We start from the raw sequence: 44,477 nt of genomic DNA on the forward strand, positions 1-44,477 counted from the left end.
CCCCCCCCCCCCCCCCCCCCCCCCCCCCCCCCCCCCCCCCCCCCCCCCCCCCCCCCCCCCCCCCCCCCCCCCCCCCCCCCCCCCCCCCCCGGGCCCGTTTCACGTGAAACGTCAGCGCAGCTCCGCCGGCTTGGTGCGCTTGTCGTCCACCTTCTCCGTCCGCACCAGCTCGCCCCAGACGATGTAGCGGTACTTCGAGGTGTAGACCGGGGTGCAGGTCGTCAGCGTGATGTAGCGGCCCGGGGCGGTCTTGCCCGACTGCTTCGGGACCGGGTTGATCACGTCCGTGTTGTACTTCGAGGTCTGGGCCAGCTCGGCGAAGACCTTGTAGACGTACCAGGTGTCCTTGGTCTCGAAGACGATCGCGTCGCCGTTCTTCACCTTGTCGATGTTGTGGAACTTCGCCCCGTGCCCGTCGCGGTGCGCGGCCAGCGCGAAGTTGCCCTTGTCGTCCCAGGGCAGCGCGGACTTCACCGGGTCCAGGTAGTACCCGGCCACGCCGTCGTTCAGCACGTCCGGCGCGGTGCCCTCCTTGACCAGCACCTCGCCGTTCTTCATCGCGGGCACGTGCAGGAAGCCGACCCCGTCCCCGGTGTCCAGGGCCCCCGGCCGCACGGGACCGCTCGCCGAGGGCGAGGGGCTTCCCCAGCGCTGGCGGATCTCGTCGCCGCGCGCCGAGGCCTGCCGGTCGGCGAGGACGTTGGTCCACCAGAGCGAGTACGCCACGAACAGGCCCAGGACCAGGCCCACCGTGATCAGGAGCTCTCCCAGCAGGCTCAGGGCCCCGGCGACCACACTGCGGTCGGCGGGCGTCGGTGCGGAGCGGCGGCGGGCACGAGACACTGCGGGTTCGTCCTTACGGGCTGGTCAGCGCGGGCGGGGCGCCCTGGTTTCGGGGGCGTTCATCGGTCATCCTGCCCCATACGATCATCCGGTAGGTGCTGGTGAACTCCGGGGTGCAGGTCGTCAGCGTGATGTAGCGGCCCGGTCCGGTGAATCCGGAGCCCTCCGGCACCGGCTTGATCACCGCCACGTTCGCCGGCGGGGTCTGCGGCAGCGACGAGGTCATCTGGTACGTGTAGTACGCGTCCCGGGTCTCCACGACGATCGCGTCCCCCGGCACCAGCCGGTTGATGTAGCGGAACGGTTCCCCGTGGGTGTTGCGGTGTCCGGCGACCGCGAAGTTCCCCTGCTTGTCGGAGGGCATCGCCGTCTTCAGCGCCCCCTCGCCGTAGTGGCCGGCCATCCCCTTGTCGAGGACCTTCGCCTTGCTGATCCCCTCGGCCACCGGCACCTTCAGGTCCAGCTTCGGGATGTGCAGGATCGCGAAGCCCTGGCCCGGCTCGAAGGCAGCCACCGGCGGCGGCGCTCCCGCCCCCGGCGGGTGCTCCCAGGTCTGCTGGAGCGAGCCCGCGGCCCCGTCGGCCGCCCGCTCCGCCAGGACGTTCGTGTACCAGAGCTGGTAGGTGACGAAGAGCAGCATCACCACGCCGGCGGTGATGAACAGCTCGCCGGCGGCCCTGCTGAGCACCACCACGGGCCCGCCGGAGCGCGGACGGGCGCGCCTGCGGCCCCTCCCGCCCCCGCCGCGCCGGCGGGAGCGCGCGTGCGAGCGCTTCGCGGCCTCCTGCGCTGCCTTGCGCCGCGCGGCCCGGCCCTCGCTGGGCACGGACGGCGCGACCGCAGTCACGCGACGGCCTTGCCCACCACCGGGGCCAGCCCCACCGACCGCTCGACGGCTCCGGCGTCACCGCAGCGCACGAGCCAGTTCGCGAGCATCCGGTGGCCCCACTCGGTCAGCACCGACTCGGGGTGGAACTGGACGCCCTCCACGTCGTGCTCCCGGTGCCGCAGGCCCATGATGATCCCGTCCTCGGTGCGCGCGGTCACCTCCAGCACGTCGGGCAGGCTCGCCGGCTCGGCCGCGAGCGAGTGGTAGCGGGTCGCCGTGAACGGTGACGGCAGTCCGGCGAAGACGCCGAGCCCCTCGTGGATGACGGGCGAGGTCTTGCCGTGCAGCAGCTCCGGCGCGCGGTCGACGACGCCCCCGTAGGCGACCGCCATGGACTGCATGCCGAGGCAGACGCCGAAGACCGGTACGCCCGTGTCGGCGCAGTGCCGGACCATGTCCACGCAGACGCCCGCCTCTTCCGGCGTGCCGGGGCCGGGCGAGAGCAGGACGCCGTCGAAGCCGTCCTGTGCGTGCGCGAGCTCCACCTCGTCGTTGCGCAGCACCTCGCATTCGGCGCCGAGCTGGTAGAGGTACTGGACCAGATTGAAGACAAAGCTGTCGTAGTTGTCGACAACCAGAATGCGCGCGCTCACGGAGTGGCTCCCGATCCCTCGTCCACCGTCACATCGTTGAACGGAAGGAGCGGCTCGGCCCACGGGAACACGTACTGGAACAGCACGAACACCACCGCCAGGACCAGTACGAGGGAGATCAGCGCGCGCACCCACGCGTTGCCCGGCAGATGCCGCCAGATCCAGCCGTACATTGCGTCCGTTTCCTTCGTCGTCCACGTTCGTTCCTCGTACCGCGGGGGCGGTACCGCAACAGCCTAAGGGCCCGGGGCCCCGCGGCGGGGGTCAGCGGGGCAATCACCCGCTTCCGGCGGGGCCGGCGGGCCGGGTGCCGGTGAGCTCCGCCCAGACGACCAGGCGGTGGCTGTGTCCCCATTCGGGATCGCAGGTGGTGAGGGTGAGGTACTTGCCGGGGGTGGCGAAGGGGGACCGGCGGGGCACCGGGGCGACGACCCCGGTCTCGGTGGGCAGGATGCGCAGCGGCGCGGCCCGGACGGTGTACGTGTACCAGCCGGTGGCGTCCCGGACGGTCACGGTGTCCCCGGGGCGCAGCTCGGGGATGTCCTTGAAGGGGTCGCCGTAGGTGCGCCGGTGCCCGGCCACCGCGAAGTTGCCGTCGCCGCCGGGGCGGGCGGAGCCGGTGTAGTGGCCCAGGCCCTTCTTCAGCGGTCCGGGGTCCGTGCCCTCCAGGACGGGCCTGCTCCAGTCCTTTCCGAAGCGGGGGACGTACAGCTCGGCGAAGGCCCGCCCGGGCTCGTAGGGCGCCTGCTCCTGCCGCGCCGGGGCCGGCGCGGATCCGGGGGCGGGGGCGGGGGCCGCCGCCGGGGCGGACGCCGCCCAGCGGTCTCGCAGCCGGTCGCGCTCGGCCTCCGCGGCCCGGTCGGCCTTGACCCCGGTCCACAGCAGTACGTACGCCGTGAACAGCACGATCAGCGTCCCGGCGGTCAGGCACGCCTCGCTGAACGTCCGTACCACCAGGCGCAGTACGACGTCAGGACGCGGCGGGCTCCAGCGGCTTCGCATAGTGGAGGTCCACTGTGCCGGAGTAGCCGGGCAGTGTCAGCCGCTTCTCCTCGTCCACTTTCCAGCCGAGCCCGTACGCGTTGACGTACAGCTGGTAGTTCTGGATGGCCGGGGAGGCTGCGAGGGCCTTGCGCAGCGCGCCCGGGTCGCCGACGGCGGAGACCTTGTAGGGGGGCGAGTACACGCGGCCCTGGAGGATCAGGGTGTTGCCGACGCAGCGCACCGCGCTGGTGGCGATCAGCCGCTGGCCCATGACCTCGATGCCCTCGGCGCCGCCCAGCCACAGCGCGTTCACCACGGCCTGGAGGTCCTGCTGGTGGATCACCAGGTCGTTGGGCTGCGGTTCGGGGACGCCGGGGACGCGGGCGGTGGCGTTCGGCGGCGCGTCGTTGAGGGTGACCGTCAGGCCCCGGCCGGTGAGCTCCTCGGTGCCCGAGGCGGCGCGCAGGGCGGCGAGCTTGGCCTCCTCGGCCTTGGTGCTGCCGTTGTCCCGCTCGGCGAGGGCGTCCACCTGGGCGCGCGCGGCGGCGGCGGTCTTCTCCAGCTCGGCGTTCTTGGCGCTGCGCTCGTGGATGAGGTCGGAGAGCTTCAGGAGCGAGGCGTCCGTCCGGATGTTCGTACCCTTGGAGGTGTTGAAGCTGGTGACGAAGATGAGGCCGGCGAGGGCGAAGACGGCGGCCGTCAGGAGCCGGACGGGCCTGGCCCGGCGGCGGGCACCCGTGGAGGAGTCGTCGGAATTGCTCAACGTACCCTTCTCCTTCAACGCCAGAGGTCCACTACGCTAACGGACGCCCGGGGCAGGCAAGGTCCCCAGCGCATCGACAGGAGATCCCCTCGTGCCGAAGTCACGTACCCGCAAGAAGGACGACTACACGCCGCCGCCGGCGAGGCAGGCGCAGGCGATCAGGCTGACGAACCGCAGCTGGGTCGCCCCGGTCATGCTGGCCTTCTTCCTCATCGGCCTCGCGTGGATCGTGGTCTTCTACGTGACCGACACCCGGCTTCCGGTGGAGGCGCTGGGAAACTGGAACATCGTGGTCGGCTTCGGCTTCATCGCGGCCGGGTTCGGCGTCTCCACCCAGTGGAAGTAGCGTCCGGCGCTATACCCGTTTAGCCGAGCGGCGCAAGCTCTCCCCATGAGTTATCCACAGCGTCATCCACACCTGAGGAAAAGACAGAAGATCTGTGGATAACTCTGTGGAGAGTTGACGCCGGTGTGATCAGGTGAGTTCGGCTGTCCGGACGATGACCACCGTCACGGCCAGCAGGAACACCGCCGCGCAGGCCGCCGTCTGGACGAAGGCCCGCTTGCGGCCCGCGGCGGGCACCAGCAGGCCCAGCGCGACCAGCGCGCCGGTCACCAGGCCGCCGATGTGCGCCTGCCAGGACACCGACAGCCCGCCGAACGGCACGAAGGTCACCAGCAGCATCAGCCCGAGCGTGACCAGCACCGGCCGCATCTCGTAGCGGAGCCGGCGGGCGAGGACCACGGTGGCGCCGAGCAGGCCGCAGACGGCGCCGGAGGCGCCGAGGGTCGGCGTGTTCGGCGCGGTCAGCAGATAGACGAGGGCGCTGCCGCCCAGCCCGGACAGCAGGTAGAGCGCGAGGTAGCGGGCGCGGCCCAGGGCCGCCTCCAGCGGACCGCCGATCACCCACAGGGCGAGCATGTTGCCGAAGATGTGCCACCACTCGACGTGCAGGAACACCGAGGTCAGCAGCCGGTGGTACTGCCCGGTGGAGATCCCCTCCACGGGTGCCCCGTAGTACTCCACGTAGCGGCCGAGCAGCTCCAGGCTCACGGCCAGCCCGGGCATCGCAAGGACGGCGAGGAACACCGCCGCGTTGATCCCGATGAGGATCTTGGTGACGAGCTGGGGGTCGGCGGCCACCAGTCCGCCCGCGACCGTGCGCGGGGCGTTGGCGGCGGGGGAGTGCCCGGTACCGGAGCCGCCCCGCACGCACTCGGGACACTGGAACCCCACCGAGGCGCTGATCATGCACTCCGGGCAGATGGGCCGCTCGCAGCGGGTGCAGCTGATCCCCGTGTCGCGGTCCGGGTGGCGGTAGCAGCCCGGCAGACGGTCGGTGTCCATCGGTCCCCTCGATCGGCGGCGTGACGGGGCGCGCGCCCCGCCGGTCCGGTACACATCGAGTACGGACGGACGGGGCCCAAAGGTTCCCGCCCGCCGTTCCTGCGGTCAGCGACGCTCGACGGAGACCGACTGGATGATCACGTCGTCGAGCGGCCGCTCGGTGCGCGGGTTGGTGGGGCCGGAGGCGATGGCGTCGACTACCTTGCGGCTGGCCGCGTCGGTGACCTCGCCGAAGATGCTGTGCTTGCGGGTCAGCCAGGCCGTGGGCGCGACCGTGATGAAGAACTGCGAGCCGTTCGTGCCCGGGCCGGCGTTGGCCATGGCCAGCAGGTAGGGCTTGGTGAAGGCCAGGTCGGGGTGGAACTCGTCGGCGAACTGGTAGCCGGGGCCGCCGGTGCCGTTGCCGAGCGGGTCGCCGCCCTGGATCATGAAGCCGCTGATGACGCGGTGGAAGACGGTGCCGTCGTAGAGCGGGGCCGTGGTCTTCTGGCCGTCGGTGGGACGGGTCCACTCACGCTTGCCCGTGGCGAGCTCCACGAAGTTGCGGACGGTCTTGGGAGCGAAGTTCTCCAGCAGCTCGATCTCGATGTCGCCGTGGTTGGTCTTCAGGGTGGCGTAGAGCTTCTCGGCCACGGATCTGCCTTCCATAGTCATCACTGTCGGCCCCGATCCTCGCACGGAGGGCAGAAGGCCGCGGAAATCCTCCACCCGTATGCCCTGTCGCGCATGCGCTGGCGGCGCTGTGGCAGGCATGATCCGACAAAGGGTGGAAAGGTGAACCGTGTCCGCCACCAAGGAGGAGGATCCCGTGACCCGCAAGGACAGCGTGCGCCTGGCCGCCGAGAACGCCAGGGACGCCGTGAAGCACGCAGCGGAAGTGGTGGCGCCGTACGCAGGGACCGCCATGGACACGGCCGCGCACTACGCGCACGAGGCGAACGAGCGGCTGGCGCCCAAGGTCTCCCACGCGGCCTGCCAGGCCTCGCTGCACGCGCGCTCGGCGTACGACAACCACCTTCATCCGAGGATGCAGGCGGCGCGTACGCACGTACCCCCGAACGTGGACCGGGCCGCGGTGAAGGCCGTCCACCACACGCGCCTCGCCGCGCGCCAGGCGGCCGATTACACGGCGCCCCGGTTCGAGAGCGCGCTCGCGGCGAGCCGGCCGGTGGCCGAGGAGGCCGCGTCCCGCTCGACGGCGGCCCTCGCGGCGCTGCGCGGCCAGGTGTCGGCGAAGGAGGTGCAGCGTCTGGTGCGGCGGCACGAGCGCCGGGCGCGGTGCGGCCGCTGGGTGAAGGGGGCCGCGCTGGTCGGGCTCCTGGCGGGCGGCGCCTTCGCGGCGTGGAAGTGGTGGGACCGGCAGTCGAACCCGGACTGGCTGGTGGAGCCCCCGGCGGCCACCGAGCTGTCCGCGCAGGACGCCGCTCCGGCCAGCTTCGACGACGAACTGGCGGAGAAGGAGCGCGAGTCGAACGGCGGCAAGAACGCCTGACGCGCACCACACGCACGAGGGGCCCGGATCCGTGGGTGGATCCGGGCCCCTCGTGCGTACGGTGCCCTAGCCGGGCAGGGTCAGCACCATCCCCGGCCGGATGAGGTCCGGGTTGGAGCCGACCACGCCCCGGTTCATGGCGTACAGCTCGCGCCAGCGGGCCTCGTTGCCGAGCTCGCGGCGGGCGATCGCGGAGAGCGAGTCGCCGGGCTTGACGGTGTACGTGCGCTTCTTGGCGGCCGGCGCCGGCTTGGGCGCCTGCTTCGGCGACACCGGGACGGCCTTGTGCGCCGCCGAGGTGGGGCTCGGCGTGGCGGGCGCCATGGGCTTGGACACCGGCGGAGCCGCGGCCTTGGGCGGAGCGGCGGCGGCCATCCGCTCGGCGGCCGCCTTGGTGGCGGAGGCGGCGTCCGCGTAGGAGTCCGCGTACTTGGAGCCCATGTCGGAGCCCGTCTTCGGCCCCTGCCGCTCCATCTCCCGCTTCGCCTTCTCCGCGGCCTCGTGTTCCTTCTTCTTGTCCGACTTCAGGAAATCGAAGAGTCCCATTGCGTGCGCCTCCGGCGTGCTGTTGCCCCCTGGCCTCATTGCCTCCCACCACTGTCGTCCACCGTCCGCCGTACGGCCGGGTGACTGGGCCGTACGGGGGACTCCCGCGGCTACTGCTGCCGGGCGCGCCGGGCCGGGCGGGGGCTCTCGGCGGGCACTCCCAGCGGCCCCTCGGCGAGCCGGCCGAGGACCCGCAGCAGACAGGCCCGGTCCTCCTCGGCGAGGCCGGCGAGGGCATCGGCGTGGACGTCGTCGACGATCCGCCGGCTCTCCACGGAGAGGGCGGCCCCCTTCTCGGTGACCGCGATGATCCGGGCCCGCCGGTCCTTGGCGGAGGGCCGGCGCTCGGCCAGCCCGGCCTTCTCCAGGGCGTCGACCGTGACGACCATCGTCGTCTTGTCCATGTCGCCGATCTCGGCGAGCTGGGCCTGCGTGCGCTCCTCCTCCTGCGCGTGCACGAGGACGCAGTGCATGCGGGCGGTCAGCCCGATCCCGCCGAGGGCCGCCGCCATCCGGGTGCGCAGGACATGGCTGGTGCGGTCCAGGAGGAAGGACAGGTCGGGCTCGGTCCGGGTGGTTCCCATCGCGGTCATGGGACCAGCCTAACAACTCGATCCGAAGAAAATAGTCTGCAACAAAACTATCTGCTACGGTCGCACCAGTTGCCCGCCGATGGCTCGCTGCTGGCCCGCCGACGACCGGAGAGACCCATGACCGCCGCTGTTACGGACACCCCCGCCCCCGCCTCCCCGAGCTCCCCGACCGCTCCGTCCGGCGGACGACGCTCCCGCCGGACCGCCCTCGCCGTGCTCTCCACCGGCATGCTGATGACCGTCCTCGACGGCAGCATCGTCACCGTGGCGATGCCGGCCATCCAGAAGGACCTGGGCTTCACCCCGGCCGGCCTCAGCTGGGTCGTGAACGCCTACCTGATCGCCTTCGGCAGCCTGCTGCTGCTCGCCGGCCGGCTCGGCGACCTGATCGGCCGCAAGCGCATGTTCCTCGCGGGCACCGCCGTCTTCACGGCCGCCTCGCTGCTCGCCGGCTTCGCCGCATCCCCCGCCCTGCTCATAGCCGCCCGCTTCCTCCAGGGCGTGGGCAGCGCGATGGCCTCCGCCGTCAGCCTCGGGATCCTGGTCACCCTCTTCCCCGGGAGCCGCGAACGCGCCAGGGCCATCGCCGTCTTCTCCTTCACCGGCGCGGCCGGCGCCTCCCTGGGACAGGTGCTGGGCGGGGTCCTCACCGACGCCCTCGACTGGCACTGGATCTTCTTCATCAACCTGCCCGTCGGCCTCGCCGCCCTGCTGGCGGCCCTGCCCGCGCTCCCCGCCGACCGGGGGCTCGGACTGCGCGCGGGTGCCGACGTACCGGGCGCCGTACTCGTCACCGCCGGACTGATGACGGGCATCTACGCCGTCGTACGGGTCGAGGAGTACGGCTGGACCTCCGCGCACACCCTCGGCCTCGGGACGCTCTCCCTCGCTCTGCTCGCCGCCTTCGTGCTGCGCCAGGCCAAGGCCCGTACCCCGCTGATGCCCCTGCGGATCCTCCGCTCGCGCACCGTGGCCGGCGCGAACCTGGTCCAGGTGCTGATGGTGGCCGCGCTGTTCTCCTTCCAGATCCTGGTCGCCCTCTACCTCCAGCAGGTCCAGGGCTACGGGGCGGCGGAGACCGGCCTCGCGATGCTGCCGGCCGCGCTGGCCATCGGAGGGATCTCCCTCGGCGGCGCGGCGAAGCTGATCGCCCGCTTCGGCGAGCGGGGCGTCCTGCTCACCGGCCTCGCCCTGCTGGTCGCGGGCCTCGCCCTGCTGACCCGCCTCCCGGTGCACGCCGACTACGTCACCGACCTGCTGCCCGTGATGCTGCTGGCCTCCGGCTTCGGCCTGGCCCTGCCCGCGCTCACCACCCTGGGGATGTCGGGCGCCGACGAGCGCGACGCCGGGCTGGCCTCGGGCCTGTTCAACACCACCCAGCAGATCGGCATGGCCCTCGGCGTGGCCGTCCTGTCCACCCTGGCCGCCTCGCGCACCGAGTCCCTGGCGGCCGCCGGCCGGACCCGGCCCGAGGCCCTCACCTCCGGCTACCACCTGGCCTTCGCCACCGGCGCCGCCCTCCTGCTGGCGGCCACCGCCCTCGCGGCCACGCTGCTGCGCGCCCCGCGCACCCGCTGAAAACCCGCCCGGGCACCGCGCCGCGGGCATGCGCAAAAGACCCCCTGACCGGCATTCGCGCTGGTCAGGGGGTCTTTTTGATGTGGAGCCTAGGAGATTCGAACTCCTGACATCTGCCTTGCAAAGGCAGCGCTCTACCAACTGAGCTAAGGCCCCGGGCAACTGGACGCGGACGTCCCCCGGGAGGGAGTGTCCGTTCCGCAGGACAGAGTACCCGGTGCACCCCCGCATCCCGCAAAATGATAGGGACTCCCGCCCCGCGACCACGCTCCGTAAGATGCTCGCGAGGTTCGCACCAGCGAAGGGGAGTAGGAAGAGTGGACGCAGTACAGCAGGAGGCCACGGCCAGAGCCCGGGAACTCCAGCGCAGTTGGTACGGGGAGCCGCTCGGCGCGCTGTTCCGACGGCTCATAGATGACCTCGGTCTCAACCAGGCCCGCCTCGCTGCCGTGCTCGGGCTTTCGGCGCCGATGCTGTCCCAGCTGATGAGCGGGCAGCGCGCCAAGATCGGCAACCCGGCCGTGGTCCAGCGGGTCCAGGCCCTCCAGGACCTCGCGGGCCAGGTGGCCGACGGCAGCGTCAGCGCCGCCGAGGCCACCGACCGGATGGACGAGATCAAGAACACCCAGGGCGGCTCGGTCCTCAGCAACAGCAGCCAGACCAGCACCGGTTCCGGCGCCCCCACCGTCAAGCGCGTCGTCCGCGAGATCCAGTCGCTGCTGCGCTCGGTCGCCGCGGCCGGCGACATCATCGAGGCGGCGGACAGCCTCGCCCCCACCCACCCGGAACTGGCAGAGTTCCTCCGGGTCTACGGGGCGGGCCGCACCTCCGAGGCGGTGTCCCACTACGAGGCCCACCAGAACTGACACACACGGGTGACGGGGGACGGACGCAGCGATGGGTGAGGTCTTCGCCGGCCGGTACGAGCTGGTCGATCCGATCGGGCGGGGTGGCGCGGGCGCCGTCTGGCGGGCCTGGGACCAGCGCCGCCGCAAGTACGTCGCCGCGAAGGTCCTCCTCCAGGGCGACGCCCACATGCTCCTGCGGTTCGTGCGCGAGCAGGCCCTGCGCATCGACCACCCGCACGTCCTGGCCCCCGCCAGCTGGGCGGCGGACGACGACAAAGTCCTGTTCACCATGGACCTCGTCGCCGGCGGCTCCCTGGCCCACGTGATCGCGGACTACGGGCCGCTGCCGCCCCGTTTCGTGTGCGTGCTGCTCGACCAGCTCCTGTCGGGGCTGGCGGCGGTGCACGCGGAGGGCGTCGTCCACCGCGACATCAAACCGGCCAACATCCTGATGGAGGCCACCGGAACCGGGCGGCCGCACCTGCGGCTGTCCGACTTCGGGATCTCCATGCGCAAGGGCGAGCCCCGGCTCACGGAGACCGACTACGTCGTCGGCACGCCCGGCTACTTCGCCCCGGAACAGCTGGCGGGCGCCGAGCCCGACTTCCCCGCCGACCTCTTCGCCGTCGGCCTGGTCGCCCTGTACCTGCTGCGGGGCCGCAAGCCCGACTCACAGGCGCTGGTGGAGCAGTTCCGGGCGCACGGCACCCCCGACACCCCCGAAGGCGTCCCCGCGCCCCTGTGGGGCGTGATCTCGAACCTCCTGCACCCGGACCCCGACAGCCGGTTCCGGACCGCCACAGGGGCGCGCAAGGCCCTTGCAGAGGCCGCCCAGTTGCTGCCCGCCGCCGCCTCCGACGAGGGTCCGGTGGAGGTGTTCGACCAACTCGGTCCGCTTCCGGCCGGTTTCGGCCCCCAGGGGCCTGAAATCGCCGCCGCCGCACCGACGGTGGGTTTCGGGCCGCCGCCGGCCGCGTACGACCCCGCAGGGCAACCGGGGGCCCCGGAGACGGGCGGTTTCCACCTGGCCCCGCCCGCCGCCACCGCCGGGCCGGCGCCCGCCGCCACCGCCGGGCCCGCGCCGGCCGTGTCCGCCACCGTCCCGGCCGCACCCCCGGCGCCGCGTGCGGCCCGGTCCGGCGGGATCGCCCCGCCCCCGGCGAAGGTCACCGCCGGCATCCTCACCGCGGCCCTGCTGTGCTTCGCGGTCGGCGTCTGGGCCCTGACGCAGCTCTAGGGGGTGTCCGGCGGATCAGGGTCGGACACCCCCTGGCTCCTGTTCGGGCGATCTCCGTGGATCAGGCCGCGGGGTCTGGTGCGGTGCATCGCAAGGCGGAGGAGCGCAGCTCGTACTCGGCCGTACTCGCGCGCTCCGACAACGCGGCGAGGTGCCGTGCCGGACGTCGCGGGCCCGCGAAGATCGCCCGGACAGGGCCTAGTGCCGCGCGCGGGCCCCGCCGCGACGGGCCAGCAGGATCCAGCCCCCGAGCACGAGCAGCAGCACCGCGCCCGTCCCGAAGCCGGCCCCGGCGACGACCCGCATCGCCGAGGCGTCGTCCCGCGCGGCCGCCGCCTCCGGGGCGGTGAGCCCCTCCTTCGCGGCGGCCCGGTCGGCCTGACCCACTCCGAACCCGGCGGCGGCCAGGCTCTCCTTGTACGCCGGGGCCTTGGCCGGGCCGCCGGTCACGTCCAGCCGCAGCGTGAGCGGCACCGGCGTCGCGTCCTCGGTGAACTCCCCGACCTTCCCGGCCAGGGTGACGGCGATGTAGTACCAGCCCGCGATCCGTACCGGCTGTACCTCGTTGGCGCTGGAGAAACGGTTCTCGTAGGCCACCGGCGCGGTCTTCGGCAGCGTCACGGCCGCCTGCTTCCCGTCGTACGAGGTGTCCTTGGCGTCCACCAGCCCCCGGTACGGGCTGTACACCGAGACGGTGAGCCCGTTGGAGGCGGAGCCGTAGTCCTTGGTCATCCGCGCCTTGGCCGCCTCGGCGCCGATCCCCAGCTGCTGCCCCCAGTCCAGCGGCACCCGGTAGAACCGGGTCTGCCCGGGGCGCAGGTCGTCGCGCCACACCCCGGGGCCCAGGGCGCGCGCGTCGTTGAAGCCGGTGCCGCCGGTACGGGCCACCGGGTCCGTGCCCGGCAGGGTCGGGGAGGCCGAGGGCCAGACGCTGGGCGCGGCGGTGGGGGCGGTGCCGGCGGCCGGGGCCGGCTCGCGCATGACGAGGAGCTCCACCGGCCACCCCGCCCGGTCGGAGTCCTTGCCCGCGGTCCGGGTGACCTTCGCGTAGTACGTGCCCGCGCTCTGGCACTCGGCGTCCTCCGCCAGCCGCCGCTGGCCCACCGCGCCGAGCGGGACGGGGTCGTAACCGAAGGAGGCCCGGCCGGGGTTGTGGGGGCAGGCCCGGCCGCCGCTGGTCATGACCTCGACCTCGAGGTCGTCGCCGTAGCCGACCTTGGCACCGGCGGGCGGCCGCAGCACGGCGGAGACGTACACGGTGGAGACGTCGTCGAGACCGAGCCGGTAGACCCGCTCGCCCGGGGCGAGGGTGTCCTCGTAGGGCGTGCCGGCCTCCAGCAGCGGGGCGTCCGCCGTCGAGGACGTGCCCCGCACCGGCTTGGCGCCGACCGCCGGCCGGTACTCCGGCAGGGCCCGGCCCGGCCCGGAAGGCGCTGCCGAGGGCCCGGCCGACGGCCCGGCGGCCGGGGACGCGTACGCCGCCCCGGGGAGCCATGCCAGCCAGGCCAGCAGCCCCAGAGCCGCCGCCCCGGCCAGCGGCGCCCGGTGCGTCCGACGCACCCGATCCATCACACCCACCCCGAATTCGCTAAAGCAAGTCAAATCTTTGCGTAACCGAACTTCTCGCCGGCGAACCGGTTCCCGCACCGGCCACCGGAACGGCCCCCGGAACGGCCCCCGGAACAGCACGAAGCCCCGGCAGCAGCGGCAGCCGGGGCTTCATGGAATCAATCGTGGGGCTCACACACCGGAACCAGAGGGCACGGAGTCGGTTGCCTCCGTCCACAGGTCCTGCTCGGCACGGTCCGCCTGGATCTGGCGGTACACGAGGAGCCCGCCGATGGCGGCCAGGGCGACCAGGAGCAGCTTCTTCACGGCGCGACCTCGTCTTTCGTAGACGTTGGGGACTTCTGGCGGCCAACAATACACACCGACCGATACCGATCGGTTACCTGGGACTCCCCCGAACGGCCCAACGAAGAAGACCCCCGGGCCTTGGCCTGGGGGTCTTCGACTCTGTGGGGCTAACAGGATTTGAACCTGTGGCCTCATCCTTATCAGGGATGCGCTCTAACCAACTGAGCTATAGCCCCGCCGCGCCTGCGCGCTGACTCCTGAAGATTAGCGCACAGACGCAGTGGAACCCAAATCCGCTCCCGCGGGGCTTTCCCGCAGGTCAGTCAGCGGGTCATTCGTCCTCGGCCAGCGTGAGCTCCACGCCGCCCACGAAGCCCGCCGACAGGTTGTAGATGAACGAACCCAGCGTCGCCAGCGCCGTCATCAGCACCACGTCGATCACCGCGATCACCGAGGTGAAGATCAGCACGCGCGGCAGCGACAGGAACGACTGGAGGTCGAACCCGTTGCCCTCGTTCGAGCCGGTCGCCTCGCTGATGGTGCCGCCGACGGTCGAGAAGATGCCCATGGCGTCCATGACCATCCACAGCACCGCCGCCGCGACGACGGTGCACAGGCCCAGCGCGATCGACAGCAGGAAGCTGACCTTCATCACGGACCACGGGTCGGCCTTCGCCACCCGCAGCCGCGCCTTGCGCGTCCTGGGGGCCGTACGGACCCCCGGGACGGCCCCGCGCTGCGCACCCGGGCCCGTGGGCGCCGCGTAGGCCTGCGGGGGCTTCTGGGGCTGCCTGGCCTGGTCCTTGGGCTGGTCCTTGGCGGCCTGACCCTTGACCGGGTCCTTGACCGGGTCCTTCGCCGAGTCCTTGGGCTGGTCCTTGGTGGCCTGGTCCTTGACCGGGTCCTTCGCCTTCGGCTGCGTCTTGGTCTGCGCCTTCGGCTTGGGTTCCGGTTCTCGGGTGTCCGTCACGGTTCCCCCCTGGGAGTCCGCGGCGGGGCCACGGGCACCGTTCGCTCCAGTCTTGGCCGGTCCGGCGCCCGTGGCTCCACTCACGACTTACTCCTCGTGCTCCCCGACCGAGGGCTCCGTGCCCTCGGCCGCCCCGGCGGCCGGTGCGTCGGCCGCCGCGGCCTCGATCTCTGACTCGATCTCGTCGGCCTCGTCAGCTTCCTGACCGGCCTCGGCGTTACGAGCGATGCCGACCACGGCATCGCGCTTGCCCAGGTTGATCAGCTGGACGCCCATGGTGTCACGGCCGGTCTCCCTGACTTCGTTGACGCGCGTACGGATCACACCACCGCCGAGCGTGATGGCGAGGATCTCATCCGACTCGTCGACCACCAGCGCGCCGACCAGCGAACCGCGGTCCTCGACGATCTTCGCCGCCTTGATGCCCAGACCGCCACGGCCCTGGACGCGGTATTCGTCCACCGCCGTCCGCTTCGCGTAGCCGCCGTCGGTGGCGGTGAAGACGAACGTACCCGGCCGGACAACGCTCATCGACAGCAGTTCGTCACCCCCGCGGAAACTCATGCCCTTCACGCCCGAGGTGGCGCGGCCCATCGGACGCAGCGCCTCGTCGGTCGCCGTGAAGCGGATCGACTGCGCCTTCTTGCTGATGAGCAGCAGGTCGTCCTCGGCGGACACCAGCTCGGCACCGATCAGCTCGTCATCGCTGCCGTCCTCCGTCTCCCGGAGGTTGATCGCGATGACGCCGCCCGAACGCGGGGAGTCGTAGTCCTTGAGCGCCGTCTTCTTCACCAGGCCGCCCTTGGTGGCCAGGATCAGGTAGGGCGCCGCCTCGTAGTCGCGGATCGCGAGGATCTGGGCGATCTTCTCGTCCGGCTGGAAGGCCATCAGGTTCGCCACGTGCTGCCCGCGCGCGTCGCGGCCGGCGTCCGGGAGCTCGTACGCCTTGGAGCGGTAGACGCGGCCCTTGTTCGTGAAGAACAGCAGCCAGTGGTGCGTGGTGGACACGAAGAAGTGGTCGACCAGGTCGTCCTGCTTCAGCTTCGTGCCGCGAACGCCCTTGCCGCCGCGCTTCTGCGAGCGGTAGTCCTCGGTCTTGGTGCGCTTGACGTAGCCGCCGTGCGTGATCGTGACGACGATGTCCTCTTCGGCGATCAGGTCCTCCATGGACATGTCGCCGTCGAAGGGCACCAGCTTGGAGCGCCGGTCGTCGCCGAACTTCTCGACGAGCGCGGCCAGCTCCTCGCTGACGATCGAGCGCTGCTTCTCCGGCGAGGCCAGGATCGCGTTGTATTCGTTGATCTTCGCCTGGAGCTCGTCGTGCTCGGCGACGATCTTCTGGCGCTCCAGGGCCGCCAGGCGGCGCAGCTGCATCTCCAGGATCGCGTTGGCCTGGATCTCGTCGATCTCCAGCAGGCCCATCAGGCCCTCGCGCGCGATCTCGACCGTGTTGCTGCGCCGGATGAGGGCGATGACCTCGTCGATCGCGTCCAGCGCCTTGAGCAGGCCGCGCAGGATGTGGGCCCGCTCCTCCGCCTTGCGCAGACGGAAGCGCGTACGGCGGACGATGACCTCGATCTGGTGCTGCACCCAGTGGCGGATGAACGCGTCGATCGACAGGGTGCGCGGCACCCCGTCCACCAGCGCCAGCATGTTCGCGCCGAAGTTCGTCTGCAGGTCGGTGTGCTTGTACAGGTTGTTCAGCACGACCTTGGCGACGGCGTCGCGCTTGAGCACGATCACCAGGCGCTGGCCCGTCCGGGAGGACGTCTCGTCGCGGACGTCGGCGATGCCGCCGATCTTGCCGTCCTTCACCAGGTCGGCGATCTTCTGCGCGAGGTTGTCCGGGTTGGTCTGGTACGGCAGCTCCGTGACCACCAGGCACTGGCGGTTCTGGATCTCCTCGACCTCGACCACCGCGCGCATCGTGATGGAGCCGCGACCGGTGCGGTACGCCTCCTCGATGCCCTTGCGGCCCACGACGAGGGCGCCGGTCGGGAAGTCCGGGCCCTTGATCCGCTCGATGAGCGCGTCCTGGAGCTCCTCGTGCGAGGCCTCCGGGTGCTCCAGCGCCCACTGGGCACCGGCCGCGACCTCGCGCAGGTTGTGCGGCGGGATGTTGGTGGCCATGCCGACCGCGATACCGGCGGAGCCGTTGACCAGCAGGTTCGGGAAGCGCGCCGGCAGGACGGTCGGCTCCTGGTTGCGGCCGTCGTAGTTGTCCTGGAAGTCGACGGTCTCCTCGTCGATGTCCCGGAGCATCTCCATGGCCAGCGGCATGAGCTTGCACTCGGTGTAACGCATGGCGGCCGCCGGGTCGTTGCCCGGGGAGCCGAAGTTGCCGTTGGAGTCCACCAGCGGCATGCGCATCGACCACGGCTGGGCCAGGCGGACCAGGGCGTCGTAGATGGAGCTGTCACCGTGCGGGTGGTACGTGCCCATCACGTCGCCGACGACGCGGGCGCACTTGTAGAAGCCCTTCTCGGGCCGGTAGCCGCCGTCGTACATCGCGTACAGCACGCGACGGTGGACGGGCTTGAGGCCGTCCCGTACGTCGGGCAGCGCGCGGGAGACGATGACGGACATCGCGTAGTCGAGGTAGGAGCGCTGCATCTCCGTCTCGAGCCCGACGGGCTCGATGCGCAGCACGGGCTGCTCCTCCGCAGTGTTCTCAGCGTTCTCTGCGGTGGGGGTGGTTTCGTCGGCCATTGCCGGTCAGAAGTCCTTTCGGGCGGTCAGCGTCGGGCCGACTCAGATGTCGAGGAAGCGGACGTCCTTGGCGTTGCGCTGGATGAAGGAGCGCCGCGCCTCGACGTCCTCACCCATCAGCACCGAGAACAGGTCGTCGGCCTGCGCCGCGTCGTCGAGCGTGACCTGGCCGAGCACGCGGTGGTCCACGTCCATGGTGGTGACGCGCAGCTCCTCGGCGTTCATCTCGCCCAGACCCTTGAAGCGCTGGATCGAGTCCTCGCGGATGCGCTTGCCGTTCTGCTTGCCGAGCTCGACCAGCGCGTCGCGCTCGCGGTCCGAGTACGCGTACTCGAAGTCGTCGCGGCCCCACTTGATCTTGTAGAGCGGCGGACGGGACAGGTACACGTGACCGGCCTCGACCAGCGGGCGCATGAAGCGGAACAGGAAGGTCAGCAGGAGGGTGTTGATGTGCTGGCCGTCGACGTCGGCGTCCGCCATCAGGATGATCTTGTGGTAGCGGAGCTTCGCGATGTCGAAGTCCTCGTGCACACCGGTGCCGAAGGCGCTGATCAGCGCCTGGACCTCGGTGTTCTGGAGGATCTTGTCGATACGGGCCTTCTCGACGTTCAGGATCTTGCCGCGGATGGGCAGGATGGCCTGGTACATCGGGTTGCGGCCGGACTTCGCGGAGCCGCCGGCGGAGTCACCCTCGACGATGAAGATCTCGCACTTGGTCGGGTCGTTCGACTGGCAGTCGGACAGCTTGCCCGGCAGCGAGGCGCTCTCCAGCAGGCCCTTGCGGCGGGTCAGGTCGCGGGCCTTGCGGGCCGCGACGCGGGCCGTGGCCGCCTGGATGGCCTTGCGGACGATGTCCGCGGCCTCGACCGGGTTGCGGTCGAACCAGTCGTTGAGGTGCTCGTGGACGACCTTCTGCACGAAGGTCTTGGCCTCCGTGTTGCCCAGCTTGGTCTTCGTCTGGCCCTCGAACTGGGGCTCGCCCAGCTTGACCGAGATGATCGCGGTCAGACCCTCGCGGATGTCCTCGCCGGCGAGGTTGTCGTCCTTCTCGCGGAGCAGCTTCTTGTCCCGCGCGTAGCGGTTGACCAGACCGGTCAGCGCCGCGCGGAAGCCCTCCTCGTGGGTGCCGCCCTCGTGCGTGTGGATCGTGTTCGCGAAGGAGTAGACGCCCTCGCTGTACTGCGAGTTCCACTGCATCGCGATCTCGACCGAGAGCATGCGCTCCTTGTCCTCGGCCTCGACGTCGATGACGGTCGGGTGGATGAGCTCGCCCTTGCGCGAGTTCAGGTACGTCACGAAGTCGACGATGCCGCCCTCGTAGTGGTACTTGACCGTGCGCGCCTTGGGCTCCTGCGCGTCCGCGTCGGGGTTGTCGGCGTCCGCGGTGGCCTTGGCCGACTCGCGCTCGTCGGTCAGCGTCAGGGTCAGGCCCTTGTTGAGGAAGGCCATCTCCTGGAAGCGCCGCGACAGCGTCTCGAAGGAGTACTCGGTGGTCTCGAAGATGTCGCCGTCGGCCCAGAACGTCACCGACGTGCCGTGCTCGTCGGTCTCCTCGTTCCTGGCCAGCGGGGCCGTCGGCACGCCGAGCTTGTAGTCCTGGGTCCAGCGGTAGCCGTCCGTCTTGACCTCGACCGCGACCTTGGTCGACAGGGCGTTCACGACGGACACACCGACGCCGTGCAGACCGCCGGAGACGGCGTAGCCGCCGCCGCCGAACTTGCCGCCCGCGTGCAGGACGGTCAGCACGACCTCGACGGCCGGCTTCCCCTCGGACGGCACGATGCCGACCGGGATGCCGCGGCCGTTGTCGACCACGCGCACGCCGCCGTCGGCGAGGATCGTCACGTCGATCGTGTCCGCGTGCCCGGCCATGGCCTCGTCGACCGAGTTGTCGACGACCTCCTGGACCAGGTGGTGCAGGCCGCGCTCGCCGGTGGAGCCGATGTACATGCCCGGCCGCTTGCGCACGGCGTCCAGGCCCTCGAGGACCTGGATCGCACTGGCGTCGTAATTCTTCTCGTTGGAGTCGCCGGAATCGGCCACGAAGCGCCCTTTCTGGCACAGCGCAGCCCGTACTCCGGACCAGCGTGTGCGCCGGCGGGGAGCGGCCGCGTCGATCTGCGTTGTCTGCGTTGTTCGGGTGTCCCCCGCGAATCGGGCGGGATTGCTTCCAGTCTACCGGTACCACTGACATGAATGGGGGTTTGCCGGTGCCTGAGTCCGCATGTGCCGCCCTGAACCTCCTCTCCGAGACTCCCCATATTCGGGGAGGGGCTCAAAGAGGCTCACGCGGGCATCCAGCGCTTCGGGCTGTCAACCTTCCACTACCGTGAGGGACGCCACCCGCGCCGGCCCCGCCGGGACGCTCCGACCGGGGCACCGCAGGGCACTCCGCGAGGCCCGCCCGGGCCTCTTTCCCGGCCCGTCGCGGACCGTCGCGGACCGTCGCCGCTGGCCGGAACCGGTACGGTCGCGGGACCGCCGGGGGGGCCGGAACCCGTCAGCCGTAGGTGTCGCCGGGCCCGGTGCTGCCCGGGGCCCGCCACGGCCCGTACCGCTTGGGGCGGCCGCCGGGGCCCTGCACCTTGATCAGCCGGACCGTGCCCTGTCCGAGTTCCGCGTTCAGCCGTGCCACCAGCTGCGGGGCCAGCAGCTTCAGCTGCGCGGCCCAGGCCGAGGAATCGCACCGTACGAGGAGTTCACGCTCCTCGTAGCGCTCCGGTTCACAGTGCGCCGCGATCTCCGGGCCGACGATCTCCGCCCAGCGCTCCATCACCCCGGCGACGGCGATCGGCATCTCCCAGCCGCGCTCGGTGCGCAGCCGGTCCAGGGCCGCCATCAGCGGCATCGGGTCCCGGCCGTCGGCGCGGGCCCCCGAGCGCAGCCCGGGCTGCTGCTGGCGCTTCTTCCCGCCCGCCGCGTTGCCCCGGGCGCGGGCCTGCTCGCGCGCGGCCGCGAGGGCCTGGCGGGCCAGGTCCACCCCGGAGGGCTCCGGAGCCTTGCGCTCGTGTTGCTCGCCGTCGTTCACAGCCGGGTCACCTCACCGCCGGACACCCCGAAGCGCGTGCCCTTCAGCACGCCCGGAACGTCATCGTCGACCGCCGCCGTCACCAGCACCTGCTCGCCGCCGGCCACCAGTTCCGCGAGCCGCTCGCGCCGGCGCGCGTCCAGCTCCGCGAAGACGTCGTCCAGGATCAGCACCGGCTCCGCCCCCTCCGAGCGCAGCAGCTCGTACGAGGCCAGGCGCAGGGCCAGCGCGTACGACCAGGACTCGCCGTGGCTGGCGTACCCCTTGGCGGGGAGTTCGCCCAGGCGCAGCAGGAGGTCGTCGCGGTGCGGGCCGGCCAGGGTCACCCCGCGTTCGATCTCCTGTTTGCGGACCTGGGACAGGGCGCCGAGCAGGACCTCGTAGAGCTCCTCGCGGGTGCGGGCCGCACCGCTGTCGACCGGGTCGCCGGCGGAGGACTTGTACGCGAGCCCGAGCGGCCCGCCGCCGGGCGCGAGCTGCTCGTAGGCCTTGTCGGCGAGCGGGAGCAGGGTGGCGATCAGGTCGAGGCGCCGGGCGAGGAGCTCGGCGCCGGCGCGCGCGAGGTGCTGGTCCCAGACGTCGAGGGTGGAGAGGTCCATGGAGCGGCCGCCGTGCCTGCGGGCCATCGCGGCGGACTTCAGCAGGGTGTTGCGCTGCTTGAGGACGCGTTCGTAGTCGGAGCGGACCGCAGCCATCCGCGGGGAGCGGGCCGTCACGAGCTCGTCGAGGAAGCGGCGCCGCTCGCCGGGGTCGCCCTTGACCAGGGCGAGGTCCTCCGGGGCGAACAGCACGGTGCGTACGATCCCCAGCACGTCGCGGGGTCTGACCTGCGAGGAGCGGTTGATGCGGGCGCGGTTGGCGCGGCCCGGGTTCAGTTCGAGCTCGACCAGCTGCTGTCGTTCGCCCTGGGTGACGGCGGCCCGGATGATCGCCCGGTCGGCGCCCATGCGGACGAGCGGGGCGTCCGAGGAGACGCGGTGGCTGCCCAGGGTGGCCAGGTAGCCGATGGCCTCGACGAGGTTCGTCTTGCCCTGACCGTTCGGGCCCACGAAAGCCGTGACGCCCGGGGCGAGGGGAACCTCGGCCCGGGCGTACGAGCGGAAGTCGGCCAACGAGAGATGCGAAACATGCATACGGCGCCGACCTCCCCCGGCTTCCTTGCTGTGCTCTGTGGTGCTGTGGTGCTGCTACTTCTTCTCGACCGCGTGGCCGCCGAACTGGTTGCGCAGCGCGGCGATCATCTTCATCTGCGGCGAGTCGTCCTGGCGGGACGCGAACCGGGCGAACAGCGAGGCCGTGATCGCCGGCAGCGGGACGGCGTTGTCGATGGCCGCCTCGACGGTCCAGCGGCCCTCGCCCGAGTCCTGGGCGAAGCCCTTGAGCCGGTCGAGGTGCTCGTCCTCGTCCAGCGCGTTGACGGCGAGGTCCAGCAGCCAGGAGCGGATGACCGTGCCCTCCTGCCAGGACCGGAAGACCTCGCGGACGTCGGTGACCGAGTCGACCTTCTCCAGGAGCTCCCAGCCCTCGGCGTAGGCCTGCATCATGGCGTACTCGATGCCGTTGTGGACCATCTTCGCGAAGTGGCCCGCACCGACCTTGCCGGCGTGCACGGAGCCGAAGTCGCCCTCGGGCTTGAGGGCGTCGAAGATCGGCTGGACCACGGCGACGTCCTTCTCGTCGCCGCCGTACATCAGCGCGTAGCCGTTCTCCAGGCCCCAGACGCCGCCGGAGACTCCGCAGTCGACGAAGCCGATGCCCTTGGCCTTCAGCTCCTCGGCGTGCTTCTCGTCGTCGGTCCAGCGCGAGTTGCCGCCGTCGACGACGATGTCGCCGGGAGAGAGCAGCTCGGCCAGCTCGTCGACGGTGGACTGCGTCGCGGCCCCGGCCGGGACCATCACCCACACGACGCGGGGGGACTGCAGGCTGTCCACAAGCTCCTGCAGGCTGTGGACATCGGCGAGGTCCGGGTTGCGGTCGTATCCGATGACGGTGTGGCCTGCGCGGCGGATGCGCTCGCGCATGTTGCCGCCCATCTTGCCGAGACCGACGAGACCGAGCTCCATCAGGTGGGTTCCTTAAGCGTTGGGGCCGTCTGTACGGGGCTTCCCCGGTACCGGTGGGTTCCGGTCGTTTTTCCTGGGTCGCCCGCCGGGTCCGAGCCTACGCCGGGCCATGGCGCCGGGCCCCCCCGGACGCCCCCGGGCCCGGCACTCGCGGCTGCGAGACCGGGCCCGGTGCCGGCGTACGGCGGGAGCGGGTCAGCCGGAGAGGCGGACCGGCATGATCAGGTACTTGTAGGCCTCGTCGGCCTCCGCGTCGACCGCCGGGCGGCCGCTGAGCAGCGCGGGCTTGGTGGACGTGGTGAAGCTGAGCTGGGCGGCGGGCGAGTCGATGGCGCTCAGGCCGTCCAGCAGGAAGGTGGGGTTGAAGGCGATCGAGATGTCGTCGCCCTCCAGGTTCGCGTCGACGCGCTCCACAGCCTGTGCATCGTCGCTGGAGCCCGCTTCCAGGATCAGCACGCCCTGCTCGAAGCTGAGGCGGACCGGGGTGTTGCGCTCGGCGACCAGGGCCACGCGCTTGACGGCCTCGACGAACGGGGCGGTCTCGATCACGGCGACGGAGTTGAACTCCGTCGGGAAGAGGGTGCGGTACTTCGGCAGGTCGCCCTCGAGCAGGCGGGTGGTGGTGCGGCGGCCCGCGCCCTCGAAGCCGATGAGGCCCTCGCCCTGGCCGGAGCCGGAGAGCGCCAGGGTGACGGTGTCGCCGCTGGTGAGGGACTTGGCGGTGTCGAGGAGGGTCTTGGCGGGCACCAGGGCCACGGCCGAGGCGTCCGGGTTCTCCGGCTTCCACAGGAACTCGCGGACCGCGAAGCGGTAGCGGTCGGTGGAGGCCAGGGTGACGCGGTCGCCCTCGATCTCGATGCGGACACCGGTCAGCACGGGCAGCGTGTCGTCGCGGCCGGCGGCGATGGCGACCTGCGCGGCGGCGGAGGCGAAGACCTCGCCGGGCACGGTGCCGGTCGCGGTCGGCATCTGCGGGAGCGCCGGGTACTCCTCCACAGGCAGGGTGTGGAGTGTGAACCGGGAGGAGCCGCAGACCACGGTCGCCCGTACACCGTCTGTGGAAATCTCCACCGGGCGGTTGGGGAGGGCGCGGCAGATGTCGGCGAGGAGCCGGCCGGAGACGAGGACGGTGCCGTCCTCCTCCACGTCCGCCTCGACGGAGACGCGGGCCGAGACCTCGTAGTCGAAGCCGGAGAGGGACAGGGTGCCCTCCTCGGCCTTCAGCAGCAGGCCCGCGAGTACGGGCACCGGCGGCCGGGCCGGGAGGCTGCGTGCAGCCCAGGCCACCGCCTCCGCGAGTACGTCGCGCTCCACCCGGATCTTCACCGGAACCGCCTCCTGCTGTTGCTCGCTCGTCTGCCGGCCTTCGTCGTCGGCCCGTCGATGCCTCGACCGATGCCGGGGACCAGTCTGACGTACGGCGCCGACAGCCGTCGCGGCTGGCGGTCAAGTCGGGAGCGAGGAGTCGGGACGGCCGTCCGGCGAGTTGTGCACAGGACCCGCTTGAAAACCGAAACCGGCCTAACTCTCCATGGGGGTAGTAGTAGGGCCTGTGGAAACGGTGGATAAGCCCGTTCTCGCAGGTCAGCCCGCGTTTTTTATCCCCACAGCCTGTGGGTGGGACCGGTGGACAACCCGGTGTCTCTGTGGAGAACGGAAAGTTCTGCACAGGCCGTCCCCAGATGACCCTCACTACTCCACAGGTGTGTCCCCAGCTTTTCCCCAGCAGTCCACAGACCAAACGTCGACATCCGTGTGACCGCTTTCACTCGGGGCGGTGACGGAGGGCATGCCGTTGCCGAACAGTGGACAACGGTGTGGAGAACCGTCGGGAACCTGTGCACAGGATGCGGGAACCTGTGAGTCTGCGGTGGACAGAGGAGTGGATGAGCCTGTGGATGATTTTTCTGTCCACAGGCTGTGGATGACGCTTGCTCACAATTCCACAGGCATCTGACCTGCCCTGATGGGCCCTCAACACGTACCCCTGTGGACAGATTGTGGGCGACTGGCGCTGTCCTCAGGCTGTGGACGGAAGAAAACCGGGGAATCTGTGGATGACGGGCCCTCCCGGGGGCGCATTCGAACAGAGCAGGGGCGCACGGACGAAGAAGGGCGCCCCCGGTTCGATCCGGAAGCGCCCTGTCGTGAGGTTTGAGGGACCGCCAGCCGGCCCCCGCGGGGCCCGCGTCAGCCGTTCTTGATGCGGTTGGTGAGCTCCGTGACCTGGTTGTAGATCGAGCGCCGTTCCGCCATCAGGGCGCGGATCTTGCGGTCCGCGTGCATGACGGTGGTGTGGTCCCGCCCGCCGAACTGGGCCCCGATCTTCGGCAGCGACAGGTCGGTGAGCTCCCGGCACAGGTACATGGCGATCTGCCGGGCGGTCACCAGGACCCGGCTGCGCGAGGAGCCGCACAGGTCGTCCACGGTGAGCCCGAAGTAGTCGGCGGTGGCCGCCATGATGTCGGAGGCGGTGATCTCCGGCGCGCTGTCCTCGCCGCCCGGGATCAGGTTCTTGAGGACGTCCTCGGTGAGCCCGAGGTCCACCGGCTGCCGGTTCAGGCTCGCGAAGGCGGTGACGCGGATCAGCGCCCCCTCCAGCTCGCGGATGTTGCGCGAGATGCGGGAGGCGATGAACTCCAGTACCTCCGGCGGGGCGTTGAGCTGTTCCTGGACGGCCTTCTTGCGCAGGATCGCGATCCGGGTCTCCAGCTCGGGCGGCTGGACGTCGGTGATCAGGCCCCACTCGAAGCGGTTGCGGAGCCGGTCCTCCAGGGTGACGAGCTGCTTGGGCGGCCGGTCGGAGGAGAGGACGATCTGCTTGTTGGCGTTGTGGAGCGTGTTGAAGGTGTGGAAGAACTCCTCCTGGGTCGACTCCTTGCTCGCGAGGAACTGGATGTCGTCGACCAGCAGGATGTCCATCTCGCGGTACCGCTTGCGGAAGGCGTCGCCCTTGCCGTCGCGGATGGAGTTGATGAACTCGTTCGTGAACTCCTCCGAGCTCACGTACCGCACGCGGGTGCCGGGGTAGAGGCTCCGCGCGTAGTGCCCGATGGCGTGCAGCAGGTGCGTCTTGCCGAGGCCCGACTCCCCGTAGACGAAGAGGGGGTTGTACGCCTTCGCCGGCGCCTCGGCGACGGCCACCGCGGCGGCGTGCGCGAAGCGGTTGGAGGCGCCGATGACGAAGGTGTCGAAGAGGTACTTGGGGTTCAGCCGGGCGGTCGGCTCCAGCGGGCCCGAGGTGGAGCCGCCGGAGGGCGCCGACGGCGGAGGCGCGGGCGTCGGCCGGCCGGGCGCGGGGCGCGGGGCCGGCTGGTCGTACTGCTGCGGCTCGTAGCCCTGCGGCTCGTACTTCTGGGGCTCGTACTGCTGCGGTTCGTAGCCGGGCTGCTCGTACTTCTGCTGCTCGTAGCCGCCCTGGTCGTAGCCGCCGGGCTCGGGCGGCTGGAGGTAGCCGGGCTGCGGGGTGGCGTAGGGGTCGCGCTCGGGGAAGCCGCCGAGGCGCTGCTGCTGCCAGCCGTACTCGTCCTGGCCGCCGCGGGGCCAGGAGCCGGGCTCCTGGCGCGGCTGCTGGTACTCCGGGTAGGCGGGGCGCGCGGTGGGGAGCTGGTCCTCGCCGGGGCCGGCGCCGGGGCGCTGGCCGCCGTACGGCTCGTAGCCCTCGCGGGGGGAGGGGGCGGGCGGGGCCGGCGGCGCGGGCTCGCCCGCGGAGTCGTCCACGGTGATGGCGATACGGATCGGGCGGCCGCACTCGCGGCTCAGGGCGTCGCTGATGAGCGGGGCGAGACGGCCCTCCAGGACCCGCTTGCCCCATTCGTTGGGGACGGCGAGCAGCGCGGTGTCGGCGACGAGGGCCAGCGGCTGGCATCGTTCCACCCACTGCTTGTCCTTGGGCTCGATCCCCTGCTGGCCCTCCCCGAGCAGCTTCTCGAGCACGCGTGGCCACACTGCGGCAAGATCGGCAGGTACGTCAGCCACAGAGCACGCTCTCTCACAGGTCCCGGTCCCACGAATGTGTGGTTCTTTGGGACGGTCGGGACAAAAAATCCGGGATCAGGCAACGGTAGTCAGGCCGGTGGGTAGGGTTCAAGTCGTTGTCCACAGCCTGTGCACAGTGTGGGGCAGCGGACGCTCGGTTTGACCGGATGGCGTAGCCGCGCGTACCGTAACGAGGTCGAGTTGTCGATGGCTGCTGCCGCCTGCCTACCGATGGGCGAAGGTCACTGATTGTGATCATTTAGCGGTGTCCACTCGGGCGAACACGCGAGTTCCTCGTGGGCGCACGGTGACAGCCAGGCGATGTACCGCCACAACGATTCATTCTCTGGAGCCCCCGAGTGAGCAAGCGCACCTTCCAGCCGAACAACCGCCGCCGCGCCAAGACCCACGGCTTCCGCCTGCGGATGCGCACCCGTGCCGGTCGCGCGATCCTGGCGAACCGTCGCAGCAAGGGCCGCGCCGCCCTTTCCGCGTAACAACGCGCAGGTCGTGACGTCGTGCTGTCTCCCGAAAATCGGCTGAGGCGGCGCGAGGACTTCGCGAGCGCGGTGCGTCGAGGGCGTCGGGCCGGTCGCCCGCTCCTCGTCGTCCACCTACGTACAAGCGGTGCCACGGACCCGCACGAGCCGGGGGATGCAGATCCCTCGCCGCGTGCGGGTTTCGTCGTCAGCAAGGCTGTCGGCATCGCTGTCGTCCGCAACCGGGTCAAGCGCCGGCTCCGCCATCTCGTGCGTGATCGGCTGGCTCAGCTGCCCGCCGGTAGCCTGGTGGTGGTGCGGGCCCTGCCCGGAGCCGCTGATGCCGGCGTCGACGAGCTGGCTCGCGACCTGGACGCCGCCTTGGCGCGGCTGCTGGGAGGCGTGGCTCGATGAAGTACCCGCTGCTCGCTTTGATCAAGCTGTACCAGTGGACGATCAGTCCGCTGCTCGGGCCGGTGTGCCGCTACTACCCGTCGTGCTCGCACTACGGGTTTACGGCCATCGACCGGCATGGTGCGGTGAAGGGGACGGCTCTGACCGCCTGGCGGATCCTGCGGTGCAATCCGTGGTCCCCGGGTGGTGTGGATCATGTCCCACCCCGGAAACGCCCGCGTTGGCACGAGCAGCTGCGCAGTGCGTTGCGTAGATCTCGCAATGCTCAAGGAGCCTGATTAGTGGACACGATTGCCAGTCTGTTCAGCTTTATCACCACACCCGTGTCGTGGATCATCGTCCAGTTCCACAAGGTCTACGGCGCGATCTTCGGTGCGGACAGTGGATGGGCCTGGGGCCTGTCCATCGTGTCCCTGGTGATCCTGATCCGCATCTGCCTGATCCCGCTCTTCGTGAAGCAGATCAAGGCGACGCGTGGCATGCAGGCGCTCCAGCCGAAGATGAAGGCGATCCAGGAGCGCTACAAGAACGACAAGCAGCGTCAGTCCGAAGAGATGATGAAGCTGTACAAGGAGACGGGTACCAACCCGCTCTCCTCGTGCCTTCCCATCCTGGCGCAGTCGCCCTTCTTCTTCGCGCTCTACCACGTGCTCGCGAGCATCGCCAACGGCAAGACCATCGGCGTGATCAACCAGTCGCTGCTGGAGAGCGCCCGCCAGGCGCACATCTTCGGCGCCCCGCTGGCCGCCAAGTTCACCGACAGCGCCGAGAAGGTCGCGGGCCTGGACGCCTCGATCACCAACGTGCGCATCGTGACGGCGATCATGATCGTCCTGATGTCGCTGTCGCAGTTCTACACACAGCGCCAGCTGATGCAGAAGAACGTCGACCTCTCGGTCAAGACGCCGTTCATGCAGCAGCAGAAGATGCTCATGTACATCTTCCCGGTGATCTTCGCGGTGATGGGCATCAACTTCCCCGTCGGTGTCCTCGTCTACTGGCTGACCACCAACGTGTGGACCATGGGCCAGCAGATGTACGTGATCAACCAGAACCCGACGCCGGGCAGCAAGGCCCAGGACCAGTACCTGACCCGTCTGCTGAAGCACGTCAGCACCCACGGCGACGTCAAGGGCCGGGGCAAGAAGAAGATCGTCGCGGCGATCGTGGCCAAGGGCCCGGACCGCAACGACAACGAGCGGAAGTTCATCACCGCGCTGACGAAGCAGGGCATGGCCGCACAGGCGGACGGCTCCGTGATCAAGAGTTCTGAGGCCACGGCCGACTCGGACGCGGCGAGCGGCGGTGTCGCCACCAAGCGGCAGCAGCCGAAGCGGCAGTCGAAGTCCAAGCGTCAGACGCCCCCCAGCAAGCCCTCCAAGAAGTAGAAGGAGTCCCTCCCGTGACGGAAGGCACCACCACCGCCGCCGCTGAGAGTGGCGACACCCTGACCCGCCTCGAGCAGGAGGGTGAGATCGCGGCCGACTACCTTGAGGGTCTGCTGGACATCGCCGACCTGGACGGCGACATCGACATGGACGTCGAGGCGGACCGCGCTGCGGTGTCGATCGTCAGTGACTCGGGCGGCCGCGACCTGCAGAAGCTCGTGGGCCGCGACGGGGAGGTCCTGGAGGCCCTCCAGGAGCTGACCCGCCTCGCCGTGCACCGGGAGACCGGCGACCGCAGCCGGCTGATGCTGGACATCGCGGGTTTCCGGGCGAAGAAGCGCGAGGAGCTGGCGGCGCTGGGCGCGAAGGCCGCCGCGGACGTGAAGGCCTCGGGCGAGCCGCTGAAGCTGGCCCCGATGACCCCCTTCGAGCGCAAGGTCGTCCACGACGCCGTGGCGGCCGCCGGCCTGAAGAGCGAGTCCGAGGGCGAGGAGCCGCAGCGCTTCGTCGTCGTGCTCCCGGCCTGACCGGAACGTTGTGCGTCGGCCCCGCCTGTGTCGCAGGCGGGGCCGAAGTTTGTAAGCCTGGCAGTTGAACGACACGGTTGAACGACACGGTTTTGGCGTGAGCGGTTCTGTACGGAAGGACGGTCCCCGTGACGGAGGCAGCGGAGCTTCCCGCGGCGCCTGAAGAGGCGCCCCCGGCGCCCGAAGAGGCGCGCGCGGTGTTCGGTGAGTTTTTCCCGGAAGCTGTGCGGTACGCGGAGCTGCTGGCGGACGCGGGGGTCAAGCGGGGCCTGATCGGTCCGCGTGAGGTTCCCCGGCTGTGGGAGCGGCACCTGCTGAACTGCGCGGTGCTCTCCGAGGTGGTGCCGGAGGGCGTCACCGTGTGCGACGTGGGCTCCGGCGCCGGCCTGCCCGGCATCCCGCTCGCCCTGGTGCGGCGGGACCTGAAGATCACCCTGCTGGAGCCCCTGCTGCGCAGGACGACCTTCCTCCAGGAAGTCGTGGAGCTGCTCGGGCTGGACCACGTCACCGTGGTGCGGGGCCGGGCCGAGGAGGTGCTCGGCAAGCTCCAGCCGGTGCACGTGGTGACGGCCCGCGCCGTGGCACCGCTGGACCGGCTCGCGGGCTGGGGTGTGCCACTGCTGCGTCCTTACGGCGAGATGCTGGCTCTGAAGGGCGACACCGCCGAGGAGGAGCTGGTCTCGGCGAAGGTCGCGCTGACCAAGCTGGGTGTGGTGAAGACCTCGGTCCTCCACGTGGGCGAGGGCGTGGTCGACCCCCTGTCCACGGTGGTCCGGGTGGAGGTCGGAGAAAGCCCCGGTGGAGTGAGGTTCGCGGCCAAGCGGGCTAAGGCCGCACGGGTGGGGCGCGCGCGCAGGCGCCGCTGACCCCGCTATCGGCGGTGCGTTTTGGGGCGGGTTGGGCCCTATAGGTATGGATTTCGGAGTGTCGTAGCGGGCTGAAGACTCCGTCCGGGCATCGTGTTTCACGTGAAACGTCGCTCTCTGCTGCACGGAATCATCAGCCGCGGCCGTGCTGCTGCGGCCCCCCGCCACCGCAAGGACGCGGGGGTGACGGAGTTGTCCACAACGGTGGATTCATCCACAGGAGTACGGGCCCCGCTGGTTCGCGACCCGGGTGGCATGGCAGGCTCTGTTCATCGCGAGCCCGCTGCCGAGGAGAGTGACACCGTGCGGTCCGACGCCAACCTTGCGGGGCCGATGGCCGATCCGGTCCCCGGTCCCCGCTCTGAATCGCCGGGTGAGGATGTTTCACGTGAAACATCGTCCCCGCCCCTCGTGGACAACGACGACATCGAGGACACCCCGCTCGCCAGCGCCGCCCAGCAGGCGATCGAGGCCCTGGGGCACACGGGTGCCGCTCTGCCGCGGCCCGCGCAGACCCGGATCATGGTCGTGGCGAACCAGAAGGGCGGCGTCGGCAAGACCACGACGACCGTGAACCTGGCGGCCTCGCTGGCCCTGCACGGGGCGCGTGTCCTGGTCATCGACCTCGACCCGCAGGGCAACGCCTCCACCGCGCTGGGAATCGACCACCACGCGGACGTGCCGTCCATCTACGACGTGCTCGTGGACAGCCGTCCCCTCCTGGAGGTCGTCCAGCCGGTGGTGGATGTGGAGGGGCTCTTCTGCGCTCCGGCCACGATCGACCTCGCGGGCGCGGAGATCGAGCTGGTATCGCTGGTGGCTCGTGAGAGCCGGCTCCAGCGGGCGATCCAGGCGTACGAGCAGCCGCTCGACTACATCCTCATCGACTGCCCGCCCTCGCTGGGCCTGCTGACGGTGAACGCCATGGTGGCCGGCGCGGAGGTGTTGATCCCGATCCAGTGCGAGTACTACGCGCTGGAGGGCCTGGGACAGCTGCTGCGCAATGTCGACCTGGTGCGGGCCCACCTGAACCCGGCCCTGCACGTCTCGACGATCCTGCTGACGATGTACGACGGCAGGACGCGACTGGCCTCGCAGGTGGCGGACGAGGTGCGCACCCACTTCGGCAAGGAGGTGCTGCGCACGAGCATCCCGCGGTCGGTGCGTATTTCGGAGGCTCCGAGCTACGGGCAGACGGTTCTCACGTACGACCCGGGTTCCAGCGGTGCCCTTTCCTACCTGGAAGCAGCGCGGGAGATCGCGCTGCGGGGGGCCGGAATCCATTACGAAGCCCAGCACGCCCATGTGGGCGCGGGTATGAACAGCACGCAGAGTGTGGCGGAGGGGATCCAGTGAGCGAGCGACGTAGGGGTCTGGGGCGGGGGCTCGGCGCGTTGATCCCGTCCGCTCCCCAGGAGAAGACTCCGGTGGTGGGTACGGGATCGACGAACCCGTCGGCGGTGCCGGTGCTCCAGTCGGAGCGGGGGATCGCCGCGGCGAAGCTTGCCGCGTTGGTCCAGGCGGATGTTTCACGTGAAACATCGGTGCCGGTCGAGACGGCGGCTCCGCAGCCGGAGAGCAATGAGGTGGCGGGGGCGACGTTCGCGGAGCTTCCGCTGGACGCGATCTCCCCGAACCCGCGCCAGCCGCGCAACATGGAACACCTCGATGACGTGGCGCTGGCCGAGCTGGTGACCTCGATCCAGACGGTGGGCCTGCTCCAGCCCGTGGTGGTCCGGGAGACGGAGCCCGGCCGCTATGAGCTGATCATGGGCGAGCGGCGTTTCCGCGCCTGCGGGCAGGCGGGGCTGGAGAGCATCCCCGCGATCATCCGGGCGACGGACGACGACAAGCTCCTGCTGGACGCCCTCCTGGAGAACCTGCACCGGGTACAGCTGAACCCGCTGGAGGAGGCTGCCGCGTACGACCAGCTCCTCAAGGAGTTCAACTGCACCCACGACCAGCTGGCGGACCGGATCGGGCGCTCGCGTCCGCAGGTCACCAATACCCTGCGGCTGCTGAGGCTCTCGCCCGAGGTACAGCTCAAGGTGGCCTCCGGTGTGCTGCTGGCGGGCCACGCACGGGCCCTCGTATCCGTGGAGGACTTCGGGGAGCAGCTCCGCATCGCCGAGCGGATCGTGGCCGAGGGCCTGTCCGTGCGCTCGGTTGAGGAGATCATCCAGCTGATGGGCTCGGAGCCGTCGAGCACCGTGAAGCCCAAGGGTCCGCGGGCCGGCACGCGGGTGTCCCCGGCGCTCAGCGAGCTGGCGACGCGTCTGTCGGACCGGTTCGAGACCCGCGTGAAGGTGGATCTGGGCCAGAAGAAGGGCAAGATCACCGTCGAGTTCGCGTCGATGGAGGACCTGGAGCGCATCCTGGGAACCCTGGCCCCGGGTGAGGGCCGCGTCCTCGAACAGGGCCTCTCCGGGGAGTAGTCCCCAGCTCGTTCCACTTGCTGCCCCCTGCTTCTTCGAGATGTCCACACTCGAAGAAGCAGGAGGCAGTGCTTACGATGTGGGCATGGGTCGTCGGCTGGTACCGCTCACGCTGGACAACCTCCAGGACCTGCCCAGGCGTTGCCGGAGCTGTGTGTTCTGGGAGCTGGATCCCGTCACCGGCGAGGCTGCCGTGAAGGCGGGTACCCCTGAGCTGGAGAAGGAGGCCTGGATCTCGGCCGTCCTCCTGGACTGGGGCTCCTGCGGCCGGGTGGTCTACGTGGACGAGGTCCCGGTCGGGTTCGTGCTGTACGCCCCGCCCGCCTATGTGCCGAGGGCCGCTTCCTTCCCGACGAGCCCGGTGTCCCCGGACGCCGTGCAGTTGATCACGGGCTGGATCATGCCGGGGTATCAGGGGCAGGGCCTGGGGCGGGTGATGGTCCAGACGGTCGCGAAGGATCTGCTCCGGCGGGGGTTCAAGGCGATCGAGGCGTTCGGTGAAGCGCGGTGGGAGCGGCCCGCCTGTCTGCTGCCGGCCGATCATCTGCTGTCGGTGGGCTTCAAGACCGTACGCCCCCATCCGTCCCACCCCCGGCTGAGGCTGGAGTTGCGCACGACGCTGTCGTGGAAGGAAGACGTGGAGCTGGCGCTGGACCGCCTGTTGGGCGGAGCGAGGGCCCGCAAGGAGCCGGCGCTGCGCCCGCTGTGAGCGTGCGGGCTTCCGGACACGCGAACGGGGCCGCCCCTTCAGGGGCGGCCCCGTTTCACGTGGTCACTGCCGACCGTGCGGAGCGGCTGATCAGGCCTGCACCTCGACGAAGTCCGACAGGTCGCGCAGGATGGCGGCCTTGGGCTTCGCACCGACGATGGTCTTCACGACCTCGCCGCCCTGGTAGACGTTCAGGGTCGGGATGGACATGACGCCGTACTTGGCCGCGGTGCCCGGGTTCTGGTCGATGTTGAGCTTCACGATCTCGATCTGGTCGCCGTGCTCGGCGGCGATGGCCTCCAGCGAAGGCGCGATCTGGCGGCACGGGCCGCACCACTCGGCCCAGAAGTCCACCAGCACGGGCTTGTCGCTGCGCAGGACGACTTCGTCGAAGTCCGAGTCGGTCACGTTCTTGAGGGTGCCGGCCACAGCGGCCTCCTTCTCTTCTACGGGGTGTGGGGTGTGGGGATGGAGCCGGGTCAGACGGTCGCGGTCGCCGGCTCGGCGTCCGCGAGCGCCGCGAGGAAGCGCTCCGCGTCGAGGGCGGCGGAGCAGCCGGTACCGGCCGCGGTGATCGCCTGACGGTAGGTGTGGTCCACGACGTCGCCGGCGCCGAAGACACCGGTGACGTTGGTGCGCGTCGAGGGAGCGTCGACCTTGAGGTAGCCCTCGTCGTCCAGGTCGAGCTGGCCGGTGAACAGCTCGGTCCGCGGGTCGTGTCCGACGGCGATGAACAGGCCGGTCACGGGCAGCTCGGAGGTCTCACCGGTCTTGGTGTTGCGCAGGGTGAGGCCGGAGAGCTTCTGCTCGCCGTGGATCTCGGCGACCTCGCTGTCCCAGGCGAACTTGATCTTCGGGTCGGCGAAGGCGCGGTCCTGCATGGTCTTGGAGGCGCGCAGGCTGTCACGGCGGTGGACGATCGTGACGGACTTGGCGAACCGGGAGAGGAAGGTGGCCTCCTCCATCGCGGTGTCGCCGCCGCCGACGACGGCGATGTCCTGGTCCTTGAAGAAGAACCCGTCGCAGGTGGCGCACCAGGAGACACCGCGTCCGGAGAGGGCGTCCTCGTTGGGCAGACCGAGCTTGCGGTGCTGCGAACCGGTGGTGACGATGACGGCCTTGGCGCGGTGCACCGTGCCGGCGGTGTCCGTGACGGTCTTGATCTCACCGGTGAGGTCCACGGCGACGACATCGTCCGGGACGAGCTCGGCGCCGAAGCGCTCGGCCTGGTCGCGCATGTTGTCCATGAGGTCCGGACCCATGATGCCGTCCCGGAAGCCGGGGAAGTTCTCGACCTCGGTGGTGTTCATGAGCGCGCCGCCGGCGGTGACGGCACCTTCGAAGACCAGGGGGTTGAGCGAAGCGCGTGCGGTGTACAGGGCGGCCGTGTAACCGGCCGGCCCGGAGCCGATGATGATCACGTTTCGTACGTCGCTCACGGGTTCTTTCCTCGTCTCTGCGGACTTCGTGCTGCCTACCGGGGGCCGGTGCGGACTCTCACCCCACCCAACGGATCCTACGGCGCGCACATTCCCCGCTTGGCCCCTCCAGTCCCGCAACGCGCGGCGGGCCACCCCGTGATCCCGTCAGTTGCGGGGATATGTACTGGTAAGCAGCGGCTTGTCCGGTGTTTGTGCCGGATTGTCCGCGCAGCCGGCGGGCACGAGATAGGCGTCCACCCGGGCGGCGTCGCCCGGGTGGGGCAGTACGACGAGGTAGACGGGAGTGCCCTGGTAGCTGCCGCGCTCGGCGGCGACCGGAGGCTCGGTGCGGCCGGTGCCCTGCTGGACACAGGGCGGGACCGGAGCCGGCTCCTGAGGGGCGAGCCGGTCGGCGGGAGCCAGACCGGGAGAAGTGTTCTGCAGGCCCATGTTCCTGTCGGTCTCGCCTGGCGCGGTCTTCGGGGTGTTTGCCGCGGCTTCGCCGGCCAGCAGCTGCCGAACGCTCTGCCGGAGTCCCTGGGCCGTGTACTCGCCGGGCGTGGCGGAGTCGGCGGAGGCCCTCGCAGTGTCGTTGCGCGTTGCGGTGTCGTGCGAGCCGGTGCCTCCCAGTCCGTTGAAGAGGAAGACGGCGAGCGCGCAGGCGGCAGCCCCGGCCAGCCCGGTGAGGACGGCGATACGGCGCCGGGCGCGACGACGGCCGGGACCGGTTGGGCCAGACGGGTGACCGGTGGGCCGGTGGGCCTCGCTCCGGCCGGAGCTGCCCGGGGCCGCCGGCGATGTTTCACGTGAAACATCGCCCGCGGGATGCGCCTCGGAGACGGCCGCCTCGGCCCGGGAGGTCGTCGAGTCGAGGAGTGCCTCGGCGGCGAGGGCCGCGTCGATCCGGCCGGCGATGGCGGAGGGCATGCGCGGCGGTCCCGGGAGCGTGCCGAGGAGGGACCGGATCTCCTCCAGGGAGGCGAGCACGTCGGCGCACAGCGCGCAGGCCCCGAGGTGGCGGCGCACCTCGGCGGTGCGGGAGGGGGAGAGCAGCCCTTCGGTGAGGTCGGAGATCTCCGAGACCTCCGGGTGCCAGGTCGTGCCGGCAGTGCCGGTCGTGCCGGTTGAGGGGCTCACGGTCGTCCACCTCCGCCCTTCACAGCGTTTGGATCCGGTTCTGGATTCCTGGGGTCTGCCGCAGGTGGGACGGCTGTCCCCGGCGTCCGGTTCCTTCCCCGCTCCGAGGTGGTGTTATCCCCGGCATTCGTGCGCAGATGAGTGAGCATCGGGAGGAGTTTGGCCCGGCCCCGCGCGCACCGGCTCTTCACGGTGCCGGTGGGGACGTCGAGGATGCGGGCGGCGTCGGCGACGGGGTATCCCTGCATGTCGACGAGGACGAGGGCGGCCCGCTGCTCGGCCGGGAGGGTGCTGAGGGCGGCCAGGAGCTGGCGGTGGAGGTCCTGGCGCTCCGCAGGTGCCTCGGCGGACTCGTGGGGCTCCAGCAGCCGCTCCAGGCGGTCCGTGTCGTCGAGGGGCGCGGTCCGGCGGGAGGCGGCCTTGCGGGCGCGGTCGAGGCAGGCGTTGACGGTGATCCGGTGCAGCCAGGTCGTGACGGCGGAATCGCCCCGGAAGGTGTGGGCGGCCCGGTAGGCGGAGACGAGGGCGTCCTGGACGGCGTCCGCGGCCTCCTCACGGTCGCCGAGGGTGCGCAGTGCGACGGCCCAGAGCCGGTCGCGGTGACGGCGTACGAGTTCCCCGAAGGCGTCGGGATCGCCGGCGACGTGCAGGGAAAGGAGATCCTGGTCGCTGCGTTCGCCGGTCGCGGCGTCGTCCAACGGTGAGCCCCCTCCCCTGCCTGCGTCAGCCCTTGAACTGCACGTCCGTGATGCCCTGCTTGTAGCCGGCTCCGCTGAAGTCGTCGTACGGCGCGTACGGCATGGCCGTGATCCACAGGAGCACGTAGCGCGTCTTGACCGGCTTCTCGGGGGTCAGCTTGACGTTGCCGTCCTTGGTGGTCGTGCCCGTGATCTTCTTCTTCGGGTCGACCGACTCGGCCGCGTACAGCGTCAGGGTGGTGTGGTCGCCCGGGTGCTTCAGCCCTATCGAGACCTCGCTGACCTCCTGCTCGGAGCCGAGGTCGTAGACGATTCCGACACCGGGCTTGATCACGACCTTGGGGCCGTCGGAGAAGCTCCTGGTCCGCCAGTAGGTGGAGGCGTCCCCGTCGTACGTCTTGCCGACGTCTTTCGCGTTCTGCGGGACGCCGTCCGGCGCGTACTCCTTCGCGCCCTTGATGGAGAGCGGCGCGGGCTCCTTCTTCTGCGCGGCGTCGTTGGGGCCCTGCTGCTGGGTCTGGGTGCTGTCACCGCCGCCCGACTTGCCGTGGTCCAGGAGCCTGTCGGCGAGCTGCCAGCTGCCGAGGCCCAGGGCGACGATCAGCAGGGCGGCGACGCCCCACTTCAGGGCGCGGCCGGTGCGGCTCTGCAGCGGCGGCGGGGGGACGGACGGGACCGCCTGGGTGGTGGGCATGCCGACCGGGGCGGGGCGGCCGTAGGTGCCCTGCTGGTAGGTGGTGTGCTGGTACTCCGGAGGCGCGGTGAAGGCGGGCTCCGGCGGCCGGATGCGGGGCATCTCGGCGACGGCCTTGGCCAGCTCCTCGGGGCTGGTGCAGGCGGGCTCCTGGCGGGACGCGGTCGCCCCGTCGTTGGCGAGGGCGCGCATGGCGAGCTCGCCGAGGCCCCGGTGGACGCCGGCGCGGACCTGGTCGGGGGCGAGCAGGCCGACTCCCTTGGGCAGGCCGCGCAGGCCGTACGCGTCGTTCTCGTAAGGCCAGCGCTGGGTGAGGGAGGCGTAGAGCAGTGCGCCGATGGCCTCGGTGTCCGCCCGCTGCGGGGTGTCGCTGGTGATGCCGCGCAGGGCGGCGTTCACGGCGAGGCCGCGGATGCGGTACTGGCCCGTGGAGGTGCGCAGTATCGCGCTGGGTGTCAGGCGCAGGTGGGCCAGGCCCTCGCGGTGGGCGGCGGCCATGGCCTGGGAGACCTGGCTGACCAGCTGGTAGGCCTCGTGGGGTTCGAGGGTGCCGGCGGCGAGGACCGAGGTCAGTTCGGTGGCGTCGGGCAGCCACTCGTGGACGACGTAGACGAGGTCGTTCTCCTCCACGGCGTCGAGGACCTGGACGAACCGGGGGTCGCCGAGCAGGGCGGAGGAGCGGGCGGCGGCCAGGACGCTGCGGGCCCTGGGGTGGTCCGCGGGCAGCAGGTGGACGCCCACCGCGCGGCGCAGCTTCTCGTCCATGGCCCGCCAGCTGCTGAAGCCGTCCAGGCGGGTGACGCACTCCTCCAGGCGGTAGCGCCGCGCTAGCTTGTGCCCGCTGTGGAGCTCCGGCGCGGCCGCGGGTGCCGCGTTCGCGCGCTCGCCGTCCTTCTCGGGCACGGGTCCGTCCGAGGCTTTTCCGTTATTGGCGTCCACCCCGTCGGCCGTGGCCTTGGCCGCATCTGCGGCCAGCGGCTGCTCGCCGCTGTTGTCGGCCACGTCGACGGCAGCCGTGCTACGTTCCGCCACCGTCGTCCCTGCCTCCCCATCCGTTGCGCGCTGTCGGCCAGTCTGCGAAGCCATGCCAATTGTGCCCACAGTCCGCCGCTATGCACGACACACGAAGGGGGGTGACGGTTGTGCGCATCAGCGCCCCAGACGTCCGCGGACCATTCCGACCATGGAGTTGAGCTCTTCGATCCGCATCCGCTTGGCGGCGAGGAGGAACACGGCGCCGAGGGAGACGAGACCCGCGACCAGGGCGGCGAGGGAACCGAGGGCTCCGTTCCCCAGCCACTGGGTGACCCCGTAGGCGACTGCGCCCGCCACGACGGCCGCCGGGACGCACGCGCCGATCAGGCGGGTGTAGGTGCGCATCACGTGGGCGCCGTCGAGGTCCCCGCCGAGGCGCGCCTTCAGGCGGCGCCAGGCCACGCCGACACCGACGGCGTAGCCGAGGCCGTAGGCGGCGGCCATGCCGACGACGGCCCAGCGGGCCGGGAGGACGAAGAAGGCCAGGGCGGAGACGCCGGCGTTGACGGCGGCCACGATGACCGTGTTGTAGAAGGGGGTCCGGGTGTCCTCGTAGGCGTAGAAGCCGCGCAGGACCACGTACTGGACCGAGTACGGGATCAGGCCGAGACCGAAGGCCATCAGGATGAAGCCGATGTTGGTGGCGTCGTCGGCGCCGGTGCTGGCGTAGAGCAGCGTCGACATCGGTACGCCCAGGGCGAGGAAGGCGAAGGCACAGGGGACGATCGCGACGGCCGAGGTGCGCAGGCCGTAGGAGATGTCGTCGCGGACGGCGGCGGCGTCGCCGTCGTGGGCCGAGCGCGAAATGCGGGGCAGGACGGCCGTCATGACGGAGACGGTGATGATGGCCTGCGGCATCTGCCAGAGCAGCAGGGCGTAGTTGTAGCCGGTGATGCCGGTACCGCCGTGGCCCTGCTTGTCGGCGAGCTCACCGGCCCAGGTGGCGAGCTGGGTCACGACGACCAGGCCGAGCTGGTTGGCGAGGACGAAGAAGAAGGTCCACTTGGCCAGCCCGGCGGCCTTGCCGAGGCCGTGGCCCTTCCAGTCGAAGCGCAGCCGCATCTTGAAGCCGGCTTCGCGCAGGTAGGGCAGCATCGCCAGGGACTGGACGACGAGGCCGAGCAGGGTGCCGATGCCCAGCAGGCGGACGCCCTCGGGCGTGATCGTCGCCTCGGAGACGCCGGTGGCGGTGAAGCCGCCGAAGGCCCAGATGAAGGTGCCGAAGGTGGCGATGACCACGATGTTGTTGAGGACCGGGGTCCACATCATCGCGCCGAACCGGCCGCGGGCGTTGAGGATCTGACCGAGCACCACGTGCACGCCCATGAAGAACATGGTGGGCAGGCAGTAGTGCGCGAACGCGACCGCGACGTCCATGCGCTGCGGGTTGTCGGCGATCTTCTGCGACATCATGCCGATGAAGAGCGGGGCCGCGAACACGCAGATGGTGGTGACCGCGCCCAGCAGGACCACCACGAGGGTCAGCAGGCGGTTGGCGTAGGCCTCGCCGCCGTCGTCGTCGTTCTTCATGGCCCGGACGAGCTGGGGGATGAAGACCGCGTTGAGGGCGCCGCCGCCGACGAGGACGTAGATCATCGTGGGCAGGGTGTTGGCGACCTGGTAGGAGTCGTTGAGGGACGCGACGCCGATGGCGCCGGCGATCACCAGGGTGCGGGCGAAGCCGGTGATGCGGGAGACGATCGTGCCGGCCGCCATCAGGGCGCTCGACTTCATCAGGCTCGCGGCCTTGCCGGCGGGCTTGGCCGGGGCCGGTGCCGCGACCGGGGCGTCCTCGGCGGAGGCGGCGGCGGTGGCGGTGGCGCCGGGGGCGGCCTGCTGGTCGCGGTAGAGGTGCGTGAAGGCGTCGGGCTCGGGGTCTTCCTCGGACGCCCGGGTCACGAGCGAGTCCACCCCGACGAACTGCGTCGTCGCCGCGTGGTCGCCGTAGGGCAGGTGGCGGGAAGGGCCGTCCGGCTCAGGCGGCGGGGTCTGGGCCCACACGCGCGGGTCGGGGCCGTGCGAGGGCGTCTGGGGGGCCGCGTAGAGCGGACCGGCCTCCTGGTAGGTGCCCGGCGGCGGCGGGGGGTGCGAGGCCCGGTCGTAGAGGGCCTCGGCGACCGGGTCCTGGGCCGACAGGTCCTGCGACCGGTAGGGGTCGTAGTCGTAGGCGTCCTGGACGTACGGGTCGCGGTCCTGCGGGGGCGCGGGCGCCGGAACCTGTCCGGGCACCGGAGCGCCCGGGGCAGTGCCCTGGGAGGGCATGGGCCCGCCAGTGCCCTGCGCGCGGTCACCGTTGTACGGCGCGTTCATCGCAACCCCACCTCATCGTCCCCAGGCCGACCGGCCACGGCATCGCTCAACGGTCCACTGTCTCACCCGTGCCGGACCCCTCGGTGCTTTGCGGTTCGGTGTCCGTGGTCTCGTCACTCGGCTGCGTGCTCTCCTCCGCGGCCGCTCGCGCGGCGACGCGCTTGCGGCTGGCGTACATCTTGATGCCCGCCAGAACGAGGAGGAGCACACCGCCGGCGATGACGAGCATGACGGTGGGAGTGATCTCGGTGGCCTCGACCGTGAACTTGCGTTCCTTGCCGTACGGCACGCCGTCCTTGGTGTACAGGCGTGCGCTGACCTCGACCGGACCACTCGCGGTGGCGTTGGCGGTGAACTTTACCGTCTGGCTGTGACCGCCCTGAACGGTGACTTCCTCTTCTGCTTCGCCGCTGTCGCCGAACATCAGGCGGGTGGGATTGGCGGACTTCACCCGGAGCACGAGGTTGTGGACGTCCTGGACGAGGCTGTTCTGGACGCTGACGGGAATGGTCGCGCTGTGGCCGGACAGGGTGGCGTCGGACTTGGGGACGACCTTGACCTTGTCGGTCAGCCCGATCAGGTAGGCCTGGACCTGGTCGCGGTAGGCGGCGGCCTCCTCGGGGCGGCCCCGCCAGGAGGTCGACATCTCCCGGTTCGTGGTGTTCCCGAAGGGGATCTCGACGCGGTCCGGCGCCGAGAGGATGACCTTGAAGTGGTCGAGGGTGTTCTGCGTGGTGCGGATCTTCTCGAAGGCGGACACCGGAAGCTCCTGCTTGGCCAGGGCTTCCGGGTACTGGCCGGCGCCCGGCACCTGGGTCGCGGCGCCGGGGTCGGGCTTCGCCGCGGCCGCCGCCTCCAGGTCGGAGGGCTGGGTCCAGCGGGCCGCCTGGAGCCCGCGCAGGGCGATGGCCATCGAATCCGCCTGGCTGGCGGTCGGCCGGCGCTGGGGGGTCACCACGTAGCTGCGCGGCTCGTCGCTGTTCTGCAGGTTCAGGGCGAGGCTGTGGGCCAGGAAGCGCTGCACGGCGAGCGTGGAGCTCCCGGCGGCGGCCATGTCGCCCTCGAAGGCGGTGGAGAGGTCCGCGTCGGCCACCACGGCGGTGGTGCCCGCACCGATGGGACGGGCGGCCGTCGGGGTGTAGCCGAGTGCGCCGGTCTCCTGGAGGCTGTCGCTGCGGGCCAGGACGTTGTGCGCGCCGGCCGAGGTGGCGACGTTGACGATCGAGGGGTCGATGGCGCCCTCCACCGGCCAGGAGAAGTCGGTGGACGCGGGGACGTGCAGCACCGTCTCCACGGCCTGCTTCGCCTTGTCGGTGGCGGGCCGCAGCTGGCCCAGGGTGCCCGAGACGTCCTTGCCGTGGTGGGCGAGGGAGGCGATGTCGGGGTCGGCGAAGGGCAGCGCGACGACCTTCTTGCCCTGTACGGCGGTCTCCAGGGCGCTCAGCCACTGCTCGGCGACGGCCTTGTTCCTGCCCTGTACGGGCTTGCCGTCCGGGTCGGGGCTGCGGACCCGGTAGCCCTTGGTCATGGCGTCGATGGTGGTGAGCAGGTCGGGGTCGATGACCCAGGTGACCGGCAGGTCCTTGCCGAGCGCGACCATCCGCTCCAGGCGGCCGCCCGGCCGCAGGTCGTCCGCGAGGGAGTCGTCGAGGAAGACGGGGGTCTGGAGCTCGTCCGAGCCGGTTTCGGCGGTGACGTGCGTGGTGGAGACCAGCGGCCACACGTAGGTCAGCGAGGACCGCTTGGCGGCCGGGTCCGGCTGCCAGGGCAGGAAGGTCCGCTGGATGCCCAGGACCTGCTCGTGCGGGCGGCTGTCGGTCGACCCGGACAGGGAGACGCCGAGCTGGTAGACCCCGTCCGCGCCCAGGTCCAGCTTGTTGACCGGCACCTTGATCGTGAACTGCTGGCCGACCTTGGAGGTCAGCGAGTCGATCTTCACGGCGAAGGCCGAGTCGATCTCCCCCGGGTCCGCTCCGGGCCGGAAGCCCTTGCGGTCCGCCACCTCGCCGATCGCCGAACGGTCCCCCAGCCGGGGTCCGACCCGCAATCCCACGTGGGCGTTCTTGATCGTCTCCGAGCCGTTGTTGACCACGGTGCCGGAGATCGTGAGCGTGTCGCTCTTGAGCGGAGCGCTCGGTGACACCTCGGTCAGCTGGACGTCGACCGAGGAATCGGCCGCGTGCGCGACCGGGGCGGGGGCGTAGATCAGAGCGGCCAGTACCGGCGTCCCGCTGAGCAGGACGACTGCCCGCCGCAGCCAGCGGCGTCGGGCAGGGACGGGGGCCGTCCCCTGGATGTCTGCCGCCTCGGCCACGCGTTTCGCCCGTCCCTCGAAGTGTCAGTGGTCGTCGGTTCTGCGTCCACGCATGGTAACGAGGCGCGCTGTGTGCGAGTGCCGCGCCTTGCTCCACACGATCGGTTCCGCTTCGGGGCCCCGGTGGCGGGGCGGCGGTGAAACGGGGGAGCCCTCGCCGGGCGGGCCACGTACCCTTTTCTGTTGTGCCGAACGCCAATGAAGACAACCCCAGTGCCCTGAGTCAGGTGCAGCGCCGCGCGGTCAGTGAACTGCTGCGGGTCGCTCCTGTCGCCGACGAGCTCGGACGCCGGTTCCAGGAGGCGGGCTTCCGCCTCGCCCTGGTCGGCGGGTCCGTCCGCGACGCGCTGCTCGGGCGTCTCGGCAACGACCTCGACTTCACCACCGACGCGCGCCCCGAGGCCGTACTGAAGATCATGCGTCCCTGGGCGGACTCGCTCTGGGACGTCGGCATCGCCTTCGGTACCGTCGGGGCGCAGCGCGACGGGTTCCAGATCGAGGTGACGACGTACCGTTCCGAGGCGTACGACCGCACCTCGCGCAAGCCCGAGGTCTCCTACGGCGACTCCATCGAGGAGGACCTGGTCCGACGGGACTTCACCGTCAACGCCATGGCCCTGGCCCTCCCGGAGCAGGAGTTCGTCGACCCGCACGGCGGCCTGGAGGACCTGGCCGCCGGCGTGCTGCGGACTCCCGGCACCCCGGAGGACTCCTTCTCCGACGATCCGCTGCGCATGCTGCGCGCCGCCCGGTTCGCCGCGCAGCTGGACTTCGAGGTCGCGCCCGAGGTCGTGTCGGCGATGAAGGCGATGTCCGACCGGATCGAGATCGTCTCGGCCGAGCGCGTGCAGGGCGAGCTGAACAAGCTGCTGCTGTCCGCACACCCCCGCAAGGGCCTGGGCCTGCTGGTGGACACCGGTCTCGCCGACCGGGTCCTGCCGGAGCTGCCGGCCCTGCGGCTGGAGCGTGACGAGCACCACCGGCACAAGGACGTCTACGACCACTCGCTGATCGTCCTGGAGCAGGCGATCGACCTGGAGGAGGACGGCCCGGACCTGGTGCTGCGGCTGGCCGCCCTGCTGCACGACATCGGCAAGCCCCGGACCCGCCGCTTCGAGAGCGACGGCCGTGTCTCCTTCCACCACCACGAGGTGGTCGGCGCGAAGATGACCAAGAAGCGCATGACGGCGCTGAAGTACTCCAACGACATGGTCAAGGACGTGTCGCGGCTGGTGGAGCTGCACCTGCGGTTCCACGGGTACGGGGACGGGGAGTGGACGGACTCGGCGGTGCGGCGCTACGTCCGCGACGCGGGCCCGCTGCTCGACCGGCTGCACAAGCTGACCCGGTCGGACTGCACCACGCGCAACAAGCGCAAGGCCAACGCGCTCTCCCGTACCTATGACGGCCTGGAGGAGCGCATCGCGCAGCTCCAGGAGCAGGAGGAGCTGGACGCGATCCGCCCCGACCTGAACGGGAACGAGATCCAGCAGATCCTGGAGATCGGCCCCGGCCCGGCGGTGGGCAAGGCCTACGCCTTCCTGCTGGAGCTGCGGCTGGAGAACGGCCCGATGGGCCGTGAGGCGGCCGTTGCGGCCCTCAAGGAGTGGTGGGCGGCTCAGGCTCCCCAGGCCTGATGTGTGATCCGCGGCGGGGGGGGGGGGGGGGGAAAACCACCCCCCCCGCCGTTCCCCGGGGGGAATCTCCCCCGGGGGTCCGGGGGTTGGCCCC

Annotated in this window: 41 protein-coding genes, 2 tRNA genes and 1 pseudogene; 15 read left to right on the forward strand and 29 right to left on the reverse strand. The window is 70.7% G+C overall.

Going from position 1 to position 44,477, the window contains the following annotated elements:
* Positions 1 to 111: 111 nt before the first annotated feature.
* The 6 genes and pseudogenes from ACZ7IF_RS35655 to ACZ7IF_RS35680 form a co-directional block, all read right to left on the reverse strand.
* Positions 112 to 843 carry a class E sortase gene (locus ACZ7IF_RS35655; RefSeq protein ID WP_470980487.1) on the reverse strand — a complete coding sequence of 244 codons (732 nt, stop codon included), beginning with the start codon at positions 841 to 843 and terminating at the stop codon, positions 112 to 114.
* 13 nt (positions 844 to 856) lie between these two features.
* A pseudogene (locus ACZ7IF_RS35660) lies at positions 857 to 1,657 on the reverse strand (class E sortase); the annotation flags it as partial.
* Positions 1,658 to 1,686: 29 nt separating this feature from the next.
* On the reverse strand, positions 1,687 to 2,325 hold the full coding sequence (locus tag ACZ7IF_RS35665) for an aminodeoxychorismate/anthranilate synthase component II (protein ID WP_470980490.1): 639 nt from the start codon (positions 2,323 to 2,325) through the stop codon (positions 1,687 to 1,689).
* Positions 2,322 to 2,498, reverse strand: coding sequence for a hypothetical protein (locus ACZ7IF_RS35670; RefSeq protein WP_030011120.1), 177 nt, complete (start codon positions 2,496 to 2,498; stop codon positions 2,322 to 2,324). The genes ACZ7IF_RS35665 and ACZ7IF_RS35670 overlap by 4 nt, the downstream gene beginning before the upstream one ends.
* A 103-nt stretch (positions 2,499 to 2,601) precedes the next feature.
* Positions 2,602 to 3,327 carry a class E sortase gene (locus tag ACZ7IF_RS35675; RefSeq protein WP_470980493.1) on the reverse strand — a complete coding sequence of 242 codons (726 nt, stop codon included), beginning with the start codon at positions 3,325 to 3,327 and terminating at the stop codon, positions 2,602 to 2,604.
* Positions 3,296 to 4,072: a DUF881 domain-containing protein gene (locus tag ACZ7IF_RS35680; protein WP_470980496.1), complete on the reverse strand. Its 777-nt coding sequence runs from the start codon at positions 4,070 to 4,072 to the stop codon at positions 3,296 to 3,298. The genes ACZ7IF_RS35675 and ACZ7IF_RS35680 overlap by 32 nt, the downstream gene beginning before the upstream one ends.
* A 91-nt stretch (positions 4,073 to 4,163) precedes the next feature.
* Between ACZ7IF_RS35680 and crgA the strand changes: the two genes are divergently transcribed.
* Positions 4,164 to 4,418 (forward strand): cell division protein CrgA, encoded by a 255-nt coding sequence (gene crgA, locus ACZ7IF_RS35685; RefSeq protein ID WP_470980499.1) that lies wholly within the window; start codon positions 4,164 to 4,166, stop codon positions 4,416 to 4,418.
* A 129-nt stretch (positions 4,419 to 4,547) separates the two neighbouring features.
* On the opposite strand, the gene ACZ7IF_RS35690 is transcribed toward crgA, so the two are convergent.
* Together ACZ7IF_RS35690 and ACZ7IF_RS35695 are read right to left on the reverse strand one after the other, a co-directional pair.
* A complete protein-coding gene (locus ACZ7IF_RS35690) occupies positions 4,548 to 5,420 on the reverse strand; it encodes a rhomboid family intramembrane serine protease (RefSeq protein ID WP_470980502.1) in 873 nt (290 codons plus the stop codon).
* A 105-nt stretch (positions 5,421 to 5,525) separates the two neighbouring features.
* Positions 5,526 to 6,053, reverse strand: coding sequence for a peptidylprolyl isomerase (locus tag ACZ7IF_RS35695; protein ID WP_362456879.1), 528 nt, complete (start codon positions 6,051 to 6,053; stop codon positions 5,526 to 5,528).
* Between the two features lie 148 nt (positions 6,054 to 6,201).
* Here ACZ7IF_RS35695 and ACZ7IF_RS35700 point away from each other — a divergent pair, with 148 nt between their 5' ends.
* Positions 6,202 to 6,912 (forward strand): DUF5324 family protein, encoded by a 711-nt coding sequence (locus tag ACZ7IF_RS35700; RefSeq protein WP_470980505.1) that lies wholly within the window; start codon positions 6,202 to 6,204, stop codon positions 6,910 to 6,912.
* A 66-nt stretch (positions 6,913 to 6,978) separates the two neighbouring features.
* Here ACZ7IF_RS35700 and ACZ7IF_RS35705 read toward each other — a convergent pair whose 3' ends face one another.
* Together ACZ7IF_RS35705 and ACZ7IF_RS35710 are read right to left on the reverse strand one after the other, a co-directional pair.
* Positions 6,979 to 7,458 carry a LysM peptidoglycan-binding domain-containing protein gene (locus tag ACZ7IF_RS35705; protein WP_470980508.1) on the reverse strand — a complete coding sequence of 160 codons (480 nt, stop codon included), beginning with the start codon at positions 7,456 to 7,458 and terminating at the stop codon, positions 6,979 to 6,981.
* Between the two features lie 110 nt (positions 7,459 to 7,568).
* Entirely contained in the window at positions 7,569 to 8,051 is a 483-nt protein-coding gene (locus ACZ7IF_RS35710) for a MarR family winged helix-turn-helix transcriptional regulator (protein WP_470980511.1), read from the reverse strand.
* Positions 8,052 to 8,168: 117 nt separating this feature from the next.
* On the opposite strand from ACZ7IF_RS35710, the gene ACZ7IF_RS35715 reads away from it, so the two are divergent.
* The gene (locus ACZ7IF_RS35715) at positions 8,169 to 9,629 is read left to right on the forward strand and encodes an MFS transporter (RefSeq protein ID WP_470980514.1); all 1,461 of its coding nucleotides are present in this window, start codon (positions 8,169 to 8,171) and stop codon (positions 9,627 to 9,629) included.
* A gap of 83 nt (positions 9,630 to 9,712) precedes the next feature.
* Here the strand turns inward: ACZ7IF_RS35715 and ACZ7IF_RS35720 are convergent.
* Positions 9,713 to 9,785, reverse strand: a tRNA-Ala gene (locus tag ACZ7IF_RS35720).
* 161 nt (positions 9,786 to 9,946) lie between these two features.
* On the opposite strand from ACZ7IF_RS35720, the gene ACZ7IF_RS35725 reads away from it, so the two are divergent.
* Together ACZ7IF_RS35725 and ACZ7IF_RS35730 are read left to right on the forward strand one after the other, a co-directional pair.
* On the forward strand, positions 9,947 to 10,495 hold the full coding sequence (locus tag ACZ7IF_RS35725; protein WP_470980517.1) for a helix-turn-helix domain-containing protein: 549 nt from the start codon (positions 9,947 to 9,949) through the stop codon (positions 10,493 to 10,495).
* A 31-nt stretch (positions 10,496 to 10,526) separates the two neighbouring features.
* Entirely contained in the window at positions 10,527 to 11,714 is a 1,188-nt protein-coding gene (locus tag ACZ7IF_RS35730; RefSeq protein WP_470980520.1) for a serine/threonine-protein kinase, read from the forward strand.
* Between the two features lie 198 nt (positions 11,715 to 11,912).
* On the opposite strand, the gene ACZ7IF_RS35735 is transcribed toward ACZ7IF_RS35730, so the two are convergent.
* The 11 genes from ACZ7IF_RS35735 to dnaA form a co-directional block, all read right to left on the reverse strand.
* Positions 11,913 to 13,283, reverse strand: a complete 1,371-nt coding sequence (locus ACZ7IF_RS35735; RefSeq protein ID WP_470980523.1) for a hypothetical protein — start codon at positions 13,281 to 13,283, stop codon at positions 11,913 to 11,915.
* Positions 13,284 to 13,454: 171 nt separating this feature from the next.
* Positions 13,455 to 13,589, reverse strand: a complete 135-nt coding sequence (locus tag ACZ7IF_RS35740; RefSeq protein WP_208809277.1) for a DLW-39 family protein — start codon at positions 13,587 to 13,589, stop codon at positions 13,455 to 13,457.
* Positions 13,590 to 13,733: 144 nt separating this feature from the next.
* Positions 13,734 to 13,807 (reverse strand) — tRNA-Ile (locus tag ACZ7IF_RS35745).
* Positions 13,808 to 13,902: 95 nt separating this feature from the next.
* Positions 13,903 to 14,625 carry a DUF3566 domain-containing protein gene (locus ACZ7IF_RS35750; protein WP_470980526.1) on the reverse strand — a complete coding sequence of 241 codons (723 nt, stop codon included), beginning with the start codon at positions 14,623 to 14,625 and terminating at the stop codon, positions 13,903 to 13,905.
* Positions 14,626 to 14,628: 3 nt separating this feature from the next.
* Positions 14,629 to 17,250: a DNA gyrase subunit A gene (gene gyrA, locus ACZ7IF_RS35755; protein ID WP_470980529.1), complete on the reverse strand. Its 2,622-nt coding sequence runs from the start codon at positions 17,248 to 17,250 to the stop codon at positions 14,629 to 14,631.
* A 42-nt stretch (positions 17,251 to 17,292) separates the two neighbouring features.
* Entirely contained in the window at positions 17,293 to 19,314 is a 2,022-nt protein-coding gene (gene gyrB / locus ACZ7IF_RS35760) for a DNA topoisomerase (ATP-hydrolyzing) subunit B (RefSeq protein ID WP_470980579.1), read from the reverse strand.
* A gap of 436 nt (positions 19,315 to 19,750) precedes the next feature.
* Positions 19,751 to 20,278, reverse strand: a complete 528-nt coding sequence (locus ACZ7IF_RS35765) for a DciA family protein (protein ID WP_470980532.1) — start codon at positions 20,276 to 20,278, stop codon at positions 19,751 to 19,753.
* A complete protein-coding gene (recF, locus tag ACZ7IF_RS35770) occupies positions 20,275 to 21,411 on the reverse strand; it encodes a DNA replication/repair protein RecF (RefSeq protein WP_470980535.1) in 1,137 nt (378 codons plus the stop codon). The genes ACZ7IF_RS35765 and recF overlap by 4 nt, the downstream gene beginning before the upstream one ends.
* A 54-nt stretch (positions 21,412 to 21,465) precedes the next feature.
* Positions 21,466 to 22,341: a phosphogluconate dehydrogenase (NAD(+)-dependent, decarboxylating) gene (gene gnd / locus ACZ7IF_RS35775; protein ID WP_470980538.1), complete on the reverse strand. Its 876-nt coding sequence runs from the start codon at positions 22,339 to 22,341 to the stop codon at positions 21,466 to 21,468.
* Between the two features lie 195 nt (positions 22,342 to 22,536).
* On the reverse strand, positions 22,537 to 23,667 hold the full coding sequence (gene dnaN / locus ACZ7IF_RS35780) for a DNA polymerase III subunit beta (RefSeq protein ID WP_470980541.1): 1,131 nt from the start codon (positions 23,665 to 23,667) through the stop codon (positions 22,537 to 22,539).
* Positions 23,668 to 24,531: 864 nt separating this feature from the next.
* Positions 24,532 to 26,319 (reverse strand): chromosomal replication initiator protein DnaA, encoded by a 1,788-nt coding sequence (gene dnaA / locus ACZ7IF_RS35785; RefSeq protein ID WP_470980544.1) that lies wholly within the window; start codon positions 26,317 to 26,319, stop codon positions 24,532 to 24,534.
* Between the two features lie 359 nt (positions 26,320 to 26,678).
* Here dnaA and rpmH point away from each other — a divergent pair, with 359 nt between their 5' ends.
* The 9 genes from rpmH to ACZ7IF_RS35830 all read left to right on the forward strand — a co-directional run bounded on the left by rpmH (position 26,679) and on the right by ACZ7IF_RS35830 (position 33,137).
* Entirely contained in the window at positions 26,679 to 26,816 is a 138-nt protein-coding gene (rpmH, locus tag ACZ7IF_RS35790) for a 50S ribosomal protein L34 (RefSeq protein ID WP_018547628.1), read from the forward strand.
* Between the two features lie 21 nt (positions 26,817 to 26,837).
* The gene (gene rnpA, locus ACZ7IF_RS35795; RefSeq protein ID WP_007265230.1) at positions 26,838 to 27,212 is read left to right on the forward strand and encodes a ribonuclease P protein component; all 375 of its coding nucleotides are present in this window, start codon (positions 26,838 to 26,840) and stop codon (positions 27,210 to 27,212) included.
* Positions 27,209 to 27,490, forward strand: coding sequence for a membrane protein insertion efficiency factor YidD (yidD, locus tag ACZ7IF_RS35800; RefSeq protein ID WP_007265231.1), 282 nt, complete (start codon positions 27,209 to 27,211; stop codon positions 27,488 to 27,490). Before rnpA ends, yidD begins: the two co-directional genes overlap by 4 nt.
* Positions 27,491 to 27,493: 3 nt before the next feature.
* Positions 27,494 to 28,600, forward strand: a complete 1,107-nt coding sequence (yidC, locus tag ACZ7IF_RS35805) for a membrane protein insertase YidC (RefSeq protein WP_470980547.1) — start codon at positions 27,494 to 27,496, stop codon at positions 28,598 to 28,600.
* A 14-nt stretch (positions 28,601 to 28,614) separates the two neighbouring features.
* A complete protein-coding gene (locus ACZ7IF_RS35810) occupies positions 28,615 to 29,127 on the forward strand; it encodes a Jag family protein (protein ID WP_362456712.1) in 513 nt (170 codons plus the stop codon).
* A 128-nt stretch (positions 29,128 to 29,255) separates the two neighbouring features.
* Positions 29,256 to 29,993: a 16S rRNA (guanine(527)-N(7))-methyltransferase RsmG gene (gene rsmG / locus ACZ7IF_RS35815; protein WP_125595675.1), complete on the forward strand. Its 738-nt coding sequence runs from the start codon at positions 29,256 to 29,258 to the stop codon at positions 29,991 to 29,993.
* 255 nt (positions 29,994 to 30,248) lie between these two features.
* Positions 30,249 to 31,349: a ParA family protein gene (locus tag ACZ7IF_RS35820; RefSeq protein ID WP_470980551.1), complete on the forward strand. Its 1,101-nt coding sequence runs from the start codon at positions 30,249 to 30,251 to the stop codon at positions 31,347 to 31,349.
* The gene (locus tag ACZ7IF_RS35825) at positions 31,346 to 32,428 is read left to right on the forward strand and encodes a ParB/RepB/Spo0J family partition protein (RefSeq protein WP_470980554.1); all 1,083 of its coding nucleotides are present in this window, start codon (positions 31,346 to 31,348) and stop codon (positions 32,426 to 32,428) included. Before ACZ7IF_RS35820 ends, ACZ7IF_RS35825 begins: the two co-directional genes overlap by 4 nt.
* A gap of 85 nt (positions 32,429 to 32,513) precedes the next feature.
* Positions 32,514 to 33,137: a GNAT family N-acetyltransferase gene (locus tag ACZ7IF_RS35830; RefSeq protein WP_007265237.1), complete on the forward strand. Its 624-nt coding sequence runs from the start codon at positions 32,514 to 32,516 to the stop codon at positions 33,135 to 33,137.
* Positions 33,138 to 33,227: 90 nt separating this feature from the next.
* Here the strand turns inward: ACZ7IF_RS35830 and trxA are convergent, their stop codons facing one another.
* From trxA to ACZ7IF_RS35865, 7 genes are all read right to left on the reverse strand, one after another.
* Positions 33,228 to 33,566 carry a thioredoxin gene (gene trxA, locus ACZ7IF_RS35835; protein ID WP_470980559.1) on the reverse strand — a complete coding sequence of 113 codons (339 nt, stop codon included), beginning with the start codon at positions 33,564 to 33,566 and terminating at the stop codon, positions 33,228 to 33,230.
* A 50-nt stretch (positions 33,567 to 33,616) separates the two neighbouring features.
* Positions 33,617 to 34,576 carry a thioredoxin-disulfide reductase gene (trxB, locus tag ACZ7IF_RS35840; RefSeq protein WP_401245700.1) on the reverse strand — a complete coding sequence of 320 codons (960 nt, stop codon included), beginning with the start codon at positions 34,574 to 34,576 and terminating at the stop codon, positions 33,617 to 33,619.
* A 147-nt stretch (positions 34,577 to 34,723) separates the two neighbouring features.
* Entirely contained in the window at positions 34,724 to 35,695 is a 972-nt protein-coding gene (locus tag ACZ7IF_RS35845; RefSeq protein ID WP_470980562.1) for an anti-sigma factor family protein, read from the reverse strand.
* Positions 35,692 to 36,393 (reverse strand): RNA polymerase sigma factor SigM, encoded by a 702-nt coding sequence (sigM, locus tag ACZ7IF_RS35850; protein ID WP_470980565.1) that lies wholly within the window; start codon positions 36,391 to 36,393, stop codon positions 35,692 to 35,694. Before sigM ends, ACZ7IF_RS35845 begins: the two co-directional genes overlap by 4 nt.
* A 25-nt stretch (positions 36,394 to 36,418) precedes the next feature.
* On the reverse strand, positions 36,419 to 38,119 hold the full coding sequence (locus ACZ7IF_RS35855) for a protein kinase family protein (RefSeq protein ID WP_470980568.1): 1,701 nt from the start codon (positions 38,117 to 38,119) through the stop codon (positions 36,419 to 36,421).
* A 117-nt stretch (positions 38,120 to 38,236) separates the two neighbouring features.
* A complete protein-coding gene (gene murJ / locus ACZ7IF_RS35860) occupies positions 38,237 to 40,432 on the reverse strand; it encodes a murein biosynthesis integral membrane protein MurJ (protein WP_470980571.1) in 2,196 nt (731 codons plus the stop codon).
* Positions 40,433 to 40,478: 46 nt separating this feature from the next.
* Positions 40,479 to 42,746, reverse strand: a complete 2,268-nt coding sequence (locus ACZ7IF_RS35865) for a DUF6049 family protein (protein ID WP_470980574.1) — start codon at positions 42,744 to 42,746, stop codon at positions 40,479 to 40,481.
* A gap of 185 nt (positions 42,747 to 42,931) precedes the next feature.
* Here ACZ7IF_RS35865 and ACZ7IF_RS35870 point away from each other — a divergent pair, with 185 nt between their 5' ends.
* Positions 42,932 to 44,383: a CCA tRNA nucleotidyltransferase gene (locus ACZ7IF_RS35870; RefSeq protein ID WP_470980576.1), complete on the forward strand. Its 1,452-nt coding sequence runs from the start codon at positions 42,932 to 42,934 to the stop codon at positions 44,381 to 44,383.
* The last annotated feature ends 94 nt before the right edge of the window (positions 44,384 to 44,477 follow it).

It is taken from the genome of Streptomyces sp. NPDC037421 (assembly GCF_055602105.1).

Excerpts from the sequence above, each read along its gene's own strand:
- ACZ7IF_RS35670 (WP_030011120.1), bottom strand. The coding sequence starts at position 2,498 with ATGTACGGCTGGATCTGGCGGCATCTGCCGGGCAACGCGTGGGTGCGC.
- ACZ7IF_RS35675 (WP_470980493.1), bottom strand. The coding sequence starts at position 3,327 with ATGCGAAGCCGCTGGAGCCCGCCGCGTCCTGACGTCGTACTGCGCCTG.
- ACZ7IF_RS35690 (WP_470980502.1), bottom strand. The coding sequence starts at position 5,420 with ATGGACACCGACCGTCTGCCGGGCTGCTACCGCCACCCGGACCGCGAC.
- ACZ7IF_RS35705 (WP_470980508.1), bottom strand. The coding sequence starts at position 7,458 with ATGGGACTCTTCGATTTCCTGAAGTCGGACAAGAAGAAGGAACACGAG.
- ACZ7IF_RS35710 (WP_470980511.1), bottom strand. The coding sequence starts at position 8,051 with ATGACCGCGATGGGAACCACCCGGACCGAGCCCGACCTGTCCTTCCTC.
- ACZ7IF_RS35715 (WP_470980514.1), top strand. The coding sequence starts at position 8,169 with ATGACCGCCGCTGTTACGGACACCCCCGCCCCCGCCTCCCCGAGCTCC.
- ACZ7IF_RS35730 (WP_470980520.1), top strand. The coding sequence starts at position 10,527 with ATGGGTGAGGTCTTCGCCGGCCGGTACGAGCTGGTCGATCCGATCGGG.
- ACZ7IF_RS35735 (WP_470980523.1), bottom strand. The coding sequence starts at position 13,283 with ATGGATCGGGTGCGTCGGACGCACCGGGCGCCGCTGGCCGGGGCGGCG.
- gyrA (WP_470980529.1), bottom strand. The coding sequence starts at position 17,250 with ATGGCCGACGAAACCACCCCCACCGCAGAGAACGCTGAGAACACTGCG.
- recF (WP_470980535.1), bottom strand. The coding sequence starts at position 21,411 with ATGCATGTTTCGCATCTCTCGTTGGCCGACTTCCGCTCGTACGCCCGG.
- gnd (WP_470980538.1), bottom strand. The coding sequence starts at position 22,341 with ATGGAGCTCGGTCTCGTCGGTCTCGGCAAGATGGGCGGCAACATGCGC.
- yidD (WP_007265231.1), top strand. The coding sequence starts at position 27,209 with ATGAAGTACCCGCTGCTCGCTTTGATCAAGCTGTACCAGTGGACGATC.
- ACZ7IF_RS35820 (WP_470980551.1), top strand. The coding sequence starts at position 30,249 with ATGGCAGGCTCTGTTCATCGCGAGCCCGCTGCCGAGGAGAGTGACACC.
- ACZ7IF_RS35830 (WP_007265237.1), top strand. The coding sequence starts at position 32,514 with ATGGGTCGTCGGCTGGTACCGCTCACGCTGGACAACCTCCAGGACCTG.
- murJ (WP_470980571.1), bottom strand. The coding sequence starts at position 40,432 with ATGAACGCGCCGTACAACGGTGACCGCGCGCAGGGCACTGGCGGGCCC.